36 protein-coding genes and 2 tRNA genes are annotated in these 43,716 nt (G+C 40.1%); 9 read left to right on the top strand and 29 right to left on the bottom strand.

Features of this window, described 5'->3' with window-relative positions:
- The 12 genes from MTF67_RS17960 to MTF67_RS17905 all read right to left on the bottom strand — a co-directional run bounded on the left by MTF67_RS17960 (nucleotide 1) and on the right by MTF67_RS17905 (nucleotide 11,533).
- Nucleotides 1-72: transfer RNA gene (locus MTF67_RS17960), tRNA-Lys, on the bottom strand.
- A 171-nt stretch (nucleotides 73-243) separates the two neighbouring features.
- Nucleotides 244-993, bottom strand: coding sequence for a tol-pal system protein YbgF (ybgF, locus tag MTF67_RS17955; RefSeq protein WP_008131976.1), 750 nt, complete (start codon nucleotides 991-993; stop codon nucleotides 244-246).
- 13 nt (nucleotides 994-1,006) lie between these two features.
- Nucleotides 1,007-1,549: a peptidoglycan-associated lipoprotein Pal gene (pal, locus tag MTF67_RS17950; protein WP_008131978.1), complete on the bottom strand. Its 543-nt coding sequence runs from the start codon at nucleotides 1,547-1,549 to the stop codon at nucleotides 1,007-1,009.
- A 34-nt stretch (nucleotides 1,550-1,583) separates the two neighbouring features.
- Nucleotides 1,584-2,942 (bottom strand): Tol-Pal system beta propeller repeat protein TolB, encoded by a 1,359-nt coding sequence (tolB, locus tag MTF67_RS17945; protein ID WP_010557248.1) that lies wholly within the window; start codon nucleotides 2,940-2,942, stop codon nucleotides 1,584-1,586.
- Between the two features lie 9 nt (nucleotides 2,943-2,951).
- Nucleotides 2,952-3,878: a cell envelope integrity protein TolA gene (gene tolA, locus MTF67_RS17940; RefSeq protein ID WP_006794473.1), complete on the bottom strand. Its 927-nt coding sequence runs from the start codon at nucleotides 3,876-3,878 to the stop codon at nucleotides 2,952-2,954.
- 4 nt (nucleotides 3,879-3,882) lie between these two features.
- A complete protein-coding gene (gene tolR / locus MTF67_RS17935) occupies nucleotides 3,883-4,311 on the bottom strand; it encodes a protein TolR (RefSeq protein ID WP_006794474.1) in 429 nt (142 codons plus the stop codon).
- A complete protein-coding gene (gene tolQ, locus MTF67_RS17930; RefSeq protein WP_248520296.1) occupies nucleotides 4,298-5,002 on the bottom strand; it encodes a protein TolQ in 705 nt (234 codons plus the stop codon). Before tolQ ends, tolR begins: the two co-directional genes overlap by 14 nt.
- 1,037 nt (nucleotides 5,003-6,039) lie before the next feature.
- A complete protein-coding gene (gene ruvB, locus MTF67_RS17925; protein ID WP_248520295.1) occupies nucleotides 6,040-7,047 on the bottom strand; it encodes a Holliday junction branch migration DNA helicase RuvB in 1,008 nt (335 codons plus the stop codon).
- A gap of 7 nt (nucleotides 7,048-7,054) precedes the next feature.
- Nucleotides 7,055-7,672, bottom strand: a complete 618-nt coding sequence (gene ruvA / locus MTF67_RS17920) for a Holliday junction branch migration protein RuvA (protein WP_006794477.1) — start codon at nucleotides 7,670-7,672, stop codon at nucleotides 7,055-7,057.
- A 2-nt stretch (nucleotides 7,673-7,674) separates the two neighbouring features.
- Nucleotides 7,675-8,199 carry a crossover junction endodeoxyribonuclease RuvC gene (ruvC, locus tag MTF67_RS17915; RefSeq protein WP_008131991.1) on the bottom strand — a complete coding sequence of 175 codons (525 nt, stop codon included), beginning with the start codon at nucleotides 8,197-8,199 and terminating at the stop codon, nucleotides 7,675-7,677.
- A gap of 129 nt (nucleotides 8,200-8,328) precedes the next feature.
- Complete coding sequence (locus tag MTF67_RS17910; protein WP_248520294.1) at nucleotides 8,329-10,830, bottom strand: FtsX-like permease family protein; 2,502 nt, start codon at nucleotides 10,828-10,830, stop codon at nucleotides 8,329-8,331.
- Nucleotides 10,820-11,533: an ATP-binding cassette domain-containing protein gene (locus tag MTF67_RS17905; protein WP_248520297.1), complete on the bottom strand. Its 714-nt coding sequence runs from the start codon at nucleotides 11,531-11,533 to the stop codon at nucleotides 10,820-10,822. The genes MTF67_RS17910 and MTF67_RS17905 overlap by 11 nt, the downstream gene beginning before the upstream one ends.
- Between MTF67_RS17905 and MTF67_RS17900 the strand changes: the two genes are divergently transcribed.
- From MTF67_RS17900 to MTF67_RS17890, 3 genes are all read left to right on the top strand, one after another.
- On the top strand, nucleotides 11,534-12,157 hold the full coding sequence (locus tag MTF67_RS17900; protein ID WP_248520293.1) for an arylesterase: 624 nt from the start codon (nucleotides 11,534-11,536) through the stop codon (nucleotides 12,155-12,157).
- Between the two features lie 110 nt (nucleotides 12,158-12,267).
- A tRNA-Pro gene (locus MTF67_RS17895) sits at nucleotides 12,268-12,344 on the top strand.
- Nucleotides 12,345-12,811: 467 nt separating this feature from the next.
- Nucleotides 12,812-13,396, top strand: coding sequence for a hypothetical protein (locus tag MTF67_RS17890; RefSeq protein WP_039037915.1), 585 nt, complete (start codon nucleotides 12,812-12,814; stop codon nucleotides 13,394-13,396).
- A 146-nt stretch (nucleotides 13,397-13,542) separates the two neighbouring features.
- Here the strand turns inward: MTF67_RS17890 and MTF67_RS17885 are convergent, their stop codons facing one another.
- Nucleotides 13,543-13,791, bottom strand: a complete 249-nt coding sequence (locus tag MTF67_RS17885) for a hypothetical protein (protein WP_006794483.1) — start codon at nucleotides 13,789-13,791, stop codon at nucleotides 13,543-13,545.
- Between the two features lie 103 nt (nucleotides 13,792-13,894).
- Nucleotides 13,895-15,595, bottom strand: a complete 1,701-nt coding sequence (locus MTF67_RS17880; RefSeq protein WP_248520292.1) for a cyanophycinase — start codon at nucleotides 15,593-15,595, stop codon at nucleotides 13,895-13,897.
- Nucleotides 15,596-15,947: 352 nt separating this feature from the next.
- On the opposite strand from MTF67_RS17880, the gene MTF67_RS17875 reads away from it, so the two are divergent.
- The 5 genes from MTF67_RS17875 to MTF67_RS17855 all read left to right on the top strand — a co-directional run bounded on the left by MTF67_RS17875 (nucleotide 15,948) and on the right by MTF67_RS17855 (nucleotide 23,215).
- On the top strand, nucleotides 15,948-18,875 hold the full coding sequence (locus MTF67_RS17875; RefSeq protein WP_248520291.1) for a TonB-dependent receptor: 2,928 nt from the start codon (nucleotides 15,948-15,950) through the stop codon (nucleotides 18,873-18,875).
- A 141-nt stretch (nucleotides 18,876-19,016) separates the two neighbouring features.
- The gene (yfcC, locus tag MTF67_RS17870) at nucleotides 19,017-20,420 is read left to right on the top strand and encodes a putative basic amino acid antiporter YfcC (RefSeq protein WP_248520290.1); all 1,404 of its coding nucleotides are present in this window, start codon (nucleotides 19,017-19,019) and stop codon (nucleotides 20,418-20,420) included.
- Between the two features lie 11 nt (nucleotides 20,421-20,431).
- Nucleotides 20,432-21,598, top strand: coding sequence for a beta-aspartyl-peptidase (gene iadA, locus MTF67_RS17865; RefSeq protein WP_039037919.1), 1,167 nt, complete (start codon nucleotides 20,432-20,434; stop codon nucleotides 21,596-21,598).
- Nucleotides 21,599-21,779: 181 nt separating this feature from the next.
- Entirely contained in the window at nucleotides 21,780-22,697 is a 918-nt protein-coding gene (locus tag MTF67_RS17860; protein WP_248520289.1) for a M14 family metallocarboxypeptidase, read from the top strand.
- A gap of 80 nt (nucleotides 22,698-22,777) precedes the next feature.
- Nucleotides 22,778-23,215 carry a hypothetical protein gene (locus MTF67_RS17855; RefSeq protein WP_248520288.1) on the top strand — a complete coding sequence of 146 codons (438 nt, stop codon included), beginning with the start codon at nucleotides 22,778-22,780 and terminating at the stop codon, nucleotides 23,213-23,215.
- 28 nt (nucleotides 23,216-23,243) lie between these two features.
- Here MTF67_RS17855 and ccoG read toward each other — a convergent pair whose 3' ends face one another.
- The 10 genes from ccoG to MTF67_RS17805 all read right to left on the bottom strand — a co-directional run bounded on the left by ccoG (nucleotide 23,244) and on the right by MTF67_RS17805 (nucleotide 36,413).
- A complete protein-coding gene (gene ccoG / locus MTF67_RS17850; protein WP_248520287.1) occupies nucleotides 23,244-24,623 on the bottom strand; it encodes a cytochrome c oxidase accessory protein CcoG in 1,380 nt (459 codons plus the stop codon).
- Between the two features lie 151 nt (nucleotides 24,624-24,774).
- Nucleotides 24,775-26,187, bottom strand: a complete 1,413-nt coding sequence (locus MTF67_RS17845) for a sigma 54-interacting transcriptional regulator (protein ID WP_248520286.1) — start codon at nucleotides 26,185-26,187, stop codon at nucleotides 24,775-24,777.
- 87 nt (nucleotides 26,188-26,274) lie between these two features.
- Nucleotides 26,275-27,579, bottom strand: a complete 1,305-nt coding sequence (locus MTF67_RS17840) for an AarF/ABC1/UbiB kinase family protein (RefSeq protein WP_248520285.1) — start codon at nucleotides 27,577-27,579, stop codon at nucleotides 26,275-26,277.
- Between the two features lie 81 nt (nucleotides 27,580-27,660).
- The gene (locus tag MTF67_RS17835) at nucleotides 27,661-28,215 is read right to left on the bottom strand and encodes a DUF1439 domain-containing protein (RefSeq protein WP_033025795.1); all 555 of its coding nucleotides are present in this window, start codon (nucleotides 28,213-28,215) and stop codon (nucleotides 27,661-27,663) included.
- Between the two features lie 87 nt (nucleotides 28,216-28,302).
- On the bottom strand, nucleotides 28,303-30,984 hold the full coding sequence (locus tag MTF67_RS17830) for a DUF349 domain-containing protein (RefSeq protein ID WP_248520284.1): 2,682 nt from the start codon (nucleotides 30,982-30,984) through the stop codon (nucleotides 28,303-28,305).
- Nucleotides 30,974-31,255: a DUF1315 family protein gene (locus tag MTF67_RS17825; protein ID WP_248520283.1), complete on the bottom strand. Its 282-nt coding sequence runs from the start codon at nucleotides 31,253-31,255 to the stop codon at nucleotides 30,974-30,976. The genes MTF67_RS17830 and MTF67_RS17825 overlap by 11 nt, the downstream gene beginning before the upstream one ends.
- A 1-nt stretch (nucleotide 31,256) precedes the next feature.
- Nucleotides 31,257-31,583: a hypothetical protein gene (locus tag MTF67_RS17820; protein ID WP_008132029.1), complete on the bottom strand. Its 327-nt coding sequence runs from the start codon at nucleotides 31,581-31,583 to the stop codon at nucleotides 31,257-31,259.
- A gap of 170 nt (nucleotides 31,584-31,753) precedes the next feature.
- A complete protein-coding gene (locus tag MTF67_RS17815; protein WP_008132031.1) occupies nucleotides 31,754-33,256 on the bottom strand; it encodes an alanine/glycine:cation symporter family protein in 1,503 nt (500 codons plus the stop codon).
- A gap of 374 nt (nucleotides 33,257-33,630) precedes the next feature.
- Nucleotides 33,631-34,758: a M14-type cytosolic carboxypeptidase gene (locus tag MTF67_RS17810; protein WP_248520282.1), complete on the bottom strand. Its 1,128-nt coding sequence runs from the start codon at nucleotides 34,756-34,758 to the stop codon at nucleotides 33,631-33,633.
- 212 nt (nucleotides 34,759-34,970) lie between these two features.
- Nucleotides 34,971-36,413: a glyceraldehyde-3-phosphate dehydrogenase gene (locus MTF67_RS17805; protein WP_248520281.1), complete on the bottom strand. Its 1,443-nt coding sequence runs from the start codon at nucleotides 36,411-36,413 to the stop codon at nucleotides 34,971-34,973.
- Nucleotides 36,414-36,587: 174 nt separating this feature from the next.
- Between MTF67_RS17805 and MTF67_RS17800 the strand changes: the two genes are divergently transcribed.
- The gene (locus MTF67_RS17800; protein ID WP_010557230.1) at nucleotides 36,588-37,388 is read left to right on the top strand and encodes a DUF2989 domain-containing protein; all 801 of its coding nucleotides are present in this window, start codon (nucleotides 36,588-36,590) and stop codon (nucleotides 37,386-37,388) included.
- A gap of 70 nt (nucleotides 37,389-37,458) precedes the next feature.
- Here MTF67_RS17800 and ihfA read toward each other — a convergent pair whose 3' ends face one another.
- The 5 genes from ihfA to MTF67_RS17775 all read right to left on the bottom strand — a co-directional run bounded on the left by ihfA (nucleotide 37,459) and on the right by MTF67_RS17775 (nucleotide 42,992).
- Nucleotides 37,459-37,758 carry an integration host factor subunit alpha gene (gene ihfA, locus MTF67_RS17795; RefSeq protein ID WP_002960690.1) on the bottom strand — a complete coding sequence of 100 codons (300 nt, stop codon included), beginning with the start codon at nucleotides 37,756-37,758 and terminating at the stop codon, nucleotides 37,459-37,461.
- 2 nt (nucleotides 37,759-37,760) lie between these two features.
- Nucleotides 37,761-40,148, bottom strand: a complete 2,388-nt coding sequence (gene pheT, locus MTF67_RS17790; protein ID WP_248520280.1) for a phenylalanine--tRNA ligase subunit beta — start codon at nucleotides 40,146-40,148, stop codon at nucleotides 37,761-37,763.
- Nucleotides 40,149-40,163: 15 nt separating this feature from the next.
- Nucleotides 40,164-41,144 carry a phenylalanine--tRNA ligase subunit alpha gene (gene pheS, locus MTF67_RS17785; protein ID WP_006794499.1) on the bottom strand — a complete coding sequence of 327 codons (981 nt, stop codon included), beginning with the start codon at nucleotides 41,142-41,144 and terminating at the stop codon, nucleotides 40,164-40,166.
- Between the two features lie 82 nt (nucleotides 41,145-41,226).
- Complete coding sequence (hda, locus tag MTF67_RS17780; protein WP_170865585.1) at nucleotides 41,227-41,937, bottom strand: DnaA inactivator Hda; 711 nt, start codon at nucleotides 41,935-41,937, stop codon at nucleotides 41,227-41,229.
- On the bottom strand, nucleotides 41,937-42,992 hold the full coding sequence (locus MTF67_RS17775; protein ID WP_006794501.1) for a DUF2066 domain-containing protein: 1,056 nt from the start codon (nucleotides 42,990-42,992) through the stop codon (nucleotides 41,937-41,939). Before MTF67_RS17775 ends, hda begins: the two co-directional genes overlap by 1 nt.
- Nucleotides 42,993-43,716 lie beyond the last annotated feature (724 nt).

The raw sequence follows: 43,716 nt of genomic DNA, 5'->3' as shown, positions 1-43,716 counted from the left end.
GGGTCATGATGGATTCGAACCATCGACCAATTGATTAAAAGTCAACTGCTCTACCAACTGAGCTAATGACCCGCTCTTTTTGCAACATTTTGAGTGGGGTAACCATTCGTTTGCTGCGGGCGCTTATAATACTTATTTATAAAATGAGTGCAACCGAAATTGTCTCTTTTTTTAAGTTTTTATGCCTAGTTGACCAATTTTAGACCGCTTATGACAAAAAGCAGTCTAATCAAGCTGATTCAATTAATTAGACAGGCGATCTGTGGCTAATTTTGCAGCCGTTGTACTTGGGTACTGCGTAACAAGTTCGTTAAGTATTTTTAACGATTCGTCTGTCAGTCCTTGCTCTTTTAAAAGCGTGCCTAATTTTAACATGGCGTCTGGGCGTTTATTTGAATTTGGATATTCGTTTACAACCACTCTAAAGTGATCAACCGCTTTAACTCCATCGTTTTTAATTGTTAATAATTGACCTAACCAATAGTGTGCGTTTGACGCATACACAGATTCTGGATATGTTTTTAAGAACGTTTGAAACTCTGGAATAGCCTGGTCGTAGCGTTTATCTTTCATTATAAGTGCAACAGCACGCTCGTAAGCCTCATTCTCAGATAAATCACTGCTATATGCTTGTGAGTCATTAGGTTGTGCATAGTCGGTTGCAGGGACTGCTGCAGGCTGTGAATACGCTTGACTAACACGGTTTTCAATCTCTTGATAAAGCTCACGCTGACGCTGAAGTACTTTTTCTAGTTTATAGCTTTGCTCTTCCGTCACTCCGCGAATTTGACTTACTTCATCTTGAAGTAAATTAAGTTGCTGTTGTAACTCGGCTTGCAAGAAATTACGCGATTGCATCATACTTTCTAACGACGCTAAGCGCTTCTCAATACTTGACTGTGAACTCGCAGCTTCTGAAACAGGAGCGGGAGCAGCCCATAACTGGGTGCTCCCGCTCAATATCATTGCTGCCAAAATAATTTTCGGCTTCATAATATCTCTTATCTTAGTAAACTAATACCGCACGGCGGTTTTTAGCGAAAGCTGATTCAGTGCGAGACTTAACCATTGGTTTTTCTTCACCGTAGCTCACTACTGACATTTGGCTAGCTGATACACCTAAGCTTAGCAGGTATTTTTCAACTGACTGACCACGGTTTTCACCTAGTGCAATATTGTACTCTGGCGTGCCACGCTCATCTGCATGGCCTTCAATTAATACTTTAACCGATGGGTTTTTTACTAAAAAGTCAGCATGTGCGCGAAGTAAATCAGCATATTTGCTTTCAATTGTCGCTTTATCAAAATCAAAGTAGATTACTTGCTCTTGACGAAGTGCTTCGTATTTTTGACGAAGTTGTTCTTCAGCACGTTCTTCAGGCGAAATTGTTGCTACTTCAACTGTATCGTTGCTAGTTGTTTGCTCAACAGCAGGTTGATTAGATTGGTTTGCAGCACCTTCGTCGATATCTGAAGACGAGCTACAAGCTGCTAATGTCATTACTGGCACAGCAATTAGCAGGCCTTTAAGTATTTTATTAAGTTGCATTGAGTAGATTCCTATTTTGAGTAAACCAGTAACATTACTGTAAATATGGCGACCAAGCTGGTGCCTTTACTTGTCCGTCTAGCACAGGTAATCGTGCTTTAAAGCGGCCGTCCATCGATACTAACGCCAGTACCTGTTTGTTATTATGGAGCGTGCTGTATATTATCATCGAGCCATTTGGCGCTATACTCGGTGATTCATCTAAGCGAGTTCGCGTTAATACTTGAAACGCGCCAGAAGCTAGCTCTTTTTTAGCAAGATGGTACTTACCGTTCGTACGATTAACCATCACTAATTCTTTACTGTCAGGCGTAACTGACCCTGCAAGATTCATATCGCCATCAAACGTTAGGCGCTTTGATCTGCCAGTTTTTAAATTTAACTTATAAATCTGAGCATTACCACCCCTTTCCGAGGTAAACACTATATCTTGCCCATTTGGGTACCAAGATGGTTCAGTATCTATGCTACGGTGGTTTGTTAGGCGTGTTTCTTTACGCGTTGCCAGGTTTAGTAAATAAATTTCTGTTGCGCCTGTTTTATCTTTTGAAAGGACTAATAGAAGCTCTTTACCATCAGGTGAAAACTGCGGCGCACCATTAATCCCACGATAGCTGGCTACCACTTCTCGCTTGCCAGTATATAAGTCTTGGATGTATATTTGGCTTTGACGATTTTCAAACGTTACATAAGCAAGCTTGGTACCATCTGGTGACCACGCTGGCGACATTAACGGCTCTTTAGAGCGCAAAAGTACTTGTTCGTTGAATCCATCGTAATCGGCAACAACGAGTTGATACGGCTTATCGTCTTCGTCACGCACAATCACATAGGCAATTTTAGTTAAAAATGCACCTTTTTCGCCTGTTAGTTTTTCATAAATCACATCACTAATACGGTGTGAATAGCGGCGAAACCCACTTTCGGAAATAACGCTTTCTCTGGCTTCTAAAATGTGGTCTTGGCTTTTTACTAATTGCCCATTAGACATCATTTGGGTGTTACCACCCGTGATTTGACCACGAATTACATCCACTAATTCATAGCGGACTAAGTATCGGCCATCGGTTTGCTGTTCAACTTGGCCAACTAAAACGGCCTCAACCCCTTGATTAACCCATGAGGCATAATCAATTGCTTGGTCCTCGCTTGGTTGTTGTGGCATTTGCGCAACATCAACCGGCTTAAACTTACCACTTCGGACTAAATCAGCTGCAATCACATCACTTAGTTTTTGTGGGATCGGACCTATTCCGGTGTATTTAAATGGCACAATAGCAATAGGCCTTGCGCCATCAACACCTTCGGTAATTACAATTTCAAGTGCAGCATTTGCAATGCCTTGAAACCCTAGTAGCAATACTACACAGGCTACTCTTAGTTTATTGAACATATCATTCCTTTAAAATTCTGGCTTGATTGTTAAGTTAATATTTTTTAGCTGGTCAAACACGTCTCTGTCTTTAGACACAGGTAATGTGTCGGCCATACGAACCGCTCTGAGCGCGGCTTCACACACTAGCTTATCACCACCTAAAGACTTAACTTGCGTAACTAAACCATTAAAGCCAAGACGGATATTCACTCGGCATTGTTGGTTTTTCATTTTTTCATCAATTAACAAATTTTGTTGGATGCGCGCCATAATCAAAGCACGGTATTTGTCAACTTCACTCGCAACTTGTTGCTGGCGTATTTTACTACGTGCAGCCTGCTCTTTAGCAAGTTGTTCTTGTAATATTTGTTCTTGTAATGCTTGTTGACGCTTACGTTCAGCTTCGGCTGCACGCTCTTTAGCTTCTTGCTCACGCTTAATACGTTCAGCTTCTGCTTTTTTTAGCGCTTCTTCTTCAAGCTTACGTTTATCTGCCGCGGCTTTTGCTGCCTTTTCAGCCTCTTGTTTTTGCTTTTCTGCTTGCTTAGCTTTGGCACGCTCTTTTTGCTCTATCTCACGCGCCTTTTTTGCTTGAGCTTCAGCTTGCGCTTTTTCTTTCTCTTTGGCTTTGCGTTCACGCTCAAGTTTTTTAATGTTTCGAGCCTCAGATTCACGTTGTTTGCGAGCATCAGCAGCCCTGCGTTCTAAATCACGTATCCGCTTATCTTCAGCACGCTTTTTATCTTTTTCTTTTTTTTGTAGCTCAGCAATTTTTTGCTCAACCATTTTTTGGTCAACTGTTACCGCAGAAACAGCATTGTCGGGTTCAGGTATAGCCGTGTTTAACGTCACTTCCATTACTTTAGGGGTTGGTGCATGAATGTTAGCTGACGCGTACAACAATCCGCCCAAACCTAAATGCAATACCACCGATTTTACTAATGCACTACTCATCCAGTTAATTCCCCTCAAAGGATTCGGTCATTAATCCCACTGACGGCACACCTGCGTTTTTCAAAAAATCCATTAGCAATAACACTTCTTGATAAGAAACTTTACCAGAACCTTTAATCATTACAGGTACATCTGGATTTTTCATTAACTGCAATTTAATCACAGCGGCTACATCGAGTGCTTCCATTGGTTCCTCTGGATCAGTACCTACACTGACGTAATATTTACCCTCAGCATCAATAGACGCAATGATTGGTGGTGTATCTTTTGTATCAACTAAATCAGATTCTTCCATTTTTGGTAAATCTACTTTTACACCGTGAGTAATTAGTGGTGCAGTCGCCATGAAAATAATAAGCAGCACCAACATTACATCGATATAAGGTACTACATTAATTTCTGCTACTGGGCGGCGCTTTTTACGATGATACATTCGCTTGTGCCTCTATTTGTGTAGCTGCTTGACGGTGTAAAATATTAGCAAACTCTTCCATAAAGTTGATGTAGTGAGATTCAAGCTTTTCAACACTGTATGAAAAACGGTTATAAGCAATTACGGCAGGAATTGCAGCAAATAAGCCCATTGCCGTAGCAATTAGAGCCTCAGCTATGCCCGGAGCAACCATTTGTAATGTGGCTTGTTTTACTTCACCCAATGCAATAAAGGCATTCATAATACCCCACACAGTGCCAAATAAACCGATGTAAGGACTTATAGAACCGACCGTTGCTAAGAACGATAGGCTTTTTTCAATTTTTTCTATTTCACGTGACAACGCTACACGCATTGAACGATGCGTACCTTCCATTACTATACTTGCGCCTTGAAATGTATTTTTTTTATGACGCGCAAATTCTTTAAAGCCTGCTGTAAATAACGCCTCAATACCATGAGATTGAGCACTACGAGATGAAATTTCGTTATAAAGTTTACTTAAATCAATACCTGACCAAAACTTTTGCTCAAACTTTTTAGCATTCGAAAGCGCATCAGAGATTGCTTTTTTACGTTGAAAAATAATAGCCCATGACATAACCGACATGGCAACTAGCCCTAACATTACTAATTGTACAAGCAAACTGGCTTCTAAAATTAGATCCAAAAAATTAAGCCCTGATCCCACATTAAACTCCTAAATAGTATCAAAATACGTCAATTGTAATGATTTGTGCAATTATGACCGCAACTAAGGTCATTTAGTTGCAACTAGTGTATCGAGTCCATTTCAAACTAACAACGATATTGCTATGAATAGCCAACAAAAAACGTTAAAAATCGGCTATGTTGTTTATTTTTTACGCCTGGTTATATAAATTTTTATTCAAATAAAATAAAAACTCAGGTTCAGCTGCGTAATTATATAAATAAACATCATAAAACACGCCATTTATTCAAAATTAATGCATAAACACGCAAAACCACGTTAACGTTACCTACCAGAATACTAAAACTAATACCGAACAATTATACAAAAATATACTTAAGTACTATTTTTCATTAACTTATAAAATATATGATTATTTAACAAACAAATTACAAACTACAAAAAAACTACAAGCATTAGTTTTTTTAATCCGAAAAAACAAATTTTCTAGTTTGAACAATTTTTAGATATTCCGTATTATTCTCCCATACCGAGCTAGCGCATTAAATGAAACTGTTTCATTATGTCCTGTTCTTAGTAATATGATTTTTAGTCGTATTACATTGTTTTACTCTATTTGGATAAAACCTGACAGTGTAAAACATGGTTCCCCCAGATTACTTCCTTTAACTTGTTGTTAGCCCGCATTATTTGCGGGCTTTTTTTTACCTAAAATTTGGCCTAGACCAAAATATACAGATTCTTTTAATATTGTTTATTGAGCCAGAAATTTTGCACTAAACCTAAACAGTCATAGTCAGCACTGACTAGGTTGAATTTTATGAAAGGCACAATAGCCACACACGCCTTAACGCCCTGTGAATTGTTGGTTAACCTGAACGCTGGATAATAAATCTATCTCAAACAGCTATTGTCAGCGCAAACTACGTTGAATTTACTTGCAATAGGCTAGTTAATGATAAAGAAAATGACTTTTCGTAGATAAAATACGTTATAAAAGAAAGTGCCCTTGCTAAAGCTAATTTTTAGCAAGGGTTTAGGAAAGGTGTTTAAAATTAGTCTTTTTTAGGTAACAAGCCAAAATGATGGTACGCATTGTCAGACACAATACGGCCGCGCGGCGTTCGCTGAATAAACCCTTGTTGAATTAAAAACGGCTCAATAACATCTTCTATTGTTTCACGCTCTTCACCAATGGCAGCGGCTAAATTATCGAGCCCTACGGGACCACCCATGAATTTTTCAATGATGGCTAGTAAATATTTACGATCCATATAATCAAAACCGCTTTTATCTACATCAATCATGTCGAGTGCTTGCTGCGCAACGTCTGCATTTACAGTGCCGTCAGATTTAACCTGAGTATAATCTCGCACACGGCGCAATAAACGATTAGCAATACGCGGCGTACCTCGTGATCGTTTAGCTATTTCACTAGCGCCATCGTCGCACATTTCTAAATTAAGATAATGAGCTGAGCGGCCCACTATATGCGATAAATCCTCTACTGAATAAAACTCTAAACGCTGCACTATGCCAAAACGGTCACGCAGTGGCGATGTGAGTGAGCCTGCACGTGTTGTAGCGCCTATTAACGTAAATGGTGGCAAATCCAGTTTAATAGAACGTGCAGCAGGGCCTTCACCTATCATTATGTCAAGCTGATAGTCTTCCATTGCAGGGTAAAGTATTTCTTCAACCTGTGGGCTTAACCTGTGGATCTCGTCGATAAACAGTACATCACCTTCTTCAAGGTTTGTAAGAAGTGCCGCTAAATCGCCTGCTTTTTCAAGTACAGGTCCTGAGGTGGTTTTAATATTTACGTTTAATTCGTTTGCTACAATATTCGCCAGTGTGGTTTTTCCTAAACCTGGCGGACCAAATATTAATAAATGATCAAGCGCTTCATCGCGGCTGCGTGCAGCTTCAATAAATATTTCCATTTGCTGCTTAACATGCGGTTGACCTCGGTAATCAGCCAACAGTTTTGGCCTAATTGCTCGGTCAATCGAGTCTTCATTTGTTTTTTCAGTCGCGTCAATTAAGCGATCCGCTTCAATCATGGGTTACTCACAACATCGATTTTAAAGATTCTTTTATAAGAACCTCAGTAGACATATCCGGTTTACTCACCGATTTTACTGCTTTTTGTGCCTGTGGCAATTTATACCCTAATGCAACAAGTGCAGAAACTGCATCATCCGCTGCATTATTAGCCACTAATGCATCGCTGTGAGGCTCTATCACTGCGCTATCGCTAAATGGTGTAAATAAATCATTACCCCAATCTTTTAAACGGTCTTTCATCTCAAGCACTAAACGTTCAGCGGTTTTTTTACCCACACCCGGTAATTTAACCAGCGATGTAGCATCTTCATTATTTACACAGCTAACAAACTGTTGCGCCGACATTCCCGATAAAATAGCGAGCCCGAGTTTTGGCCCTACCCCATTAGCTTTTAAAAGCTCTCTAAATAATGCGCGCTCTGTTTTATTATTAAAACCAAACAGTAACTGCGCATCTTCACGCACTACAAAATGAGTATAAACAATCGTGTTTTCACCCACTTTTGGTAAGTCGTAAAAACAGGTCATTGGCATTTGTACTTCATAACCCACGCCGCTTACTTCAAGTAAAATTTCGGGGGGTTGTTTTTCAACTAAAATACCATTTAAGCGGCCTATCATTGTTATTTCCTTAAGCGTCCTCTAACGGTTTTGCTTGCGCTGCCCGCTAGTTTAATTAAATTTTGTTCTGAATGAGCATGGCAAATTGCTATTGCTAATGCATCTGCTGCATCGGCTTGAGGTGTACCTGGTAATTTTAGAATATTTTTTACCATATGCTGGACTTGGCTTTTGTCTGCACCACCGTTGCCTACTACAGCTTGTTTAATTTGCCTTGCCGAATACTCAAACACTGGCAAATCAGCCATTGCAGCACCCACAATGGCAGCACCACGCGCTTGGCCAAGTTTTAATGCAGAATCGGGATTATGAGCCATAAATACTTTTTCTATAGCAAACGTTTCAGGCGAAAACTGCTCAACAAGTTGAGTGATGCCCTGGTAAATCATTTTAAGGCGTACCGGAAAAGGATGATCGGCTAATTTTATACAACCACTGCCTAAATAAGTAAATTTAGCACCTTGGTGAGCAACTACACCGTAACCAGTCAAACGCGATCCTGGGTCGATCCCTAAAATAATGGCCAAATCACATTCTCGTTGTTTTTATTGTAAATTAGGCTAATAATGCCAGAGCACTGTATAAAATACCAGTACCAAGCAAAAACAAAAATGCTCGCTTAAATAGCGAGCATTTTAAACGCAATAATAGTTAGTTTACCCCAAAGCGCGAACTAACCCTTGGGTGTTTTGTTTAAGGGTACGGGCAATCATTAAATAACCCAACCCGGCTACAAATAAACCACCAGCAAGCGGGCCTATAATCCATATATGTGGATGAAGCTTGCCCGTAAGTTCAAACATTTGTTGCTGCACAATCAAAAGCGCTAAGTCGCTAAAAAATGCAGCAACTAAACCGGCTAACCCACCCAATAATAAAAACTCGTACAAGGTCGCATTTTTAATTAAACGGCTTTTAGCACCTAATGTTCTAAGAATTACAATTTCTTGCATGCGTTCACCTAAGCTCGCTTGCACTTGCGAAATGAGTACTAATGCACCGCACAAAACAACAATGGCAAGTACAAAACCAATGGCAAGTGAGACTTGCGATATTGTGGTTTGTATTTGCTTTACAAAGTTGTCTACATCGATTGCAGTAATGGTTGGATAGGTGCGCAACAGTTGGCTAAAGTCGCGCTTTTGCTCAGGTTCTATCCTAACCGACGAAATATAAGTCGCCGGAAAGTCTTTAAGTACATCCGGGCTGAGTATGATAAAGAAGTTGGGTTTAAGCGTTGCCCAGTTAACTGTACGAACGCTGGTAATTTTAGCATCGAACGACTGCGCGCCAATTAAAAAGGTAAGTGTGTCGCCAATTTCAACATCAAGGCGCTCTAACATCGACTCTTCAACTGATGCCTCGGCCACTGCGTTTTCATCAAACCATTCACCTTGAATTATCTCGTTTTGAGCCGGTACATCTTTAAGCCACGTTAAGTTTAGCTCACGGCCAATACCCGAACGCGCTTCTTCATCTTTTTTCTCATTGTCTTGAAGAGATACTTCACGTGCAACCAACTCACCATTTACCGCGTTAACACGCCCTCGAATCGTTGGGTAGAATTCAGACACTAAAATGTCTTTCTCAGCAAGGTAGTTATTGATTGGTTCAAGGTCGTTTTGCGTAATATTAACTAAAAATGCATTGGGCGCATCGCTTGGTAATTGCGACTGCCAATCAGCAATCATGTCATTTTTAAGCACAACTAAAAACAGAAGCAGTTTAATGGCGAGCGAAAAACTAATAAGTTGAACTGCATTTACATTGGCACGCTTTTGAATCGACGCAATAGCCAATGACCAACTATTACCTGGTTTTAAACCCAGTTTTCGGCCACCGCCAAATATAAGTTTAGATATTAAAAACAACACGCCAATTAAAGTTAGTGTGGTTATAAATAATATCAGCGTTATTTTTATATTGTTACTAAATAACCACATTAACAAAAACACGGTCAATGCACTCATACCCAAGTGCACGCGGCTCACCGCTAGTTTGTCACCTAAATTACGACGCAGTACCCTAAGCGGCGGAATATCGAACAAATCAAATAACGGTTTAATAGAAAACATAACGGCACAAATTACACCCGTACTAATTGCTACAAGCCAAGGCTTAAATCCACCCATCGGCAATTCGCTTCCCATACTTTTTGAAAGGTATCCGGTGGCTATTTCTTGCAAGCCGTAACCAATCAATAAACCTATACTCACAGCCATTGCACATACAAGCAATAAGTGAAGCATGTAAATTTTACGGATCATTGAGCGACTGCCGCCCAATGTTTTCATCATCGCAACAGGGTCATATTGGCGCTCGCAGTATCGTTTGGCTGATACAGCAATCGCTACTGCAGCCAAAATAATACCTAGTAAACCCGCTAACAATAAAAAACTCTCTGCTCGGTTTAAACTGTTTGAAATTGGTGATTGACGGTCTTTAACACCGTACCATTGTTGGTTTTCTTTCATTTGTGGTTTTAGCCAGTCATAAAAGCTGTTTATGTCGTCTTCACTACCTGCATAGAGCTGACGGTAAAAAACACGGCTCCCAGGCTGAACAACCTCTGTTTTTGGTACATCTGCAATATTTATTAATACACGACGGCTACTTGAAAATACATTGAATGGCGCATCAGGCTCCTCAACGATCACTTTTTCAACATTAAATAACGCAGCACCTAGCTCAACTTGCGAGCCAATATCAATATTCAGCGAGTAAAAAACAGACTCACTGAGCCATACATTGCCTGGATTTGGGCCACCATTTGCAATAACCGTTTCACCCAGTAATGTGTTTTTTACTTTTAGCTGCCCTTTTAACGGGTATGCGTCTGACGCTGCTTTCACCGAGCTAAATTGCATTTCGTCATTAGCAAATAACATGGTGTCGAAGTACACCATTTGCGCGGTTTGTAAGTTTTGACTTTTAGCTCGCTCAATAAAAGCGGTGTCAATGGCATGGCTGCTTGCCAATACTCGGTCAGCAGCAATAAACGCACTGCTTTTTTGTGCAATGCTTTGTGCTATTCGATCTGTCACCATAGACAAAGTAAGTACAGTTAATACCGCTAAAGCAATAGCTGCACTAATTACCGTTAGCTCACCTCTTCGAAATTCTCGCGCAAATAATTTAAGCGCTAATTTAGCCCACATTTGCAACGTCCTCTGCTTCACTTTTTACAAGTAAGCCCGCTTCTATCTGAATAATATGCTCACATTTTTGAGCGAGTCCTTCATCGTGCGTCACCAAAATTAGCGTTGTACCATGTTGAGAATTTAAGTCGAACAGCAGCGACTCAATCATTTTGCCGTTCTTACTATCTAAGTTAGCTGAAGGCTCATCGGCAAATAAAATTTTGGGTGTGCCAATAAAAGCGCGGGCAATAGCAACACGCTGTTGCTCACCACCCGAAAGCTGAGATGGGTAATGATCTGTTCGGTGGCTTAGGCCTACTTTTTCAAGCAAAGCAAGTGCCTGCTCCTTAGCATCACTTTTTCCCGCTAACTCTGCAGGCAACATTACGTTCTCAAGAGCGGTTAAGCTTTGCACCAACATGAAAGACTGAAATACAAAACCAATTTTAGCGGCACGAAGTGCTGCACGCGCTTCTTCGTCTAAATCATGAAGCGGCTCACCGTCTAAAAATATTTCGCCATTACTCGCTGTATCCAAGCCTGCTAATAAACTCAACAAAGTAGACTTACCTGATCCCGACGTGCCAACAATAGCAACAGACTCACCGTGCTTGACATTAAAGCTGATGTCGCTGAGGATGGGCAACTCACCTTCAAAGGTAGTTACTATTTTAGACAAACCATTAACTTGAATTATATTTAATTGAGAAAGCGCTGACATATGACTCATTCAATCCTTCGTTTAGTATTCATTTTATTTTTAGTTATCAAACCGCTGAGTGCAGCAGCCGACAACACGATTTTAATACTTGGTGACAGTTTAAGCGCAGCCTATGGCCTACAACAAGAGCAAGGCTGGGTAAAATTGTTACAAGATAAGTACAATGACGAGCAAGCCGACATTGCACTTGTAAACGCCAGCATTAGTGGCGAAACGTCTGGCGGTGCACTTCGCCGTTTAGATACATTACTTGCCCAATACCAACCAACACACGTGCTTATAGAGCTTGGTGCAAATGACGGTCTTCGCGGATTTCCGGTAAAAAAAATGCAAGCTAATTTGACCGCGCTGATACAAAAAAGCCAAGCAGCTAATGCAATGACCGCGCTAATGGAAATTTACATTCCACCTAACTACGGCCCTCGCTACAGCAAAATGTTTACTGATAGCTTTAGCCAAATTAGCGAAAAAACTAATACGCACTTATTAAACTTTTTTATGCTCAATATCGCTGATAAACCAGAGCTAATGCAAAACGATGGATTACACCCTAACAAAAAAGCACAGCCGTTGATACGTGATGAGATGCACGACTCGATCAAAACTTGGTTAAATAAAGACTAAAAAAATAACCTAGCTTAAGTGGGCTTTTTAGCTCACTTGCCTAATAAACACCCAAACAAACAATCGCTTATTGATTTTTAAAAAAATACACGTACTATTGCACTCAAAGTCGGTATGTAGCGCAGCCTGGTAGCGCACTGTCATGGGGTGGCAGGGGTCGAGAGTTCGAATCTCTCCATACCGACCAATTAACTCCCTCCTGTTTCTATAATTAACCTTCAAAAAAGTATTAACCTGAAAAATAAATTTACTTAGAGATTACTTAAATCAGCGGTTAAATGACTACAAATTGCGCCTAAGAAACAGTGCCTATCAATTGGTCCTTACTTAGTATGCAGCAATATCTTAAAACCATCCTTTCGTGTCGACATTTCACCAGGTGCTGATTATTAACTTAATAAAACAACAAAGTAACAAAACCCTTTTTAGTTTTTAAAAGCACATGAAGGCGCTAAATATACTTTAAGTATATTGTTATTCGCTTAAGCATAATCTGGATGAAATATAACAAGCGCGGCTAACGATACACGTTTAATTCGCAGAAAATCCCAACAAAACTTTTCATTATAGTAAAGAAAACAAATAAGTCTGCACACTTATTGAGCATTTTATTTAATTAACATATGATAGGGTTTTATTTTTACGGTGTTGAACATGGACTTTTCAGCTGAAGAATTAAACTTTATCTCTGACTTATTTAAGCCAGAAGATCAGGAAGTAAAACCAAATCATAAGCTTACTTTACAAAGTAGTGTACCCGCAGGCATTGCGCACCTATTAAGTAATGCAAGCTTAACGCTATTAGCAAAAGTTGCGCACTATCAATTGTGGTTTCCGCTTGATTTAAAAATAGATCCCTCTGGGGTTATTAACCCAACACTCAGTGCGCCTGAAGTTATTGATACTAAAGGCACACAGCGCAGTTGGCGTTGGAGCCAGCTCAATATAAAAAGCGAAGGTTTTTATATTGAGTCTATATCTAGCACAGGGATATTTTTAAAACCTCTAAAAGATAACAGCCGACTGGGTAATATGAAAAACGTGCAGTTTACATTACCAAACGAAGAGTGTATTTCAATTGATATAGAGCCTATTAGGCAAAATAAATCAGGAATGGCTGCAAAAATTACACGTATAATTACCGGAAAAGAGCAGTTAAGAACCTACCTATTTGAAGAGCATAAACGCCAATATTCGGCATTATATGAAAATGGTCAATTAGTAAACGAAATACGTTAATATGCGAGTTATGCAGTAAAGCCTTCATTTATTTAGCCTAAATCGGTTTTTTACCTTTTATATTTCTTAGCCTTGCTTGATGTTTTAACTCATTTTAAATTTTGCAAAAAAAAAGCGCTAAACAGCGCTTATTGATTTATATGTAACTAGTGTTTGGGCTTTACACCGTTACGAACCATATCTTGCCCATTAGTATATACATCTTCGGTGATACCGCGGGCCAATAATAGCTGCTGTTTATCATCAAATACGGCAATAAAACGGGTGCCGTCTGAGTTTTTAGTGGCCATACCAACGCCAGATACTCCTTTTAACCCATAACCGCCGCTTTCAACTTCCAGTAAAAAAGCCTCTAAATCAGCTAAGTTATCGATTACATCACTTTCATTATTCATTTTAAAACTCTTTTAATTTCTCTGCTTTATGCAAAGTAGTTATACGTAATGCTGGTTATTTTATCGAGCTGATACTTAAAATCCAAATATTTACGCCTTAAACTTAAAACGACTCGACCACCAGCGATAAATTACTCACAGCACAACCAAATGGTTTGGTGTTTATTCGGTCATAGCGTGTATCAGCATTTGTATTCAGGCTAATTAAAAATTCATCTTGCTGAGCAACCGCACTTTGCTCTTGAGCGAGGCACATAGCTTGTGTCAAAGAGCGTAATTTAGCATCCGTCAATATGCTACCAAAACGCTGAACTGGCAATGGCGGAATTTTAATTGCTGGCAGTGCTTGGCTAATACTGCGCTGGCTTAGGGTAAAATCGTTATTTTTTATATCAATCACACTGCCAGCAGGCCAGTATGAAAAAAGGTAAGTTTTAGCCTCAGCCTCTATTCGTTCTTTAGGTTTTACTAGTACCACACCATTTTTACCAATTACTGTCATTAAATTGCCAGCTCCAGATTTAATAACCACTAAAGCGGTGGTTTCGTCTACACCAAAGCCAAAAGCGGGCTGAGCTTGGTTTTCATTGAGGTTGTCGAGCAAAGTGGCTAACCTTAATGTACGATTACGCTCGCTAAAATGTGTATCCAACACACCGTAACTAAACGTGCCTAAACCGCCAAAACGGTTGTAAGTTAAGCTATCACTGCTTGAGCGCTCACTGGGGGCATCAATGGCTTGTGCGCCTTCTTTTAATGCCGATAAACTTGTGCCATTAGTGATCATAACCGCGTTACCACCATGAACTTGCCCGCCACTTTGCACCGCGGTGCCTGCACTTGTGCCTACAATAACAGGGCGTGACTGCAATGCTTTTGTCCATGGGTAAGGGTGGTTATTTTCATCAAATAATACTTTTCGAGTTAGGCTTTGATCGCCACCATTAAACATGACACCGGTACTGTTTTTGATTAGCTCGATTAAAGCGTCGGTGCCTTTTTTACACAGTTCATATTCTGCTTGGGTACGATCAGGGTAAATATGCTCGCGTTGATATAACCCCATCTCTGAGTGCCTAAGCGTGGTTAAATCACCACACTTTTTAGTGGTTATTGCTTTAGCAAGCGCTGGGGTTAATGCAAGCCATTGTGAATTTACATTAGGGAAGTTTAGTAATCCTTCGTAAAAATCAGCAGATTCGTAAGGATCTCTGCTTGAGGCAGTAATGGCCAGCATACTCGGGTTTGCGTTATTAACTTTTAAACTACCAGATATAAACTGCAGAATCTCTGTCGCTGCCGGTTCGCTATTAAGCGCAGTATTTACGCGCTCTTTTAGCCGCGTGTTGTTGCTTTGGATTTGCGCTACTTCAAGCATATCTATTACAAAATGATATTCTTGATCCGATAAATTATTGAGCTGTTTACTATCAATATCGCGCCATAACCATAACAACTCTTTTTTCGACAATGTGGGCAATGATTTAGCCTGCATTGCTGCCAAATTTTTAATAGTGTTGTTTTTGGCTTGGCTATTATTACTGGGCCAATGTTGCTTTATTTGGCTAATTTTAGTGTGAGAGAGCGCAAATAGATTATGCGTTTTACCCGAGATCTGAGTATTTTTTTCACAGTTTTTGGGGCTTAAACTGGCACATGTTGTGAGAGCTCCCCCCACTAAAACGAGAGTTTGACTAGACTCTTTTGCGCTTACTTGCAGCGAAAAAGCGACAAGAACAGATAAAAAAGCGGTTATTATTCGCGAATTAGCTACTTTCTTACTTGGTAAGTATATTTGTTCCATTATGTTACACTCATGTAAAAATTTATAAAAAATGACTTGCGAGAGAGCCTCTCGCTTGCTATAAAAAAAAGGAACTTTAAAACGCGAGTAAGCTAGCACCCATTTGCTGGCTTTGTCAAAAACCTTTTTGGAACGAGAATTATGTTTAAAAAAGCAACATTGCTTACAACATATTTCTACTCACCCCACTACCTTTCGGAGTGGTTTGACGAGTAGCCCACCACCTCACTGATTTCTGTGAGGGGCTCAGCGTGTCATTTCACCACTGCCCTGTCTAAAAAACATAATAATTAAAGCCTTAAGAAATATTAAACCTATTTCTGCGCGCTTAAAAAAGACAAAAGGTACTACAATGTTTCGTCAACTAACTATTGCGGCCACAGTAAGCGCTTTACTGAGCCCTATTACCTGTGCGTACGCACAAGAAACTCAAACTGATACCAACATTGAACGAGTAGAAGTAACAGGATCACGTTTAAAAGGCGTTGATCTGGAAGGCACTATTCCACTAACAGTATTAGACCAAGATGCGATTAAACGCTCTGGCGCTAATACCATCCATGAATTACTCAAAGATTTATCTGTATTTAAAGGCGGGAGCGGTACGTTCTCAACCTCTGAAAGTGGCGGTACGTCTACTTCTACACCAGCGGGCCAATCAGCAGCGAGTTTAAGAGGCATGGGACCTTCGGCAACGCTTACATTAATTAATGGCCGCCGAGTTGCACCTAGCTCATTTGCTGCTGGTACTGAAAACTTTGTAGATGTGAATTCAATTCCGCTAGCCGCCATTGAGCGTATTGATATTTTAGCCACCGGTGCATCAGCCGTTTATGGTGCCGATGCTGTAGCGGGTGTTATTAATTACATTTTAAAAGATGATTTTGAAGGCGCTGAAATCAATACTTCGTTTGCCGATAGCTTTGATCAGCATGATGAAAGTAAAAAGCAGCTAAACTTAGTGTATGGTACAAAAATAGGCGAGAGTAACTTAACGGTATTTGCAGATATATACGACCGTAACGCTTTTAGAGCAACCGACCGCGATTATACCGCTTCACCTTCTTTAGTTAATGGTTACTCGTATTTACCTAAGCTGAAGAACTCACCGAATATTTATTATTTCAGCAGCCGAGATGGTAACGAACTTCCATCACCAAACTGTAAAACCGAATTAGTGACTACTGAATTTGGTGAACAAATTTGTGCTTACTACCCTAACCAAGATGATTACCTAGATACGCCATTTGAAAGCCTTTCAACCGGCTTTATGTTTAATAGCGAGCTCGGTGGTCTACAATGGCACACTGACTTTTTTTACAGTCAAACCAAAGCAAAAGCGTATTCTTCTCCCTCACCTATTAACCAAATTAATGACGACGACGGCCCGTTTATTTTAGAAGACGCCTTATTTATTTACGATAATACCGATGGTAGTAATGATTTAATGGATCAACTCTACATTGACCCATTTGATACTCAAAGTGGCCGAGAAGTATATGGTTTTGGCTTTGATGCCCGCTTTAATGCCCAAAGAACAGTGGAAGTAGAAACGAAAAACTTTCGCTTAGTAAGTAGCCTAAGTGGTGAAATTGGCGACTGGGGCTGGGAGTCTGGTGTTACCTTCTCTCGCTCGCGCTCAGAGCAGGAGGCTATTGCAGGGGTATATAATCGTTACCAGTTTCATGGCGCGATCACCGGCGAGCTGTGTTCAGACGGTACATTAGCGAGTTTTGACGGTACTGACTTAAACTGTGCATCGGGAGAACTGCTGCCTTTTTACAACCCTTTCCTTCAAGGCGACGCCGCTAACGATGCTGTTTTGGCAACAGCGCAAGCTCGCCCAACACGTAGCGGAGAAAGTACTGTTTACGGCTGGGATGCTAACTTTAATGGTGAGCTATTTACCTTTAACGACCTGCCTGCCTATGCCTCATTTGGGGTAGAAGCACGCCGTGAAGAGTTAAACGACATTCCTTCGCTTAATTCACAAGCTCAAGCAGGTAATGATTACCTTGTTGATGTATTTGGCTTTGGCTCTAGTTTATCAGAGGCCGATCGCACTCAATATGCAGCGTTTGCTGAATTAAGTATTTCACTGAGTGAGCAAGTAGAGCTACAAGCAGCGGGTCGATACGATCATTACGATGATTTTGGTGGCACCTTTAATCCTAAAATTGGTTTGAGCTATCGCCCGACTGATTCGTTAATTGTTCGTGGTTCATGGTCAACCTCGTTTAGGGCACCATCATTAACGCAGGCTGGTGTTAAATTAAGAACCACACAATCTACTTTTGACTGTGGTGCAAACCAAGCTGTAGCTGATTTATACTGTATGGGTGATGGCACCGAAGTAAGTGTTAATTCGTTAGAATTAGGTAACCCTAATTTAAATGCAGAAGAATCTGAAGCTATTAGTATTGGTTTTGCATGGAGCCCATCGGCTAATACTAATTTAACCCTTGATTATTGGCAGTTTGATCATGAAGAAGTAATTGATACTAACATGACCGCAGTGTTAGATCGCGCCATAACTGATGCGTCACTTCGTCACTGTGGCATTGTACCACCGGGCGAGCAAGGCATATCGTACGATGAAGCATTATGTGATGTCACCGACACCAGTGGTTTAAACATAGAGCAAGACGGAGCCAACTTAACTGAAATCTTAGCCAGCTACATCGATGAATTCAACCCACGTGATGACGAGCTATTCTTACCGCTGTTTCGCGATCATGCTATCCCACTTGAAAACACCGGTACTCAAACTTTAGCTGGCATAGACTTTAAGTTTGATCACCGCTTTAGGCTATCAGGTGGCGACTTAACCTTTGCGTTTGACGGCACTCATTACCTTGAGTTTGAACGTAATAAACCGGGGTCTGACTCGTTAGAGAAGTTGGTAGGAACTTATCGTTACCCTGAAAATATTGCTCGTATGTCAATAGATTGGGAAGCGCAAAGTTACTACCTTAACTTAGGTGCAAACTACACCAGCAGCTACGAAGATGATATAGAAGGCCTGCGTGGGCGTGAAATTGATGAACTAGATTCACTTGGCGTATTAGACTCAAAAGGTGAGCATCAGGTTGACGATTGGCTCGTTTGGGATTTATCCGCGGGTTACTATGTTAATAAATCGCTGACTTTGCGTGCGCGTATCAATAATATTTTTGATAAAGAGCCACCCACACTTTATGGTTCAAGCCGCGGATTTGATTCAATTAATCATAATGCCCTTGGTGCTAATTATAAATTAAGTATTAGCTACCGCTTTTAACCACTTAGCCGCAAAGCAAACGCTTTGCGGCCTTCCTTTTATTACAGGTCATGGCTACAGTGACACTGCCTATTAAGTGCTAAAGTACATTTAAGCGTTTATTTACGCATCAACACAATGACCTTTTATTAAAGTGAAATTATGAAACAAAAACAATTTTCTATGCCCGATGCGAGCATTCTTTTGCTTTGCGTGGCAGTGATTGCCTATATGGCCACGGTTTTTATTACCCCTGGGGTATTTAATGCAGAACCGGGTAGCCATACTGTGCAGCTTTCACAATATCAAGCCGTTAATAACCAACAATCACCGCCATTTTTTGCACAAGGTGGCGACATTGGTTTAGCAAATGTATTGTTTGAAGGCTTAGTGTCGGGTGATAAATATGGTGCAGCGATTGGCGTAATGGCGTTTATTTTAATCACTGGCGGTGCTTTTGGCATTGTTATGAAAACCGGTGCGATTAACAACGGCATTCTGGCACTTATTAATAAAACTCAACGGGTTGAATGGCTATTTATTCCCTTACTATTTTTACTATTTTCGTTAGGCGGCGCGGTATTTGGTATGGGCGAAGAAGCTATTGCCTTTTGTATTGTGCTTTTCCCTATTATGCAACAACTTGGCTACGACGCTAAAGTTACCGTGCTCACAACCTATGTGGCCACGCAAATAGGCTTTGCCACCTCATGGATGAACCCTTTTAGCATTGCTATAGCGCAATCGATAGCTGAAATCCCCGTGTTTTCTGGCGCGGGTTTTCGTATGCTAGCGTGGGCGTGTTTTACTCTTGCAGGCCTTGTGTTTACCATTCGCTATGCAAAACGCATCAGAATACAAACCCAAAAAGCGGGTGATCAGCCAACAATTAAACTTAGCTTAGCCGATGCACTCACATTATTAGTGTTTGTATTGGGTATAGCCTGGGTTGTATGGGGCGTAATGGCTCGCCAATATTATATTCCTGAGCTTGCGGCACAGTTTTTTTGTATTGGCCTTGTCAGTGCAATAATTGCCATCGTGTTTAAAAAGCTAACAGCGAATGAGTGCGCAGATGCGTTTAAACACGGTGCGCAAGAGTTATTGCCAGCGGCGTTATTAGTCGCACTAGCTAAAGGCATTGTATTACTATTAGGGGGTAGCGATTTAACTACTCCCTCAACTCTCAACACCCTGCTTTATTACTGTGCAAGTAGCATAGCCAGTGTGCCAGATTACATTGCGGCTTGGGGAATGCTGGTGTTTCAAAGTGTATTTAACTTTTTTGTTTCATCGGGTTCAGGCCAAGCTGCCATCACTATGCCGTTAATGTCTCCACTTGGCGATTTGCTCAATGTATCAAGGCAAATTGTAGTATTGGCCTTTCAATTAGGTGATGGATTAACCAATATTTTAATTCCCACCTCAGCTAGTTTAATTGGTTGTTTAGGGGTCGTAAAATTAGATTGGGGAGAATGGGCTGCGTTTATTTGGCGCTTTGCTCTAGCACTTTTTGTATTAGCAAGCGGCTTTATATTTCTTGCTTATTTTATTAATTATCAATAAAAGAATTTGTTATGTTAACTTTAATTCAAGGTGCAAACGTTTATGCACCTACTTACCTAGGCACACAAGATGTTTTAATTGGCGGTGGTAAAATCATTGCTATTGACGAAAATATAATCCTCGACAGCAGTGTACTCGTCAAACGAATTGACGGTAAAAATAAGCTTGTTACGCCGGGGTTTGTTGACTCGTTAGTGCATATTACCGGTGGCGGTGGCGAGGCTGGATTTGCCAGCCGCACCCCTGAAATGAACCTAACCGATGCCACCTTGTCGGGCACCACCACGGTGGTGGCAGCACTAGGTACCGATTCAAGCTCACGTACGCTGACCAATTTGGTTGCCAAAGCAAAAGGGCTTAAAGAGCAAGGGCTAAATGTATTTTGCCATACGGGTTCGTATCATTTGCCAGCTAAAACACTCAGCCACTCAATCACTGACGACATTATGTATATAGAGGAGTTTATAGGTGTAGGCGAGGTGGCGATTTCTGATCATCGCAGTAGCCAACCTACTGTACAGCAATTAGCGGAATTAGCAGCCGAGGCTAAAGTAGCCGGTATGCTCAGTGGTAAAAAAGGCACCGTAAGTATTCATGTGGGCCCTGTTGATAGCCATTTAACTATTTTGCATCAGGTGGCTCAGCAAAGTGATATTAAGCTTAAACAGTTTTATCCTACGCATATGAACCGCAATAAAGCACTTCTTGATGCCGGTATTCAATTTTGTGATCAGGGCGGTACTATCGACTTTACCACCAGCACTACCGATTACGATTTAGCCCACGGTGAGTTCGCAGCAGCCCATGCCCTTGCTTATTGCTTAGACCAAGGTGTAGCAGCAAATCAACTCACTATGAGCTCAGATGGCCATGCTAGTTTACCTATTTTCGATAAAGACTTTAATTTATTGGGACTTGAGGTAGGTAAAGAGTCCTCTTTATTAACCTCGTTTCAGCAAGCAGTTAAGCAATATAACGTCCCTATTGAGCACGCCTTGATGAGCATAACCAGTAACCCCGCTGATATTTTAGGGCTTAATAAAGGCCGCTTAAAAACAGCGAGCGACGCAGATATTGTGCTTCTCGATAAAGAGACCTTAACCCCTGAGTACGTATGGGCAAACGGTACTTTAATGGTACAAAACAGCCACGCGGTTATAAAAGGGCCGTTTGAGTGACTTTCAACGCAGTTAATTAATTTAACTGCGTTTTTTACCTGTTTAATCATAGCAAAGTTAAAATCGCGGTTATGGTTAATTTTTATAGAAATGTTATGCATCGCATTAACTTGCAGGCTATTTTAGTCAGCGTTAAGCTAGCGCTTTATTTCATTAAATATTGATATACCAAGGCTTTATAATGACTGACAGCACATACCCAATTGGCACACCCGGTACTAAATGGAACGACGACGATAAAGCTCAATGGCTTGCGAGCCAAGTTATAAAGCGTAGCTACCAAGATGAAGTGTTAACACTAATTAACGAGCTTAAAGGCACATTAACGGTTGAGCAATATGGTGAGCTTAATTACAACGATGGCTCTTATCCATTATATGCCCTGCAAACACCTAATTTTGATGATACCAAACCAACGGTTTTAATTACCGGTGGCGTGCATGGCTACGAAACAAGTGGTGTACATGGCGCGCTTAGATTTGCAAAAACCTCTGCTTTAAATCATTCAAAACACTTTAATATAATTATTACTCCCTGTATTAGCCCTTGGGGGTATGAAACAATTAACCGCTGGAACCCAAGCGCAATAGATCCTAACCGCTCCTTTTACGAAAATAGCCCAGCACACGAGTCTGCCGCTGTTATGGCCTATGTAAAATCATTAAATATTGATCTACTAGCACATATTGATTTACACGAGACAACAGACTCCGATAACAGTGAATTCAGGCCAGCGCTTGCAGCACGTGAAGGCACAACTAATACAAACTGGAATATTCCTGATGGGTTTTACTTAGTTGCTGACAGTACAAAGCCAGAGCCAGAATTTCAAAAAGTGATTATTGAGGGCGTTGCAAAGGTTACGCATATTGCACCAAGCGATGAAAACAATGCATTAATTGGCGTACCGCAGGAACAATTTGGCGTTATAAATTACGCAGCACGCAAATTAGGTTTATGTATGGGCTTTACTGATGCTCCTTTTGTAACAACAACAGAGGTTTACCCAGATAGCCCTTCAGCCAATAGTGAACAATGTATATTAGCGCAAATTGCTGTTATTGATAGTGCTTTAAATTATTTACGAAATGAAGGCTAAATTACTAGTTGCTACGTTTATCATAAGTGTGTTTTATTAAACGTAGTAACAAGTCTGTAATATAAAATAGAGAGAAAGCCTTGCAAGTAGATAAAAATGAGCATTATGACTTTTCATTAAAAAATGACTATGGCAACGTTAACTTTTATGTAGATAACAACATAATTGTTGCTGAATTTTCAGGTAGTATCGATACCGATATTCTAAGAGTGTATGGTGAAAAGCTCATTAATACTACAGCACAATTTAACGGCAACCCCTGGGGCTATATTAGCGACTCACGAAAGGTATTAGCAGCGACGCCTGAAGCCGAGTTATTGCTCACTAAAATTGGCAAAAAAATGCAAGCTGCAAATTGCTTCATCAGCGCGTATGTAATGACATCGGCCATCGCAATCAGTCAAATGTCGCGGGTTTTAAATAGCGTTGGCAGAGACGGCACTAAATGTATATTTAGTGAGGTTGAAAGTGCCAAGCAATACGTTATTAAACACCTTAAAAATAGCCAAGCGGATTAATTATTTAATCAACTTGGCGTTTAACTACTTAGTTTTTATAAAACTGACTGTCCTTGGTGATGGTAATACTCGCATCTTCCTGCGCGGTAACTACAAATCTTAATTTACTTACTTTTTGTTTAATATCGTAACCATCAGCGGTAACCGTAACCGGTATTTTTTTCATTAAACCAGGTTGTACGAGTGTTGCCTTTGGACTTTTAAGCGTTGCCCCAGGTAACCCCTCAATAGCGATTGTGTAGTGCATTGATTGCTGTGTTTTGTTAATAATGGTTAGGGTGTATGGGTTTTCAACTAGGCCCTCATAATTTACTCTGTAGAGTGCGTTTCTATCACGAAGCACTGAGGCCTCTATGGGTGTACGCTGCATCATCCATGCAAACATCGATAGGATAAGTAAGGCAGTTAACGCACCATAGCCAACAAGCTTTAATCTAAATGGGTTGGTTTTTTTACCTTCCATTTGTTTTTCACTCGCGTATTTAATTAAGCCTTTGTCGTAGCCAAACTTATTCATTGTGTCATCGCAGGCATCAATACATAAACCACAGTTTATGCACTCATATTGCAAGCCATTTCTTATATCAATACCCGCAGGGCATACCTCCACACATAAATTACAGTCTACACAATCGCCTAGGTTTAATGACTTTGGATCAGCTTTACGCTTTCTTGGTCCACGGTTTTCTCCTCGTTCAGCATCATAAGTAACAACTAAGGTATCTTTATCAAACATCACTGACTGAAAACGAGAATACGGGCATGCAATGGTGCACATTTTTTCTCTTAAAAAACCAGCATTACCGTACGTACACCCAGCAAAAAAAAGCACCCAAAATGTGGTAATGCCAGACCAATCAAACGTAAGCATGCCTAGGTATAAATTTTTAGCCGGAATAAAATACGCCATAAATGAGGTCGCTGTTAAAACCGAAATAACTATCCACGCGCTGTGTTTAGCTATTTTTTTACGCCACGTGCTAAATGTCCATTTTGACTTATCTAATTTAATGCGCTGATTGCGTGTACCTTCTATTCGTTGCTCAACCCATGTAAACATCAACATCCATATTGTTTGCGGGCACGTGTAGCCGCACCAAACTCGGCCAAGCCAATTAGTAACAAAAAATAACGCAAAGGCTCCCACCATAAAAAGCATGGCTAAAATCATAAAGTCTTGAGGAAGAAGTGTTAATCCAAAAATAGTAAAGGTTTGTGTTGCGACATCTAACAGTACAGCCTGCTGACCGTTATATTGAATCCATGGAATTGCAATAAACGTTAACATTAGCAACCAGCCTAAATTACGGCGTATACGTTGAAAAAAGCCTTTTTGCTCGCGAATATAAATTGGCCCTGAGTTATAGGGCTTAATGATCATGTCTTGCTCTTTAATATCAAACTTCATGTTACTTACTTAATTAGAACGGATGTTGTTTAAGTATTTGCAACTTTCAGACCAAACTGAAACTTTGTTTAATCTATTGATATTAAATAACTTTATAATTTACACACTTTTATCAATCGCGACATATAACGAAAAACGTTATATATCGCGATTATTTATTAATTCCTAGCTTTCTCATTTTTGAGCGAAGTGTGCTTTCAGGTAACCCTAACTTCAGTGCAGCACCTTTACTTCCCGAAATTTGCCCGTTACAAAGTGTTAAAACACGGCTTATATGCAGCCTTTGAGCCTCATCGAGGGTAAGAGACTCGTCAACATTTTGCGTAGTGTCACCATTGAGTGGTTGATTGAGCTGTAAAACAGATTGTTTAGACAAAATGGCTTCTCGCTCCAGTACATTTTGCAGCTCTCTTATGTTACCAGGCCAATCGTAGGCTTGAAGCTTAGTAACTGCTTTTTTACTTAACCCTTTTAACTGCTTCCCCAAGCGTTTATTTAATTGCTGTATGAGGTTGCTGCATAAGTAAGGAATATCCTCTTTACGCTCTCTCAGGGCCGGTACTTTAATAGGAAATACATTAAGTCGATAATATAAATCTATTCTAAAACTGCCCTTTTGCACCATTTGCCACAAGTCGCGGTTTGTAGCCGCTATAACTCGAATGTTTACACTCAAAGTTTGGCTACCACCAACCCGTTCAAATTCTTGCTCTTGTAGCACTCTTAGTAGCTTACTTTGTGATTCTAGAGGTAATTCGGCTATTTCATCTAAAAAAAGTGTGCCTTTATCGGCCAGTTCAAATCGGCCTTTACGACGTTCGTTAGCCCCAGTAAAAGCGCCTTTCTCATGCCCAAACAGCTCAGACTCCAATAAGCTCGGTGTAAAAGCTGCACAATTTACTTTAATAAAGGCATGCTTGCTGCGTTTGCTTAACCTATATAAATTGCGTGCTACTAGCTCTTTACCTGTGCCATTTTCTCCCAGAATAAGCACGGTAGTGTCGGTTTCACTCACTAATTTGATTTGCTCTAACATTGTTTGGAACACATGGCTTTGCCCTACAAGCCCAGAGTCTTGCCAGTCCTGATTTAACTCTGCTATTAAATAGCTATTCTCGTCTTTTAACTGCTCACTCAGCTGCTTTATTTTTTTAAGTGCGTTTTGTAAATCATTTTGGGTTTGTTGCTGCTGCGATATATCACGAAATATAGCAACGGCACCAATAAGTTGATTTTTTCGATACACTGGGGTGGATGTATATTCAACAGCAAACGAGCTACCGTCTTTGCGCCAAAACACTTCATTGTTAACTTCACGGCGTTTACCATCAAACATGGTACAGTAAATTTGACACTCATATGCAGGGTAAGGCGTGCCATCGGCACGAGTATGGTGATGATATTGATGTATTTTTTTTCCTAGTAGCTCCTCTGCCTTCCACCCTGTCATGCGCTCTGCTGCTGGGTTTACAAATACAGCGTTTCCAGACAAGTCGAATCCGTAAATTCCCTCACCCACGGCATTAAGTAATAACTTTGGATCGTTTAAAAATTGCTTTATCATAACTACGCCTCGCGAAATATCACGAGCATTATGACAACTTTAACACATTACTGCACCAGTAACTTTGTATCGATATTAGCTCAGCATTTATGCGAAATGACTAAAAAGCGCACGCACATCAATTTTTGCCCCCAAACGAGCAGCTATTAAATACAAACCGGCTAGTTTTCGGTGTATAAACAACGCATCGACGGGTGGAGTGTGCCACTGCTGTGATTGAGCACTAAGTGCAAGCCCAGCATCCTTAATTTTAAGTGCTAACTCACTATGTTTAAAATCAAATTCACCATCGTGCCTGAGCGGTTCGCACGCCATTAAAAACAAGTCGATTACGTTATTTTTATAGTTATCCATGATGTCATCTTTAAAATAACCAATTTGCGATGCTGCTTTTAATACGCCCTCTCGGCTATTATCGCTACCTGCTTTAAATAGTGCCAAATACGCTGAACTCAACTCAGTTGATATTTCTCGCGTTGCACCAAAATCAAATAAAACGATTTTTTGTGTCTTTGTTTGATAATGAAAATTAGCAAAGTTAGGATCCGTTTGAATGAGTTTAAATTCAAACATTTCTTTAAAAAATAAATTAATAAGCTGCTCAGCAACAAAACTTCGCTGGCTTTGTGGCTGCTCTGTGATGCTCTCTATGGGTTCAGCATTAACATATTCCATTGTAAGCACTTGCTGCGTACTGTGCGAAGTGTAAACATTGGGCACTTTAAAGTGAGCATTGCCGTTGAGTGCATTTTTGTAACGTATTAAATAATCTGCTTCTCGCAGGTAATCTGCTTCTGCAAGTAATTGTGCCTTAGCCTCATTCACAAGGGGTTTAATGTCGAGATCTTTAGGTAATAGGCGCGATAGGGTTAACAGCGTAATCACGTTATCTACGTCGCTCTCAACACTCTTTGCAATACCCGGGTACTGAACTTTAACTGCGAGCTTATCGCCATTTTCTTGATACGCTAAATGCACTTGCCCAATAGAAGCCGCTGCAAAAGGTCTGAGTTCAATATGAGAAAAACGAGAAAGCCAGTCGTCCCCCCATTGTTCTTTTAAAACTTCAACAAGCTGCTTATGCGGCATTGGATTTGCGTCAGAGCGCAACAAAGCGAGTAACTGGGCGAGCTCAGGACTGAGCAAGTCACCAGCATCCATAGATAGAAGCTGGCCTAATTTCATTGCTGCTCCGCGTAAGTGAGAGAGCTGCACAGCAAGTTTTTCAATATTTTTAGGCTGCAGAAGTAAGCGTTTGTTATCCCACCCTTTACCTGTTAGTGCACTTTTAGCGCCATCAACCAGCATATTACCCGCAACGCCTGTTGCTAATGAGCCTAATTTTGCAAAACGAGAAAGTCTCGATGTGGGCACGTTACGCGGTGCTGCCATAATATAATGAACCTAATTAGCTTATAGTTAGGTTATTTAATACGATTAATTAAGGCAGGCCGATCTGATTAGCCTGGTTATTTATAATCTAGGAACCAGTTTAATTGCACCTTGCGATACTTTCATGTCGAGTGGTAATTTGCTCAATAGCATCATTTTAGGATCGTTCATGTTTAACGTATATACAGGGTTGTTAGCCAAAAAGGTATTGATTACACCCATTGCTTGATCGTCAAGCGCGCCAATGTTGCCTCTAAAGCCACCAGCATCAACGCTTGAGCCCAGTAGTTTAATATTACGCAAAAACACTGCTTTTTTCTCGCTATCGTAAAACGGGCTGCCCTCTATTTGAAGCTTTAAACGAATTGGGTACTTAAGTGCAAAAGCGTTGATCTCTGCGCTAGAGTCAGCGCCAAGTAAAACAACATCACGATTATCTGGCCCTATATCAACACTTAAATCATTAACGTTAAGCTGAACAGGTAATCCCATTAGCTTTACTTTTTCGCTTAACTTTGGCAACTCCTTAGCTAATACGCTTTCTACTTCAGCATTTGTAAATGAATATACCGATACACCTTGCGTGCTATTACAGGCAGTTAAAAAAAGCGTAGTAATAAGTAATAAAAATCTCATGGTAAATCCTTTGTTTGGTTGATACAAAAAGCCGCTTTTTAAGCGGCCTTTTAAAGTTTTAATCAACATTTAAAGTAATGTTAATGATTAAGCTGCAAGTGTCGTCTTTAATCGAGCTAGTGTGTCAGGTTCAACTGAACCGTTACTGAGCGCGAGCAACTGTTTTAAATAATAATTTAAATCAGCATGATCACCACGATGCTTACCATCAAGCATAGCAACTTGCTCTGCCATTCTAAGTGATGCATTTGGCGAACTCACATTTGCTAAAATTTCCATACGCGTTACAAGTTGCTCCTCGTTAAGCGTTGTTTTTAGCGGTGCTTGATACTGAGCAGGTATTTCTTCATTATTTTGAAGCGCGTTAAGTAAAGCACCTAAGTTAGCCTGCTCTGATTTAGTCATAAGCAATGACACTTTTTCATCTATGGCTTTAAGCAAAGTAGCCACTTTTGGCGCAAGCGTTCTGAATTGTGCATAACCCTTTACCTTCGTTTCTAGGTCATGAAGTTGCGCACGTTGTTCAACCGCCTCTAGTACCGCTTCTAATTCAGCAAGCTCTGCAGCGGCTTGTTTGTCTGACTCATTCTGTTCAAACTTTTGTTGCTCAAATTCAGTGCTGCGCTTACTAAATGCTTCATCGTTATATTGACGAAACTTTTGCCACAACGCATTTTCGGCTTTCAAGCCCGCAAAGCCAATTGTTTGCCATTGCTGCTGCATTTGCTTTAACGTCTGGCAAGCACTTGCTAAGTCGTCACTTTGTGATAACTGCTGTGCTTGTTCTACTAAATCATTTTTAAGCGCAGCATTACCTTTATGAAACGCATTTAATAAACCAAGCACCTGTTGTTGCTCATTTTTATAGCGATCATTTAAAACTCGATATGTTTTAGGGTCAACTTTTCCTACACTGCGCCATGCTTTATTTAGCCTATTGTATTGGCTTTCAAACTGTTTCCAATCAAAGCCTTCTTCGCTAGTAGGCTCTGTGCTAAGCGCGTGCATATCAGTAATGATGCTTTCACGTTGCAACTTCGCTGCATCGCGGTTTTTTTCTTGCTCGGCAAAGTAACTACGACAAGGTGCAAACAACAATTCAATATGTTCGTCAAACTGAACACCTTGTTGTTTTTCTTCATCTGTATCTAATCGGCCAAGCTCATTCCAACGTGTGCGAAACATTTTTACTTGTTCTGCACGTTGTTGCGGGTCGGTACATTCTTGCTCAGTTAACGTGGCTACTTCTTCAAGTAACGCTATACGCTTTGGTGCAGCGGCGTATTTTTGCCAATCTTTTGCGTCAGCAAGCTGCTGCTCTAGCTCTGCTTTAATATTTTCAAGCGGTTGCTGGTAGCGTGCTGTTAATGTATTAAATAGCTCTTCAAAACCTTTAAATACACCAAATGCCACATTGAAGCGGCCTTCTTCAATTAAGCGCTTAACATCACGAGCTTTTCGCTTTGCTTGGCTTTGATTTTTTTCAAGCGGTTTAACTAACTCATTCATTGGTACTAAAAACTGCTTTTTATGCGCGTTTAACTCAGTTTTAAACTTGCCTTGCAGTGCGCTATCAAGCATAGCTATATGCCCACGCGCTTCTTTAAACGCTTGATTAAACGATGACAGAATATCGTCATATTGCTCAATGCTTTGCGCTGGTTCAATTTTTTGTAAGGCGGTCAATGCCTCTTTATATTGCGCAATTACCGTTGTTAGTTCGGGTAATTTAGCCACTTGTGAAAATAAAGTCTCAAGCCTTACGATTACCGCTTTAGACTGTGCGTTATTTTCAAGCTCAGTCTCTGCGATCGCTTGTTTTGCTTGGGCTACTTTAGCGTCAAGCCAATCTTGTTGAATTTGCTCTGGGGTTTCTAAACCTAATTGAAGCGCATTTTCAATTTCATCACTTAATGCTTCAAGCGTTGCTAATGCCAATAATTGACGCTGTTTTAATGCTAAACGTTGCTGTTCTTTATCGTGCTCAGCTTTAAGTTGCGATATGTGCGTATCAAGCTTGCTGGTAATAGCTATGTACTTTTCATCTAGCGATTTTATACGCTCTGCTGATAACCATTTAAGCTCTAATGCTTGCCATTGAGCCATTAATTCAGCAGCTTGTGGGTTTACCAACGCAAAGTCTGTTTTTTCACGTAACGCATTAAGTTTTGCTAAAATGACGCGCGTTGAATTTTCAACTTCTTGTGGCATCTCTTTGGCCAGACGTTCATTTTCAATATGCGTATCAAGGGTGCTTTTCGCTTCCCCTTTAGCATGTTTAGCAAGTGGTTTGGTAAGCTGGTGGTTAATAACTAACTCCACTAGCTGCTTTTGTAGTTCTTCACTGCCTTCTTTAAAAGCTTTTTCTACTAATTTTGGGTTTGCTAAACGCTTAAGTAATTTAACGCGAACTTTTAGTTCTTTCTCTGCAAACGCTAGTTTTTCTAATGTTTTTACAGGTGCAAAGCGTTCTATATATTCACTTTTAATTTGCGGTGTTAGTGTGCTTTCACTGTTTAAAACCGCGTTAGATATTTGCTGCTCAGCTATATCCTTCAACGCTTGGTCTTGCTTATAGGCTTTCCACCAAAGTGGTAAATCATTTACCTTTTGAAGCGCTTTTCGGCGAATTTCTGCAGAGCTGTCTTCTAATGCAAGTGTATTTAAAATACTTGCATCGCGCTGCGTATCTAGCTTTTCAATTGCATCAAGACGTACCTGTTGCTTAGGGTGTTTCCATTTTGGCGTAAAAAGGTGCTTAAAGATCATGTTCACTAAACCTAGCTATTTCGTTGTCTGATTTGAGTTCTTTTTGTAGTTGCGCTTTTGTCTTTTGGATCATTTCACCATTAGCACCAATCGTAAATTGCTCGTTCGATTGAGCCACCTTTGCTTGATACAACATAACCAACTGCACTGTTTGTTGCTTTTGCTCATCTGATAACACAGTGCCATCTGGCCATTTGCCAGTGGATGCACCATATTGCAGGCGTTCAAATAATTCTGGAGTAATATTTTCTACGAGTTTATCGATATTCATGTCATCTTTTCTTTTTAAGAGTCACTAAAATAATACGGTTAATAAGATACCAAATGCACCCTACGCCAATGGCGATGGTGTAAGCATACCACTCAAGGGTTTCTTTTTGCGGTTGTAAAAAATATAAACAGAAAAAACCACCCAAAAATAAAATAAGTGCTAGGAAAGAGTGATTTATAAACATCTGCTTTTTTTTAATTTGCTGTTCGCGCTGAAGTTGTTGAACCTGCTCGTCATTTAGCTCTGAAATGTTACTTTCGCAATGCGGACATTGCTTGTATTTATCTGAAATTGATTTTGCACATTTTGGGCAACGAATAATCGCCATACATCTCTCCATACTACGCATAAAAAAAGCGCCTTGCGGCGCCTTTATTGTACTTGTTTTATTTGTTGTTGTCTTTTTTGAATTTAAAGCAATAACAGATAATCTCACTTTCTTTTTATTGGTTTAAACCCATTTATCCAATCAAACTTGCAAGTACACTGTGTATTAAATTACTCAGGATCCTTAGATTGTTTTTCAAGGCGTTTTTCCCAGAAAGTAGCGTTTTTTATACCTAACTTAATTGGGTCAAAGGTAATTTTACCACCTTTTTTCTTTTGCTCTTCGTAATCGCTTAAACATAACAGTGCTGGTTTTGCGACAAAGAAGATAGCTAAAATGCCTAAGATGTTGATCCACGCCATCAAGCCTACCCCTATGTCGCCAATGCTCCAAATATACCCAGAGCTATTAACCATTCCATACGCCACCATAAACATGATCACAAACTTCACAATAACCAGTGGAATACTTCCTTTAAAGTAACGATTTAAGTAAGCAATGTTTGTTTCTGCAATGAAGTAATAAGCTAAAATAGTAGTGAACGCAAAGAAGAATAACGCAATACCGACAAATGCCTCACCAAAACCGCCAAATACACTAAACAAAGCCATTTGCGTAAATGCTGCAGAGCCTACTTCAGTTGCTGCATCAACATTTTGTACAATAAATTGACCAGCTGGTAGCTCGCCAACAATGTTGTATTGTTGTGTTAGTAAAATCATAAGAGCCGTTGCAGTACATACGAAGATGGTATCTACGTACACTGAAAAAGCCTGAACTAAACCTTGTTGCGCTGGGTGGTCTACTTCTGCCGCAGACGCTGCATGAGGACCTGTACCTTGACCCGCTTCATTTGAATATATTCCGCGTTTTACACCCCAGCCAATTGCAGCTCCAAATCCGGCTTGAGCTGTAAAGGCGTCGCTTATTATCATAGCAAAAATATCAGGCACTCTATCTATGTGTAAAAACACTACGATTAAGGCAAGCACGATGTAGCCCAAAGCCATAAATGGCACAACAATTTGAGTAAAGTTGGCAATACGTTTTATACCACCAAAAATGATAAATGCTAAAACGATAAGAATAATAGCCAGCGCAACTAGCTTAAAGCTACCTACATCGCCAAAGCTGGTCGACACCATAGTACCGTCGCCAAATACTTGAGTAAATGCGTTACCCACCGCATTTGCTTGTACACCGGGTAGGAAAACACCACACGCAACAACGGCAGAAATAGCAAATAAGATAGCTAACCATTTTTGTTTTAAACAACGGTCAAAGTAATACGCTGGACCACCACGGTATTGACCGTTTTCTTCTTCTTTATAAATTTGACCAAGCGTTGATTCGGCGAAGGCTGTACTTGCACCTAAAAATGCAACAACCCACATCCAAAAAATAGCCCCTGGGCCACCAAAACCGATAGCAGCAGCAACACCAGCAATGTTACCAACACCGACTCGCCCCGATAGAGACACTGCAAGTGCTTGGAAAGAAGAAATGCCTTTTTCAGATGTGTTAGGACTAAAAAGTAATTTACACATTTCTTTAAAATGTCTGACTTGGGCAAATCGAGTTAATACAGAATAAAACAAGCCCGCGCCAAGGCATAAGTAAATAAGGGCATTACTCCAAACAACATCATTAACAGCGCTTACAAAAGCTTCCATGGATATCCTCTATAGTTATATTTTTTATTATGAATTACGAGACTCTGTTTTGCTACTCAGAATGCGCGACACGAAACGATTAAAAATCGGGCTTAAATATGCCTACCTTTAATTCGATTGTTATTGATATTAACTTAAGTGAGCTAACTTTGTTAACACTTAATTTTCATATTTACAGATAAAACGTGCGCTTCGGCGTATTATTTGAGGGTTATTTAACCAGAAATTGGTTTGTTTGAATATAATGGAGGTTTATAGAAAGTAATTTAAATAGACTTCTGATTGAAGGGGTTTATAAAACGATTTTACATATTAACTATTTTTAAATTTGTGTATAAAAAAGGCATCAATAATTGATGCCTTTTATCAGTACTCTATCTTAGCGTATCAACCACATTAACAATGGCTGCTAACGTGTCTTGACCAAACTGATACGAGCGACGATCTGACCAGCCGTAGTCAGGATCTGGTAAATCGTTATTGTCTTTAAATGGCATTTCAATTGTGTATGTAAGCGCTTTAAACTCTTCAGCCGTTGCCGACGATGCAACTGTTAAAAGAGCTTGGCCTGGCTCATCTTTCGGGTAACCGTGTTCGTCTTGAAACTCCGGTGTTATTGTTAATAACGCCGCTTTAAAGCTGTCTTCTAAATTTTTAAGTCGCTCATCGTAACTTGGAATACCTTCGCTGCCAGCAACAAAGTTATAAGGAATGGCTTCATCACCATGAATATCAAGGTGCATATCTAAGCCTGTTTCGCGCATTTTATTGAGGACTAAATACACTTCTGGGCTATTTTCCATACTAGGTGTTTGCCATTCGCGATTTAAGTTAACACCTTTAGCATTAGTACGTAAATGACCACGTACACTGCCATCTGGGTTCATATTTGGCACGATGTAAAACACAGCCTTTGATAACAATGCGGCAGCATGTGGGTCTTCATCATCAAGTAACTTATGAAGTAATCCCTCTACAAACCACTCTGCCATAGTTTCACCTGGATGCTGGCGTGCTGTTACCCAAATTACTTTTTTATCTTCGTTTGGCTCGCCAATTTTTAATACGCTCATATCGCGCCCATCAAGTGTTTCACCCAACGTTTGAAGTTGGCAAGCACCTTGGGTTTGCGCCCACGACAATAAATCTAAATGGCGGTCATAGCTATATGGTGCGAAGTAAGCAAAATAAACACTTCCGCACTCTGGCTCTATTTCAAAACTTAGCGTGCCATTTTCATAGTTTGATGGAACACGAAACCATGTTTGGCGATCGTAAGATGCGACTGCTTGATAGCCTTCCCACCCATCTGGATATGCTGATTTTTCAAGCTGATTAATATTAAGCTTATGTAATTGGTAAGGCGTTGTTTCTAATCGAAAGTGAAACCACTGATAAAATTCAGAGTTGTGGTCGTTATTAATCTCTAATTGAATATTAAGCGGATCGGTTACATCAATTACCTTGATATTACCACTGTCGAAATTACTACTGATTTTCATGAAAAAACCTTTAATTTGAATAAGCCCATCTGCATTTTAACTCGCAGAACTAACACCACGAATAATACTACTCGCAGTAAATACAGTGTATTTTATAACTACAACACGCACTGTATTGGAATAAGCAAAGCGTAGCACAAGGCATACACTTTAAAAATGATTGCACATTAAAAAAGCCAGCTAAACGCTGGCTTTTGAATACTACATATACATTAGCGTGGTAAGCTTGGGAATGACACTTCAGCCATATCTCGCATACAACGTACTACTTGGCAGCTATAGCCAAATTCATTGTCGTACCATACGTATAATACAATACGATTATCGTCAACAATTGTCGCTTGCGAGTCAACAACACCTGCATAACGGCTACCCACTAAATCGGTAGACACTATTTCTGTTGATGCAGTGTAATCAATTTGGTCACGTAAATCTGAGTGCAGCGCCGTATCGCGTAAAAATGCATTTAGTTCTTCAACTGATGTATTTGTTGCTAAGTTTAAGTTTAAAATAGCAAGCGATACGTTAGGCGTAGGAACACGAATAGCGTTACCTGTTAACTTACCTTCAAGTTCTGGCAATGCTTTAGATACAGCTTTAGCTGCGCCTGTTTCAGTTATTACCATGTTAAGCGCTGCGGCACGACCACGACGTTCGGCTTTGTGATAGTTGTCGATTAGGTTTTGATCGTTTGTGTATGAGTGAACGGTTTCAACGTGACCATTATTAATACCAAACTTATCGTTTAACGCTTTTAATGTTGGTGTAATTGCATTTGTTGTACAGCTTGCTGCACAAACAATTTTATCTTCAGATAAAATATCTTGGTTATTTACACCATATACGATGTTTTTAATATTGCCTTTAGCCGGTGCCGTTAATAATACTTTAGCTGCACCTTTACACTCTAAATGCTGACCAAGGCCTGCTTCATCTTTCCAAATACCTGTGTTATCAACAATTAACGCATTATCGATACCGTATTGGGTGTAATCTATTTCACTAGGCGAATTTGCATAAATAACCTGAATGTAACTGCCGTTCGCTTTAATCGCGTTGCGCTCTTTATCAATAGTGATTGAACCATTAAATGGACCATGAATTGAATCGCGGCGTAATAAACTAGCGCGCTTTTCAAGGTCACCCTCTTTACCGCCACGCACAACGATTGCACGTAGACGTAAATCAGCGTAAGGACCCGATTTTTCAATTAATAAGCGAGCAAGCAAACGACCAATACGACCAAAGCCATAAAGAACTACATCGCGAGGTTCTTTTACCGTTGAATTAGCTATTTCTGCCAATTCATCTTTAACGAACTCTTCAACTGAACGGCCATTAGCAACGTCGCTGTATAAATAGCTGTATGCAAGCTTACCAATATCAATACGAGCAGAGTTTAATTCCATTTTGCTGATTGCTTCTAAAAACGGGAAGCTTTCACGTAAACGTAATTTTGTGCCTTCAAATTGTGCAACAGTTTTGTGAGATTTAATAATTTCAATAGTGCTGGCATTTACGAGAGGACGGCCATATACAGCGATTTCAATACCACGATTACGGTAAAGTTTACCAATGATAGGTTGCATGCTTTCAGCGTAATCTTGGCGCTCTTGCCAACTATTTGTGTATTCTAACTCGTGAGATGAGGTCATTTTATTTACCTAAGTTTATCATTTTGAACGGATAGCCTTTAAAAGTGCACTATATTTTGAGAGTAATGCACTTCAGGCTCGGCTATTCTAATTTAATCTGAAGTTATTCTCTACTGTTAGGCGTTAAATGATTGCGCTAGAATGGCTGCGTAGATATTTATTTGGGGTTTAGGAATGCTAAAAAGAGCAAGTTTACTACTTGGATTACTAACATTAGCGGGTTGTGAAGAACCTGTGACGCTAGCAAAAGTTTGTAAGGAAACACCCGGCTTTTGTTCTGATTTAAACAAAGACAGCCATTGTAAAGACGAGCGTGCTGAAGTTATCTTAAAGCGTTACAGTGAATACAAAGAGCCAACGGATGAAAATAAATATCAATTATTAAAAGAATTTGAAACATACAACCAATGTATAACACTGGCGGCTAAAATTGAGCACATAAAGCTCAAAGCTAAGAAGACGTCTCGCATAGATGGACAACTCACTAGCATTAAAGAAATGACGCGCCTTTATCAAGACACTATTGATACAAATCACCCCGGTTTACTTTATTACCATTGGTCCAGAAACAATAATCAAGGTGCATTAAATAAGCTATTGGCTATAGAAGACGATCCTAGTGTTACACAAAGTGCTGAAATGCAGTTTTTTTTAGCGTCGTATTACATTAAGTTTGATGACGAAAAAACGATTGATTTGCTTTATAAAACCCTAGAGTTAAATCAAAAAGGGCGCATACCCAATCCTGAGGTGTACACATCACTTATCAGCCTATTTTATAAACATGATAAATTTAAACATGCTTATATATTTTCAAAAGTAGCGCAAATGTCGGGAATCGAAAATATAGATCTATTTGAAATAGAGCAGGAACTCTTAAGTACTGGTAAAAACTTATCTGGACTTGATTCACTTGCCGAGCAAACCTATCAACAAGTATTAGAGGGTGAATTTGTATCACCTAGAGAATTTTAGATAATAATAAACCCCGCTTAAGCAGAGTTAAGCGAGGAATTAATAAAAAGGCAGCTTTCGCTGCCTTTTTTTATTTTGCTTTGCTGGTGCCCACTTCAACACGAGTCTTTAATTTTTGACCCGGTCTAAAGGTGACAACACGACGCGCCGAAATAGGAATGTCTTCGCCTGTTTTCGGATTACGCCCTGGTCTTTCTTTTTTGTCTCGAAGATCAAAGTTACCAAATCCAGAAAGCTTAACCTGCTCTCCTTTTTCTAGCGCTGAGCGGATTTCTTCAAAAAACGCTTCAACTAAATCTTTGGCATCTTTTTTATTGATCCCGAGCTTTTCAAATAGGTGTTCAGCTATGTCGGCTTTAGTAAGCGCCATATCTAGTCCCTCAACGATGCATTAAACTTTTCGGCCAATTCGGCCACCACGTTATCAACTACTAGATTGATATCTTTCTCTTCGAGTGTTCTATCAACCGCTTGCAGTGTTAGAGCAATCGCCAAACTCTTATAATTTGGCTCAATACCTTTGCCCTTATACACATCGAATAAGTTTAGGTCAACCAATTGATTTCCGCCAACTTTTTCTATAGCGTTTAAAATATCACCAGATTTAACGCTGTCGGCCACTAAAATCGCGATGTCGCGACGGTTTGAAGGAAATTTAGACACGCTTTCTGCTTGTGGTAAATTTCTTTTTTCAATTGCTGACATTTCAATTTCAAATACAAAAGTTGCGTTATTGATATCTAACGACTTTTGCGCTTGAGGATGTAATGCACCAAAAAAACCAACCTTTTTACCATCAACATAAATAACAGCTGACTGGCCCGGATGAAGTCCATCTGACTGCTCTGCTTTAATTTCAAAGCGACTTACATCGTTAGTGATCGCAAGTAATGCCTCAACATCGCCTTTTAGGTCATAAAAGTCGACATTGCGCTTTTCTTCAACCCAATGTTCGCCATGAACCAAACCAGTAATAACGCCACCAATAACAGGCACTTGGTATACACCATTTTCTGCATTTTCATCGCTTATAAATTTAAGACCATGCTCAAATAAACGAATACGTGGTTGTTGACGATTTTGGTTGTATGCAACAGACGCCAATAGACCCGGCATTAAGCTAACACGCATTGCTGACATTTCAATTGAAATAGGATGCGGTAGAACAAGTGCGTCACTTTGAGGATGCAAAATAGCTTGTGCCTTAGGGTCAACAAAGCTGTATGTAATCGCTTCTTGGTAACCACGTGTTACTAACGTATTGCGGAATTTGCTTAGTGCAATACTCGCTTCGTTATGAGTGGTCATCTTAAGTTTTGCAGTTGGTGCCACATTTGGAATACTGTTGTAACCGTAAACGCGTGCAACTTCTTCTATCAAATCTTCTTCAATGCGAATATCAAAACGGTAACTAGGTATGTCTGCACTCCAGCTCTCATTTTCAACTTTAACATCAAGACCTAAGCGAGTCAGAATATCAGTTACTTTAGCATCATCAATGTGATGACCTATTACGCGGTCTAAACGCGAACGACGCAAACGAACTTCAGTCACCTTAGGTAACTTATCAGCTGCCACGGCTTCTACTACAGGGCCTGCTTGACCACCCACAATTTCAAGAAGTAGCGCTGTAGCACGCTGCATTGCATCGTGTTGTAGAGCAAAATCTACTCCACGTTCATAACGATGTGATGCATCAGTATGTAGGCCGTAACTACGTGCTTGCCCAGCAATTGCTACCGGATTAAAGAAAGCACTTTCAAGCAGTATGTCTGTTGTTTTTTCAGTAACACCTGATTGCTCACCACCAAAAATACCAGCAATGGCAAGTGCTTTATCATTATCTGCTATAACGAGTGTAGACTCGTTTAATTTAGCTGTATTACCATCAAGCAGTACTAGTTCTTCATCTGCATTTGCACTACGTACTTTAATGCCACCTTCAATTGCACTTAAATCAAATGCATGCATAGGGTGACCAAGTTCGAGTAATACATAGTTAGTTACATCAACAACCGGGTCGATTGAACGAACGCCACTACGTCGTAATTTTTCAACCATCCATAACGGTGTTTCTGCATCAAGATTTATACCTTTTATTACACGACCTAAATAACGCGGACATGCATCTTCGTTCACGAGCTCAATTGATACTTTGTCTTCAATTGTTGGAGCAACAGCGGGGATTTCTAATACGTTTACATCAATGCTGTTTAAAACGCCTACTTCACGAGCAAGACCTTTAATACCAAGGCAGTCACCACGGTTTGGTGTCAAATCAACATCAATAATGTTGTCGTCAAGGCTTAAATAGTCACGTAAATCCGCGCCAATGGGTGCATCACTCGGTAACTCCATGATGCCGTCACCTTCTTCGCTAATGCCTAGCTCGTCAAATGCACATAACATACCGTGTGAAGGCTGACCGCGAAGTTTTGCTTTTTTAATTTTGAAATCGCCAGGTAATACTGCACCAACGGTTGCAACCGCGACTTTAATTCCTTCACGACAGTTTGGCGCACCACACACGATATCAAGCAGCTCATCGCCACCTACGTTAATTTTAGTAACGCGAAGTTTATCCGCATCAGGATGTTGACCACATTCAACAACTTCGCCTACTAACACACCATTAAATTTGGCTGCAGCTGGCTCAACGCCGTCAACTTCAAGGCCAGCCATAGAAAGCTGTTCCGACAGAGCTTGCGTATCAATAGCAGGATTAACCCACTCTCTTAACCACTTTTCACTAAATTTCATTTTATTGCTTCACTCTTAACGGAACTGGTTTAGGAATTTTAAGTCATTTTCGAAAAATGCACGTAAATCGTTTACGCCGTAACGCAACATTGTTAGGCGCTCTACGCCCATGCCGAATGCAAAACCAGTGTATTTTTCTGGATCAATACCTACAGACTTAAGAACGTTTGGATGTACCATGCCACAGCCTAGTACCTCTAACCATTTGCCGTCTTTGCCCATCACATCTACTTCAGCTGAAGGTTCTGTAAATGGGAAAAATGAAGGACGGAAACGAATTTCCATATCTTCTTCAAAAAAGTTACGCAAAAAGTCATGTAATATACCTTTAAGCTCAGTAAAGCTTACATCGGTATCAACCATTAACCCTTCTACCTGATGAAACATAGGTGTATGTGTCTGATCGTAATCGTTACGATACACACGCCCAGGTGAGATAATTCGTAGCGGTGGCTGTTCTGTTTCCATAGTACGAATTTGCACGCCACTTGTTTGTGTACGCAATACTAATTTAGGATTGAAATAAAAGGTATCGTGATCAGCGCGCGCAGGGTGATGTTCAGGGATATTTAAAGCATCAAAGTTATGAAAATCATCTTCAATCTCAGGACCTGATTTCACCTCGAAACCTAACTCACCAAAAAAGCTTTCAATACGCTCAATTGTACGTGTTACTGGGTGTAATCCACCTGTAGGCATCACACGTCCAGGTAAAGTAACGTCAATTGTTTCAGCGGCTAGCTTTTCTTCTAGTGCCTTGCTTGCTAAAAGCTCACGTTTGTCGTTAATTGCAGCTTGTACATCTTGCTTAGCCTGATTAATTACCTGGCCTGCTTCTTTGCGTTCTTCAGGAGCAATTTTACCCAGTGTTTTAAGTAAGCTAGTGATTTCGCCTTTTTTACCAAGGTAATTAACCCTGATCTCTTCTAGTTGCGCGATTTCACTGGCACTGGCTACCGCCTCAAGTGCTTGCGCTAATATATTTTCTAAGTTCATTCGATACCTGATCTTTCACAGAAGGTGATTACAATTTAATTAACTAATGATAACTGAAAGCGGGGTCTAGATTCTAGACCTACTAGAGCTTTAACGTTGATTTTATAAAGGGAATTGTTAATTTTCGCTGTGCGGCCATAGATGCATGATCTAATTTGTCTAATACATCGAGTAAAGCACGCATATCTCGACTTAGACGCGTTAGTAAAAAGCGTGCACATTCATCGCTTAACTCAAGCCCACGCATGTGTGCCCGCTTAACAAGCGCCTGCGCTTTATCATCATCACTCATTGAACGTATTTGAAAGGTGGTTCCCCAAGTCAAACGAGATTCTAAATCAGGAAGCGAGATATTTAACATATTTGGTAACAGGTCTGCGGTTACGACTAACATTTTACCGGGTTCGTTAAAGCGATTAAAAAAATTAAATAGTGCCTTTTCCCAGGCATCGTTCCCTGCAACTAAGTGGACATCGTCTATACACAATACATCAAGCGCTTCGAGTCCATCGAGGACCATAGGGCCAAAATTGATAACCTCGCGCATAGAAAGTAACATGTTAGAGAGGCCACGTTCTTGCGCTTTTATGCACGTCGCGTATAACAAGTGAGACTTACCCGAATCACCCAATCCACACAAATAAGTATATTGAAATGAATTTGCCAACTCAGAAAAGCTCGCTTTAAGATGGTTAACTTCTAATGAGTCCTCACCACCAAAGTACGATGCAAACGTCTCGTCATCAGGCAGAGTAACAGGCAACGCCATTTGCATTGGTTCATGAGTTAGCACTATGGTTTTATCCATTGATATTCAAGGCTATTTTTGTCAACAACATGATAGAAAGCGCGTGGGTCAACATAATCTTTAAAAGCAGAATCAAGACCAAGCGCTTTTTTTAAATCTGTAACATCGCCTGTATGACTCAATTTGTATTCAACAAACCCAGTCGTTTTTCGAGCAATCGTAACCTGTGTAACTACACTTAAACTCTGTAAACGTCTTTTAGCTAGTTCAACATCTACAAAATTTTCGGCCCCTTTTAAAGTTAAAATAGCTGAAGCTTGCTCGTAGTATGCATTGGGATCAATTGCATATTCACTTGCTAGCCCTCTAGCTAGTGTATCTATCATTTGACTAACAATTTGTTGTTTATCACCAACTAAACGATTTTCATCAAACAAATCATCATTTGTGAATCGCCAATCTAAAACCCAGTTATTACTGTTATTGTCTTTGTACATTTTGGCCGTAATACTTCTTTCAGCACTATACCGCTGAGACGCTTCTTCTATAGGCCCTGAGAAATTACCCCACACCTCGGGTATTCCTACTAAACGTCTGTCTTGTAAATCCAGTAATGGCACAACAACAGGTAAGCCACGTCTTCGGGCATTATCGTAAATTAATTGTTCAAGCTGTGGATAGCTCTCTTGTGTTACTAGCTCTCTTCGCCAATTATCTTCAATACCTAGCCAAATAGCGACTAACGGACGTTGTGAACCCCATAGAGGTAGACTTAATTCTTTTATAAGCGCATTAATTTTTCGTGCTTCAAATTTAACAATTAATTTTAATTGACCTTCAGTACGCTCATCGTATTCAAATTTAAGCATGTAATCAGAGATATCTTTAGTGCGCTGTTGAGCTAATCGATTTTGATCCGCCGTTTCATCACCACTTACTTTTACCAAAACATTAAGTAAAGCTTTACGGCTTGCCGCTAATCGACTATCTCTTGATTTATCATCAACTTTTAAAATATCTTGATATAGATCAGTGACTTCAACTGCTGAAACAGAAAAACAAATTAAAATGGATATTATGCTTATTAATAATCTATACACTGTATGTTAGTTCTTGGTTTTAAACTGATTTGATCCTAAATCAAAGCCAGTAACAAAGCAAAATTATATTTGTTACTATGACATATAGATACTTATAGATTAAGCCTCTCATACACTGTTGATTTAATTGAAACTCTAAATTTATGAACAAATTCACTCAGCCAAAAAAAGAGCAGCAAAAGCCAAACCTTCTAAAAAGACATATTCTCTTCAAAGTAATGCCAACACAAATGTATTAAGTTCTAAAAATATACTAGCTTTTATTAGCTACTGCTGAGGGAAACAGAAAACTGTTTTGTCGCGTCAGCCTCTGAAGGGCTCGCTTTCGCACAGTTTTGTATAATGTATAGGAATACAAATGCCGGGAGCACAGGATGTGCAAGAGCGACCGCTACTGAGTTCGGCATAGGGTTTTGGCTATTTACTAAATTACTTTTTTGCAGACGTAAAAAGCCCGGCTATTTCTAGTCGGGCTCTCTACAATGTGAAGCCTGCGTAATGTCATTGTGCCCACAGCGGTAGAGAGTCACATAGCAAATGGGATGCTACGTTGTGCCTGTTTGCCTTGTGCGGCGCTCGCCTTCGCGCTGTTTTGTATTACTACCGAGTTCTGCAGGGCCTCTAGGCTATTTTACTAAACCCCAGATAGCAAAAAACCCGTCACATTGCTGTAACGGGTTTCTCTTATTTGAAGCCTGGTAATGTCCTACTTTCACATAGCAAA

The organism is Pseudoalteromonas sp. 2CM32C, assembly GCF_023161925.1.
GTDB lineage: Bacteria > Pseudomonadota > Gammaproteobacteria > Enterobacterales > Alteromonadaceae > Pseudoalteromonas > Pseudoalteromonas marina.
This window is presented reverse-complemented; position numbering and strand designations above follow the sequence as displayed.

Bases quoted from the DNA above. Each gene is read 5' to 3' on its own strand.
- MTF67_RS17830 (WP_248520284.1), bottom strand. From the start codon at position 30,984: ATGATCTTTAAGCACCTTTTTACGCCAAAATGGAAACACCCTAAGCAA.
- pheS (WP_006794499.1), bottom strand. From the start codon at position 41,144: ATGAACTTAGAAAATATATTAGCGCAAGCACTTGAGGCGGTAGCCAGT.
- MTF67_RS17880 (WP_248520292.1), bottom strand. From the start codon at position 15,595: ATGGAACAAATATACTTACCAAGTAAGAAAGTAGCTAATTCGCGAATA.
- ccoG (WP_248520287.1), bottom strand. From the start codon at position 24,623: ATGAAGTTTGATATTAAAGAGCAAGACATGATCATTAAGCCCTATAAC.
- MTF67_RS17845 (WP_248520286.1), bottom strand. From the start codon at position 26,187: ATGATAAAGCAATTTTTAAACGATCCAAAGTTATTACTTAATGCCGTG.
- iadA (WP_039037919.1), top strand. From the start codon at position 20,432: ATGTTAACTTTAATTCAAGGTGCAAACGTTTATGCACCTACTTACCTA.
- MTF67_RS17810 (WP_248520282.1), bottom strand. From the start codon at position 34,758: ATGAAAATCAGTAGTAATTTCGACAGTGGTAATATCAAGGTAATTGAT.
- MTF67_RS17800 (WP_010557230.1), top strand. From the start codon at position 36,588: ATGCTAAAAAGAGCAAGTTTACTACTTGGATTACTAACATTAGCGGGT.
- MTF67_RS17885 (WP_006794483.1), bottom strand. From the start codon at position 13,791: ATGAATAATGAAAGTGATGTAATCGATAACTTAGCTGATTTAGAGGCT.
- ruvB (WP_248520295.1), bottom strand. From the start codon at position 7,047: ATGATTGAAGCGGATCGCTTAATTGACGCGACTGAAAAAACAAATGAA.
- MTF67_RS17860 (WP_248520289.1), top strand. From the start codon at position 21,780: ATGACTGACAGCACATACCCAATTGGCACACCCGGTACTAAATGGAAC.
- MTF67_RS17820 (WP_008132029.1), bottom strand. From the start codon at position 31,583: ATGGCGATTATTCGTTGCCCAAAATGTGCAAAATCAATTTCAGATAAA.
- MTF67_RS17910 (WP_248520294.1), bottom strand. From the start codon at position 10,830: ATGTGGGCTAAATTAGCGCTTAAATTATTTGCGCGAGAATTTCGAAGA.
- yfcC (WP_248520290.1), top strand. From the start codon at position 19,017: ATGAAACAAAAACAATTTTCTATGCCCGATGCGAGCATTCTTTTGCTT.
- ruvA (WP_006794477.1), bottom strand. From the start codon at position 7,672: ATGATAGGCCGCTTAAATGGTATTTTAGTTGAAAAACAACCCCCCGAA.
- MTF67_RS17835 (WP_033025795.1), bottom strand. From the start codon at position 28,215: ATGAGATTTTTATTACTTATTACTACGCTTTTTTTAACTGCCTGTAAT.
- pal (WP_008131978.1), bottom strand. From the start codon at position 1,549: ATGCAACTTAATAAAATACTTAAAGGCCTGCTAATTGCTGTGCCAGTA.
- ybgF (WP_008131976.1), bottom strand. From the start codon at position 993: ATGAAGCCGAAAATTATTTTGGCAGCAATGATATTGAGCGGGAGCACC.
- MTF67_RS17890 (WP_039037915.1), top strand. From the start codon at position 12,812: ATGGACTTTTCAGCTGAAGAATTAAACTTTATCTCTGACTTATTTAAG.
- MTF67_RS17840 (WP_248520285.1), bottom strand. From the start codon at position 27,579: ATGGCAGCACCGCGTAACGTGCCCACATCGAGACTTTCTCGTTTTGCA.
- MTF67_RS17825 (WP_248520283.1), bottom strand. From the start codon at position 31,255: ATGAATATCGATAAACTCGTAGAAAATATTACTCCAGAATTATTTGAA.
- pheT (WP_248520280.1), bottom strand. From the start codon at position 40,148: ATGAAATTTAGTGAAAAGTGGTTAAGAGAGTGGGTTAATCCTGCTATT.
- ihfA (WP_002960690.1), bottom strand. From the start codon at position 37,758: ATGGCGCTTACTAAAGCCGACATAGCTGAACACCTATTTGAAAAGCTC.
- MTF67_RS17815 (WP_008132031.1), bottom strand. From the start codon at position 33,256: ATGGAAGCTTTTGTAAGCGCTGTTAATGATGTTGTTTGGAGTAATGCC.
- tolR (WP_006794474.1), bottom strand. From the start codon at position 4,311: ATGTATCATCGTAAAAAGCGCCGCCCAGTAGCAGAAATTAATGTAGTA.
- tolB (WP_010557248.1), bottom strand. From the start codon at position 2,942: ATGTTCAATAAACTAAGAGTAGCCTGTGTAGTATTGCTACTAGGGTTT.
- MTF67_RS17905 (WP_248520297.1), bottom strand. From the start codon at position 11,533: ATGTCAGCGCTTTCTCAATTAAATATAATTCAAGTTAATGGTTTGTCT.
- MTF67_RS17900 (WP_248520293.1), top strand. From the start codon at position 11,534: ATGACTCATTCAATCCTTCGTTTAGTATTCATTTTATTTTTAGTTATC.
- tolA (WP_006794473.1), bottom strand. From the start codon at position 3,878: ATGAGTAGTGCATTAGTAAAATCGGTGGTATTGCATTTAGGTTTGGGC.
- MTF67_RS17875 (WP_248520291.1), top strand. From the start codon at position 15,948: ATGTTTCGTCAACTAACTATTGCGGCCACAGTAAGCGCTTTACTGAGC.
- MTF67_RS17805 (WP_248520281.1), bottom strand. From the start codon at position 36,413: ATGACCTCATCTCACGAGTTAGAATACACAAATAGTTGGCAAGAGCGC.